At 35.2% G+C, this 57,671-nt stretch carries 61 protein-coding genes (1 of these 61 running past the window's edge); 6 read left to right on the top strand and 55 right to left on the bottom strand.

Annotation, left to right across the window (positions count from 1 at the left end; translation table 11 throughout):
• The 4 genes from JIN86_RS08850 to JIN86_RS08835 all read right to left on the bottom strand — a co-directional run.
• Window positions 1-1,092 carry the 5' portion of a methyl-accepting chemotaxis protein gene (locus JIN86_RS08850; protein WP_202341737.1) on the bottom strand. The gene continues 591 nt to the left of window position 1, outside the view, so the window shows 1,092 of its 1,683 coding nt (coding positions 1-1,092); it begins with the start codon at window positions 1,090-1,092; the stop codon falls past the left edge of the window.
• 38 nt (window positions 1,093-1,130) lie between these two features.
• Window positions 1,131-2,303 carry an ATP-grasp domain-containing protein gene (locus JIN86_RS08845; RefSeq protein WP_202341736.1) on the bottom strand — a complete coding sequence of 391 codons (1,173 nt, stop codon included), beginning with the start codon at window positions 2,301-2,303 and terminating at the stop codon, window positions 1,131-1,133.
• A 454-nt stretch (window positions 2,304-2,757) separates the two neighbouring features.
• On the bottom strand, window positions 2,758-2,937 hold the full coding sequence (locus JIN86_RS08840; RefSeq protein ID WP_202341940.1) for a hypothetical protein: 180 nt from the start codon (window positions 2,935-2,937) through the stop codon (window positions 2,758-2,760).
• 107 nt (window positions 2,938-3,044) lie between these two features.
• Window positions 3,045-3,767, bottom strand: a complete 723-nt coding sequence (locus tag JIN86_RS08835) for an SDR family oxidoreductase (protein ID WP_202341735.1) — start codon at window positions 3,765-3,767, stop codon at window positions 3,045-3,047.
• 125 nt (window positions 3,768-3,892) lie between these two features.
• Here JIN86_RS08835 and JIN86_RS08830 point away from each other — a divergent pair, with 125 nt between their 5' ends.
• Window positions 3,893-4,249, top strand: a complete 357-nt coding sequence (locus JIN86_RS08830) for a winged helix-turn-helix transcriptional regulator (RefSeq protein ID WP_202341734.1) — start codon at window positions 3,893-3,895, stop codon at window positions 4,247-4,249.
• Between the two features lie 492 nt (window positions 4,250-4,741).
• Here the strand turns inward: JIN86_RS08830 and JIN86_RS08825 are convergent, their stop codons facing one another.
• The 3 genes from JIN86_RS08825 to JIN86_RS08815 all read right to left on the bottom strand — a co-directional run bounded on the left by JIN86_RS08825 (window position 4,742) and on the right by JIN86_RS08815 (window position 8,202).
• Complete coding sequence (locus tag JIN86_RS08825; RefSeq protein WP_202341733.1) at window positions 4,742-5,428, bottom strand: ABC transporter ATP-binding protein; 687 nt, start codon at window positions 5,426-5,428, stop codon at window positions 4,742-4,744.
• 1 nt (window position 5,429) lies between these two features.
• Window positions 5,430-7,061: an ABC transporter permease gene (locus JIN86_RS08820; RefSeq protein WP_202341732.1), complete on the bottom strand. Its 1,632-nt coding sequence runs from the start codon at window positions 7,059-7,061 to the stop codon at window positions 5,430-5,432.
• Between the two features lie 67 nt (window positions 7,062-7,128).
• Window positions 7,129-8,202 carry a Fe(3+) ABC transporter substrate-binding protein gene (locus JIN86_RS08815; RefSeq protein ID WP_202341731.1) on the bottom strand — a complete coding sequence of 358 codons (1,074 nt, stop codon included), beginning with the start codon at window positions 8,200-8,202 and terminating at the stop codon, window positions 7,129-7,131.
• Between the two features lie 541 nt (window positions 8,203-8,743).
• Between JIN86_RS08815 and JIN86_RS08810 the strand changes: the two genes are divergently transcribed.
• The 3 genes from JIN86_RS08810 to JIN86_RS08800 all read left to right on the top strand — a co-directional run bounded on the left by JIN86_RS08810 (window position 8,744) and on the right by JIN86_RS08800 (window position 12,937).
• Window positions 8,744-10,321 carry a spore germination protein gene (locus JIN86_RS08810; RefSeq protein ID WP_202341730.1) on the top strand — a complete coding sequence of 526 codons (1,578 nt, stop codon included), beginning with the start codon at window positions 8,744-8,746 and terminating at the stop codon, window positions 10,319-10,321.
• A 42-nt stretch (window positions 10,322-10,363) separates the two neighbouring features.
• On the top strand, window positions 10,364-11,563 hold the full coding sequence (locus tag JIN86_RS08805; RefSeq protein ID WP_202341729.1) for a Ger(x)C family spore germination protein: 1,200 nt from the start codon (window positions 10,364-10,366) through the stop codon (window positions 11,561-11,563).
• A gap of 285 nt (window positions 11,564-11,848) precedes the next feature.
• Complete coding sequence (locus JIN86_RS08800) at window positions 11,849-12,937, top strand: GerAB/ArcD/ProY family transporter (RefSeq protein WP_202341728.1); 1,089 nt, start codon at window positions 11,849-11,851, stop codon at window positions 12,935-12,937.
• 110 nt (window positions 12,938-13,047) lie between these two features.
• On the opposite strand, the gene JIN86_RS08795 is transcribed toward JIN86_RS08800, so the two are convergent.
• The 42 genes from JIN86_RS08795 to JIN86_RS08595 form a co-directional block, all read right to left on the bottom strand.
• Complete coding sequence (locus JIN86_RS08795) at window positions 13,048-13,284, bottom strand: hypothetical protein (protein ID WP_202341727.1); 237 nt, start codon at window positions 13,282-13,284, stop codon at window positions 13,048-13,050.
• A 55-nt stretch (window positions 13,285-13,339) separates the two neighbouring features.
• Entirely contained in the window at window positions 13,340-13,969 is a 630-nt protein-coding gene (locus JIN86_RS08790; protein ID WP_237497201.1) for a DNA methyltransferase, read from the bottom strand.
• A 136-nt stretch (window positions 13,970-14,105) separates the two neighbouring features.
• Complete coding sequence (locus tag JIN86_RS08785) at window positions 14,106-15,809, bottom strand: LPD25 domain-containing protein (protein ID WP_202341726.1); 1,704 nt, start codon at window positions 15,807-15,809, stop codon at window positions 14,106-14,108.
• Window positions 15,810-15,822: 13 nt separating this feature from the next.
• Window positions 15,823-16,083: a hypothetical protein gene (locus tag JIN86_RS08780; RefSeq protein WP_202341725.1), complete on the bottom strand. Its 261-nt coding sequence runs from the start codon at window positions 16,081-16,083 to the stop codon at window positions 15,823-15,825.
• The gene (locus JIN86_RS23770) at window positions 16,080-16,205 is read right to left on the bottom strand and encodes a hypothetical protein (RefSeq protein WP_255538247.1); all 126 of its coding nucleotides are present in this window, start codon (window positions 16,203-16,205) and stop codon (window positions 16,080-16,082) included. Before JIN86_RS23770 ends, JIN86_RS08780 begins: the two co-directional genes overlap by 4 nt.
• A 13-nt stretch (window positions 16,206-16,218) precedes the next feature.
• Entirely contained in the window at window positions 16,219-17,451 is a 1,233-nt protein-coding gene (gene mobP2 / locus JIN86_RS08775) for a MobP2 family relaxase (RefSeq protein WP_202341724.1), read from the bottom strand.
• 19 nt (window positions 17,452-17,470) lie between these two features.
• Complete coding sequence (locus tag JIN86_RS08770) at window positions 17,471-17,932, bottom strand: hypothetical protein (RefSeq protein ID WP_202341723.1); 462 nt, start codon at window positions 17,930-17,932, stop codon at window positions 17,471-17,473.
• Window position 17,933: 1 nt separating this feature from the next.
• A complete protein-coding gene (locus JIN86_RS08765) occupies window positions 17,934-18,260 on the bottom strand; it encodes a hypothetical protein (protein WP_202341722.1) in 327 nt (108 codons plus the stop codon).
• Window positions 18,260-18,553 carry a hypothetical protein gene (locus JIN86_RS08760; protein ID WP_004233224.1) on the bottom strand — a complete coding sequence of 98 codons (294 nt, stop codon included), beginning with the start codon at window positions 18,551-18,553 and terminating at the stop codon, window positions 18,260-18,262. Before JIN86_RS08760 ends, JIN86_RS08765 begins: the two co-directional genes overlap by 1 nt.
• A 274-nt stretch (window positions 18,554-18,827) precedes the next feature.
• Window positions 18,828-19,745, bottom strand: coding sequence for a hypothetical protein (locus JIN86_RS08755; RefSeq protein WP_202341721.1), 918 nt, complete (start codon window positions 19,743-19,745; stop codon window positions 18,828-18,830).
• A gap of 16 nt (window positions 19,746-19,761) precedes the next feature.
• Window positions 19,762-20,802 (bottom strand): C40 family peptidase, encoded by a 1,041-nt coding sequence (locus tag JIN86_RS08750; RefSeq protein ID WP_237497200.1) that lies wholly within the window; start codon window positions 20,800-20,802, stop codon window positions 19,762-19,764.
• Window positions 20,799-21,404 (bottom strand): hypothetical protein, encoded by a 606-nt coding sequence (locus tag JIN86_RS08745; protein WP_202341720.1) that lies wholly within the window; start codon window positions 21,402-21,404, stop codon window positions 20,799-20,801. The genes JIN86_RS08750 and JIN86_RS08745 overlap by 4 nt, the downstream gene beginning before the upstream one ends.
• 1 nt (window position 21,405) lies before the next feature.
• Window positions 21,406-23,361, bottom strand: coding sequence for a VirB4 family type IV secretion system protein (locus JIN86_RS08740; RefSeq protein ID WP_066036883.1), 1,956 nt, complete (start codon window positions 23,359-23,361; stop codon window positions 21,406-21,408).
• Between the two features lie 21 nt (window positions 23,362-23,382).
• The gene (locus JIN86_RS08735; protein WP_066036884.1) at window positions 23,383-24,021 is read right to left on the bottom strand and encodes a hypothetical protein; all 639 of its coding nucleotides are present in this window, start codon (window positions 24,019-24,021) and stop codon (window positions 23,383-23,385) included.
• A complete protein-coding gene (locus JIN86_RS08730) occupies window positions 24,014-24,337 on the bottom strand; it encodes a DUF5592 family protein (protein ID WP_202341719.1) in 324 nt (107 codons plus the stop codon). The genes JIN86_RS08735 and JIN86_RS08730 overlap by 8 nt, the downstream gene beginning before the upstream one ends.
• Complete coding sequence (locus JIN86_RS08725; RefSeq protein WP_202341718.1) at window positions 24,337-27,330, bottom strand: pLS20_p028 family conjugation system transmembrane protein; 2,994 nt, start codon at window positions 27,328-27,330, stop codon at window positions 24,337-24,339. The genes JIN86_RS08730 and JIN86_RS08725 overlap by 1 nt, the downstream gene beginning before the upstream one ends.
• 186 nt (window positions 27,331-27,516) lie before the next feature.
• A complete protein-coding gene (locus tag JIN86_RS08720; protein WP_202341717.1) occupies window positions 27,517-29,571 on the bottom strand; it encodes a hypothetical protein in 2,055 nt (684 codons plus the stop codon).
• Between the two features lie 98 nt (window positions 29,572-29,669).
• Window positions 29,670-30,776 carry an S-layer homology domain-containing protein gene (locus tag JIN86_RS23875; protein ID WP_202341716.1) on the bottom strand — a complete coding sequence of 369 codons (1,107 nt, stop codon included), beginning with the start codon at window positions 30,774-30,776 and terminating at the stop codon, window positions 29,670-29,672.
• A gap of 162 nt (window positions 30,777-30,938) precedes the next feature.
• Window positions 30,939-31,172 (bottom strand): hypothetical protein, encoded by a 234-nt coding sequence (locus JIN86_RS08710; protein ID WP_202341715.1) that lies wholly within the window; start codon window positions 31,170-31,172, stop codon window positions 30,939-30,941.
• A gap of 16 nt (window positions 31,173-31,188) precedes the next feature.
• Complete coding sequence (locus JIN86_RS08705) at window positions 31,189-31,422, bottom strand: hypothetical protein (RefSeq protein WP_202341714.1); 234 nt, start codon at window positions 31,420-31,422, stop codon at window positions 31,189-31,191.
• A gap of 13 nt (window positions 31,423-31,435) precedes the next feature.
• A complete protein-coding gene (locus JIN86_RS08700; RefSeq protein WP_202341713.1) occupies window positions 31,436-32,335 on the bottom strand; it encodes a zeta toxin family protein in 900 nt (299 codons plus the stop codon).
• Window positions 32,332-32,607, bottom strand: coding sequence for a hypothetical protein (locus JIN86_RS08695; protein ID WP_004230939.1), 276 nt, complete (start codon window positions 32,605-32,607; stop codon window positions 32,332-32,334). Before JIN86_RS08695 ends, JIN86_RS08700 begins: the two co-directional genes overlap by 4 nt.
• 371 nt (window positions 32,608-32,978) lie before the next feature.
• Window positions 32,979-33,719 carry a type II secretion system F family protein gene (locus tag JIN86_RS08690; RefSeq protein WP_202341712.1) on the bottom strand — a complete coding sequence of 247 codons (741 nt, stop codon included), beginning with the start codon at window positions 33,717-33,719 and terminating at the stop codon, window positions 32,979-32,981.
• On the bottom strand, window positions 33,716-34,852 hold the full coding sequence (locus tag JIN86_RS08685) for an ATPase, T2SS/T4P/T4SS family (protein ID WP_202341711.1): 1,137 nt from the start codon (window positions 34,850-34,852) through the stop codon (window positions 33,716-33,718). The genes JIN86_RS08690 and JIN86_RS08685 overlap by 4 nt, the downstream gene beginning before the upstream one ends.
• Window positions 34,853-34,855: 3 nt before the next feature.
• Window positions 34,856-35,095, bottom strand: a complete 240-nt coding sequence (locus tag JIN86_RS08680) for a YdbC family protein (RefSeq protein WP_004230933.1) — start codon at window positions 35,093-35,095, stop codon at window positions 34,856-34,858.
• 35 nt (window positions 35,096-35,130) lie between these two features.
• Complete coding sequence (locus JIN86_RS08675) at window positions 35,131-35,838, bottom strand: flagellar assembly protein FlaJ (RefSeq protein WP_202341710.1); 708 nt, start codon at window positions 35,836-35,838, stop codon at window positions 35,131-35,133.
• A 1-nt stretch (window position 35,839) separates the two neighbouring features.
• Window positions 35,840-38,062: a VirD4-like conjugal transfer protein, CD1115 family gene (locus JIN86_RS08670; protein ID WP_202341709.1), complete on the bottom strand. Its 2,223-nt coding sequence runs from the start codon at window positions 38,060-38,062 to the stop codon at window positions 35,840-35,842.
• A 200-nt stretch (window positions 38,063-38,262) separates the two neighbouring features.
• Complete coding sequence (locus JIN86_RS08665) at window positions 38,263-39,699, bottom strand: hypothetical protein (RefSeq protein ID WP_202341708.1); 1,437 nt, start codon at window positions 39,697-39,699, stop codon at window positions 38,263-38,265.
• A 91-nt stretch (window positions 39,700-39,790) separates the two neighbouring features.
• Window positions 39,791-40,990, bottom strand: coding sequence for a hypothetical protein (locus tag JIN86_RS08660; RefSeq protein WP_202341707.1), 1,200 nt, complete (start codon window positions 40,988-40,990; stop codon window positions 39,791-39,793).
• Between the two features lie 59 nt (window positions 40,991-41,049).
• Window positions 41,050-41,475, bottom strand: a complete 426-nt coding sequence (locus tag JIN86_RS08655) for a hypothetical protein (protein WP_004230920.1) — start codon at window positions 41,473-41,475, stop codon at window positions 41,050-41,052.
• Window positions 41,476-41,495: 20 nt separating this feature from the next.
• Window positions 41,496-42,896 (bottom strand): toprim domain-containing protein, encoded by a 1,401-nt coding sequence (locus JIN86_RS08650; protein ID WP_202341706.1) that lies wholly within the window; start codon window positions 42,894-42,896, stop codon window positions 41,496-41,498.
• Window positions 42,883-43,860 carry a hypothetical protein gene (locus tag JIN86_RS08645; protein WP_202341705.1) on the bottom strand — a complete coding sequence of 326 codons (978 nt, stop codon included), beginning with the start codon at window positions 43,858-43,860 and terminating at the stop codon, window positions 42,883-42,885. Before JIN86_RS08645 ends, JIN86_RS08650 begins: the two co-directional genes overlap by 14 nt.
• 43 nt (window positions 43,861-43,903) lie before the next feature.
• Window positions 43,904-44,137 carry a pilin gene (locus tag JIN86_RS08640; RefSeq protein ID WP_004230916.1) on the bottom strand — a complete coding sequence of 78 codons (234 nt, stop codon included), beginning with the start codon at window positions 44,135-44,137 and terminating at the stop codon, window positions 43,904-43,906.
• 3 nt (window positions 44,138-44,140) lie between these two features.
• Window positions 44,141-44,344, bottom strand: a complete 204-nt coding sequence (locus JIN86_RS08635) for a hypothetical protein (protein ID WP_004230914.1) — start codon at window positions 44,342-44,344, stop codon at window positions 44,141-44,143.
• Between the two features lie 93 nt (window positions 44,345-44,437).
• A complete protein-coding gene (locus JIN86_RS08630; protein WP_202341704.1) occupies window positions 44,438-44,599 on the bottom strand; it encodes a hypothetical protein in 162 nt (53 codons plus the stop codon).
• Between the two features lie 79 nt (window positions 44,600-44,678).
• Window positions 44,679-44,840, bottom strand: a complete 162-nt coding sequence (locus JIN86_RS08625) for a hypothetical protein (protein WP_004224145.1) — start codon at window positions 44,838-44,840, stop codon at window positions 44,679-44,681.
• A 123-nt stretch (window positions 44,841-44,963) separates the two neighbouring features.
• Window positions 44,964-45,752, bottom strand: coding sequence for a hypothetical protein (locus tag JIN86_RS08620; protein WP_202341703.1), 789 nt, complete (start codon window positions 45,750-45,752; stop codon window positions 44,964-44,966).
• A gap of 69 nt (window positions 45,753-45,821) precedes the next feature.
• Window positions 45,822-46,709, bottom strand: a complete 888-nt coding sequence (locus tag JIN86_RS08615; RefSeq protein WP_202341702.1) for a hypothetical protein — start codon at window positions 46,707-46,709, stop codon at window positions 45,822-45,824.
• Between the two features lie 366 nt (window positions 46,710-47,075).
• Window positions 47,076-47,714, bottom strand: coding sequence for a recombinase family protein (locus JIN86_RS08610; protein ID WP_237497199.1), 639 nt, complete (start codon window positions 47,712-47,714; stop codon window positions 47,076-47,078).
• 229 nt (window positions 47,715-47,943) lie between these two features.
• Entirely contained in the window at window positions 47,944-48,522 is a 579-nt protein-coding gene (locus tag JIN86_RS08605) for a GNAT family N-acetyltransferase (RefSeq protein WP_202341701.1), read from the bottom strand.
• 351 nt (window positions 48,523-48,873) lie between these two features.
• On the bottom strand, window positions 48,874-49,653 hold the full coding sequence (locus JIN86_RS08600; RefSeq protein WP_202341700.1) for a DUF7683 domain-containing protein: 780 nt from the start codon (window positions 49,651-49,653) through the stop codon (window positions 48,874-48,876).
• Window positions 49,654-50,009: 356 nt separating this feature from the next.
• Window positions 50,010-50,480: an NUDIX hydrolase gene (locus JIN86_RS08595; protein ID WP_202341699.1), complete on the bottom strand. Its 471-nt coding sequence runs from the start codon at window positions 50,478-50,480 to the stop codon at window positions 50,010-50,012.
• A gap of 123 nt (window positions 50,481-50,603) precedes the next feature.
• Here JIN86_RS08595 and JIN86_RS08590 point away from each other — a divergent pair, with 123 nt between their 5' ends.
• On the top strand, window positions 50,604-50,903 hold the full coding sequence (locus tag JIN86_RS08590) for a transposase (RefSeq protein WP_202341698.1): 300 nt from the start codon (window positions 50,604-50,606) through the stop codon (window positions 50,901-50,903).
• Between the two features lie 16 nt (window positions 50,904-50,919).
• On the opposite strand, the gene JIN86_RS08585 is transcribed toward JIN86_RS08590, so the two are convergent.
• The 5 genes from JIN86_RS08585 to JIN86_RS08565 all read right to left on the bottom strand — a co-directional run bounded on the left by JIN86_RS08585 (window position 50,920) and on the right by JIN86_RS08565 (window position 55,254).
• Window positions 50,920-51,330 carry a hypothetical protein gene (locus JIN86_RS08585; RefSeq protein ID WP_202341697.1) on the bottom strand — a complete coding sequence of 137 codons (411 nt, stop codon included), beginning with the start codon at window positions 51,328-51,330 and terminating at the stop codon, window positions 50,920-50,922.
• A gap of 18 nt (window positions 51,331-51,348) precedes the next feature.
• Complete coding sequence (locus tag JIN86_RS08580; protein WP_202341696.1) at window positions 51,349-51,825, bottom strand: NUDIX hydrolase; 477 nt, start codon at window positions 51,823-51,825, stop codon at window positions 51,349-51,351.
• Between the two features lie 195 nt (window positions 51,826-52,020).
• On the bottom strand, window positions 52,021-52,863 hold the full coding sequence (xerA, locus tag JIN86_RS08575; protein WP_202341695.1) for a site-specific tyrosine recombinase/integron integrase: 843 nt from the start codon (window positions 52,861-52,863) through the stop codon (window positions 52,021-52,023).
• Window positions 52,864-53,177: 314 nt separating this feature from the next.
• Complete coding sequence (locus JIN86_RS08570; protein WP_202341694.1) at window positions 53,178-54,536, bottom strand: MATE family efflux transporter; 1,359 nt, start codon at window positions 54,534-54,536, stop codon at window positions 53,178-53,180.
• A gap of 52 nt (window positions 54,537-54,588) precedes the next feature.
• Complete coding sequence (locus JIN86_RS08565) at window positions 54,589-55,254, bottom strand: helix-turn-helix transcriptional regulator (RefSeq protein ID WP_255538244.1); 666 nt, start codon at window positions 55,252-55,254, stop codon at window positions 54,589-54,591.
• 231 nt (window positions 55,255-55,485) lie between these two features.
• Here JIN86_RS08565 and JIN86_RS08560 point away from each other — a divergent pair, with 231 nt between their 5' ends.
• Window positions 55,486-56,568, top strand: a complete 1,083-nt coding sequence (locus JIN86_RS08560) for a heparan-alpha-glucosaminide N-acetyltransferase domain-containing protein (RefSeq protein WP_099805420.1) — start codon at window positions 55,486-55,488, stop codon at window positions 56,566-56,568.
• A 191-nt stretch (window positions 56,569-56,759) separates the two neighbouring features.
• Here JIN86_RS08560 and JIN86_RS08555 read toward each other — a convergent pair whose 3' ends face one another.
• A complete protein-coding gene (locus JIN86_RS08555) occupies window positions 56,760-57,194 on the bottom strand; it encodes an SDR family NAD(P)-dependent oxidoreductase (protein ID WP_370568676.1) in 435 nt (144 codons plus the stop codon).
• Window positions 57,195-57,671 lie beyond the last annotated feature (477 nt).

The following is a 57,671-nucleotide window of genomic DNA, read 5'->3' as shown; positions in this document are numbered from 1 at the left end:
CATTTGCATAGAGGCTTTTGAAAGCTCGTTAATTGAATCAATTCCTTGTACGGATTGTTGAATGACATGATTACCTTGATTGGATTCTTCAGATGTTCTAATAGATTCATCAGAGACGTTTGTAGTAGATTCTGTGATTTCTACTATCCCCTCTGATATTTCCCTAATCGCAATTTGATTTTGAATAGCCCCAGTTGTTACCATTTCACTGCTTACTGAAACTTCCTGAATTGCTGCTGATACCTGATTGGCCATTTCTGTCACTTGCTCTATACTTTGCGTCAATTCTTTAGACCCGCTTGCTACATAGTCTGCTGTTGAGGATACATGACCTATAACTTTTTTTAGCTGTACTTGCATACTATTAAAACTTGATGCAAGCTGACCAATTTCATCATTACTTGTATTTTTAATTTCCTGTGTTAAATCACCAGCAGCAATTACTTTAGTATAATCTACAAGTTCATTTAACGGTTTAGAAATTCTTTTAGCAGTGAAATATGCTAGTATACCACTTACCACAATAAATATAAGTGCTAATAACACACATACTTTTATTAATAAATTTTCCAGATCAACTATAAAATCTGCATCTTCATCTAACCCTAAGACAGAATCTGTTCCTGGAACTTGTAAAAATGTAGACTTATGAGCGCCGTAATCATCTATATAAATATCACTTGTAACCATTTTAGTTGTATCTAGCGCTGCTTTTTGTTCATCTGTAAACGCTAGAGGTGATAAATACTTATCGTCATTACCTAAAAATAAAATGACTTCTTTATTATCTACTTTACTCATAATATACACATTTTCTAGTTCATACTCTTTTTGAAAGTCATTCCCTCTGGACAACAGTTCTTGATATGCACTTTTGTTTGTTTTAGCACTATTGATTAATTCTTTATCAAATAACTCTTCAAAGTCCTCCATTTTCATTGTTAAGCTCTCTTCAAACTGAGGAATAATATAGCCATCGATTAAACGCTCAGCTACAATAAATATGGCAAAACTAAAAATTGTGCTTATAACAATAATAGGCATTAATACGTTTAATAATATTTTCTTTCTAATTGTCATACCTTTAAACATCGTTAACGCTCCTAACTGTAATATAAAATTAACTATTATTAAACAAATACCAATTCATTTAACGTAATATATTGATTCAGATCTAAATTCAATAACCTAGTATTTTCTTTTAAATCTGGTGATTTATGAAATATTACAGCAAAAGTAGAGCTTTCATTCACTTTCATCCGTCGATATTCTAAAATTTCTTCAAAATTTAGTTTAAACCCTTCATGATTAATAGACACAACTTTCTTACAATCAATAGATGCATCTATTTCAGCACAACAAAAACTATAAATTGAATCATCCATTTGATTAATTATATTTTCCCAATCAGGCTTTTGTTGTTTAAAAAAGTACTCGCATGCGTTGACACCATATGCATAAACGCCAAGTTCATTTGTACCGATACCAGCAAATCTAAGTGGATTTACTTCAATAGGAACAATCTGTCCGAGATTATCGATGCGAATTTCAATATGTATAGGGACAAGCTTTAATGCGAAGAGCGATGAAATAGTTTTTAAAAATTGTTGAATTTTGTTGAGGGACTCATTTATTACTTGCTTACTCGTATAGTAAATTCTATCGCTCATGTCCTTCTCATGCCTAAACATTCTTTTAAAAAGATTTAGGATAACAGGCTCGCCTTCTTCTGTAAAATATACGTCAACAGCGTATTCATCACCTTCAATTAATTTCTCAATTATAAAGGATTGATTATTAATAACTTCGATTGGATACTCTGCACTTGTAACTTCCATTTCAAACTTAAGTTGTTCAATAGTTTCTTTATATTCTTCTACCTTATCAATACGATGTACTCCTACACTTGAATATCCTATAACAGGCTTAACAATAATAGGGAAAGGTAGTGAAGCAGAATTTAATTCTTCTAATTCTTTTAGAGATACTTCTGTGAAAAAGAAATCTTTATAATGACTACTTAATGTTTTCCTGAAAGTAACTTTATTTTTCAAAACATCTGTAACAATTGTTAAGTAGTGATTAGGTGCATATTTAGATAAAATATTAAGTCCATTTTCAGAGTTAAAGAGTATTGGACAATTCTTCTTCTCTAATTCAATCAACAAATCGTCTACCTTTTTTAAACTTATAGTAGATTCATTTGGTATAAAAACTTCATTTAATTTGATAACCGGAATTTTATTCTTACTAACTGTGTGCGCTAATAAATCAGAAACATAAGGTCTATCTAGTATTATCAACTTTTACACTCCTATCTGTATATTTTTCTAAATATCCATATCCTAAAATAATTATTAAAAGTATGTTAGAATAACTATCATCTATAATAATATAAAATACCTATAATATCCATAGTTTCGTATTTTATTATTTAGGTAATTTTACATTGTAATTAATAAAAAGGATATCTATATACTAACAAGTATATTTACCTATAAACTCTTATACTGTTAATCTTTTTTAGTATTGGAGCATTCATTTGTACTCAACGTTGACACTTCCGCTCTGGCCCCTGTGCTTGTCATAATGATTAAGTGTAACTAATTCCATAATTTACCTACTAGGAAATAAACTCCGTTAATTGATCGATCACTCAAAATTTCTGCTCATTGCGTCCGTTTCGTTAAAGAAACGGATGTTTTTTCAAGAGCCAAAAAAGAAAAAGAGCAGCTAGTGCTACTCCTTCGATAAATCTCACATTCGCTTTAAAATTTCCCTTCGCAATAAAGAAATATAGGCTTGTTCGTCAGGCGACTTAAAGTAAATACAGTTATAATAAATATACTCTTCAAACAATTCTATATCGACCATTTCAATTGGATTTTTCCATTCCAGATCTCCTAATAATGTTTGTTGCCCCATTTTTTCACTCACACTATCAGCCCCGTTTTTTTCGCAAGAATACATAATTACTCACGATAATATACCAGTATATAACATCAGTATAATAAAAGAGAGCAGTCTATATTATTCTCTTCATTTTATGCTTGTTGTTTTGTTGGTGCTAATACGATTTCTCTAATATTTACACTTTGAGGCTGATTAAATACAAAATAAATTGTTTCTGCTACTGTACTTGGATTTAAACCACCATGAATTGATTCCTTCCATTCTATGTAGTTCTCTTTAATTTGTTCGTCAGATGTGTGTGATAGTAACTCGGTCTCAACCACACCTGGTGCAATTGTTATCACACGTACGTTATGCTTTGAAACCTCTTCACGAACATTTTCACTCATTGAATGAACTGCGAATTTCGTCCCCACATATGCCGCATGATCAGCGAATGTTTTCTTTCCAGCAATAGAACTTACATTAATAATAGTTCCTGTTTGACGTTCAATCATAGAAGGCAATACTGCTTGCATTCCATTTAACATACCTAACACATTTACATCATACATTTCTTTCCATTCAAGAGGATTTTGTTTAGCGATATCGCCCAATAACATACGTCCAGCATTATTTACAATTGCTTCAACTGGTCCAAATTTGTCTTCAGCTGCCATAAGAGCTTTATCTAAAGCCTCTCTATCTGTTACATCCACACTTGCTTTAATTACATGATCTCCTGTAAATTGATCTAACAAATGTGCACGACGTGCTATAACTAAAACGTTATACCCATTTTGTATAAACTTCTTTGCTGTTGCTTCACCAATACCTGATGAAGCACCTGTTATTGCAATATATCCTGTTTTCATTCTGATTGTCACTCCTTCTTTGATTTCTAAGTAAAATCAGTTTACAATTAAATCTACTTAAGATAAAGTAGGCACCTCTTTGTCCCTTAGTAACCTTAAGGTACTTAATAAAGGAGAGCAACGAATTGGATAAGAAAAAATATTTAAATGAGTTTGATGCTACAATGCAAATTATTCAAGGAAAATGGAAAATAATGATTTTATATGAACTATACGAAAACCCTCTCAAACGATTTGGAGAGCTTCAAAGATATATTGAGGATATTTCACATAAAACACTATCCAGACAATTAAGAGAACTTGAAATGGATGGATTAATAGTAAAAAATGTATATCCAGAAGTTCCTCCTCGTGTAGAATATTCCATAACTAAAAAAGGATTGTCCCTTATTCCTTTACTCGATATGATTTGTGAATGGGGAATTACTCATGTAAAGAAGGAACATTTAGAACGTGTGTTATGTGAGTTGGAGGAGAATTAAATAAACAACCAATTACTTGTTCATTGAAGAATATGTTGCTTTATTCTCAGGAGTATCATTTTCTAGAAATGGCATTTTGATAAATAGATTTTTTTAATTTAACTAATGCTTATGAAATGATTTCCCTTTATTGCTACAGAGATCCTTAAATTCAAAGAAAAGGGAATTAGTTGAGAGAATTAAAGCCCTTATCACGTTAGATTTAAGTTAGAGAAGGATGGAAATCAACGTGTTATTATTGACAGAAAGTTGATAGTATTCTCGGTCAGAGAAATGCTGTTTTAATGTTTCCACTTGTTTAAGAGGTCGTTTTATCACCTTCAAGACACATGAGTTTTTAAACACTTTATAAAAAACTTTTAGCCTCAGTTTGATTACCAAAACCCGCCCCCTTATTAAACAAAGAAGAAGAAGGTACTGTGAAGCTCTAATTTCTCAGTACCCTAAATTGTTAAATGATATTTTCACACTATGTTCAGATAGGACAATCTTTTACCCCTTTTTTAAAAGATCGCAAGGATTTCCCATTTGTTCGATTCTTCCATTTTTTAATTGCACGATAAAATCAGCGATAGCATGGGCATCCTCTTCATCGTGTGTAACAAATATAGATGTAATATTTGCGCGCTTTAAAATGTCACGTAATTCTTTTCTAATTTTCACTTGAAGCTCGGTATCTAAGTTACTAAAAGGCTCGTCTAATAATAGTAAACGAGGGTTAGGGGCAAGCGCTCTTGCAATTGCAATTCGTTGCTGCTGACCGCCACTTAACTGATGGGGGTATCTATTTTCATATTCCTCCATTTCCACCAGCTCTAACACTTCCTTTAATCTTTTAAGGCGATCTTCTTTTGTTAAATCTGTAATACCGAATAATATATTCTTACGAACTGTCATATGCGGAAACAATGCATAATCTTGAAACACCATCCCGATATCACGTTTTTCTGGTTGAATAAATGTTTTACTGTCGAATATCACTTCATCATTTATACAGAAAGAGCCTTTACTAGCATATTCTAATCCTGCTAATATTCGCAATATCGTACTTTTACCACTGCCACTTCTTCCCAAAATTGAAATGACCTCGCCCTTTTTAATTGTGATCGTAAATGATTGGATTGTTTCTCTTTTTGCTGAAGGATATGAAAAGCATAAATTGTCAATAGATAAGTACATGTTAGCTGGACTCCTTTTCCAGTAGCTTATTAAAAATAAAAATCGCAATGGCACTAATTACAATGATGAATAACGAGGCCTGTGAGGCTTCCATGATTTTTTCGTCACTTGCATATTGAAAGGCCTTAGTAGCAAGGGTATCAAAATTAAATGGTCTCAAGATGAGTGTTAGTGGAATTTCCTTCATTATATCAATAAAAACTAGAATGAAACCGCTAATTATTGCACCTTTCATCATTGGAACATCTACTTTAAAAAAGGTTTTTGTAATGCCAGCCCCTAATAATCTTGAAGCATCTCGGAAATTCGTACCGATTTTCTCGTAACCTGCCTCAATAGAGTTAAAGCCAATTGCAAAGAAACGTACTATATATGCAGCAATCAGCATCACAATGCTGACACTAAGAACAAGTGTGGAATCGAGCCCTAGCTTTAAATAAAGAGGTGTTAGCCACTCATCTAGTTGAATGAATGCAGTGACAACAGCCACTGCTATAACAGCTCCCGGAATCGAATAGCCTAATATAGATAGTCGAGTCAACACTTTAGTTATACGCCCTTGGAAAAGTCGATTAAAGTTACCAATAATTAATGCGAATATAATAATGATTGTTGCACTAATCGCTGCAACGATGATCGAATTTTTCACATAAATATAAAAGTCCTGAAATGGGATTTGACCAAATGTTAAGATAAACCAATCGATTAGCTGAAAAACTGGGATTAAAAAACTCAGACTGAAAATTATCGTACAATATATCGTTGCTAATAATGCTTTACCACCGCGTAATTTCACAAGCTTTAAAGGTCTAATTTTAGTGGTAGCATAGCTAAACTGTTTGCGCCCACGTAGCAACTTCTCGATAATTAAAATCATAATAACAAATCCCATAAGTGAGGCAGCTAATTTTAATGAAGAATCAATATCACCTAACGAAAACCACGTTTGGAAAATAGCAGTACTGAATGTTTGAATACCGAAATATTTTACTACCCCATAGTCATTTAATACCTCTAAAATAACTAAACTCACTCCGCCTATAATTGCCGCTCGGGATATTGGGACTACTACTTGAAAAAAAATTTTGAAGGGTCCTTTTCCGAGCATCCTTGCACTTTCAATTAAAGTTGCAGACTGATGTGATAAAAATACACGCACAATTGTATATACATAGGGAAACAAAAACATCGTATAAATAAAAATAGCTCCTGGTATGTTCATAATATCGAAGTAGGCGGTATTAACTTCGACATGTAGTTTGTTTCGGAATATTGTTTGAACAACACCTGTATAATTCAATATGCCGTGATACGTATAGGCTGCTATAAATGGAGGAAGAGACAAGGGTAAAATAAGTGACCATTTATAAAAGCTACGCAAAGGAAAATCATACTGAGCAATAAGCCACGCAAGACTTGTACCCAATACAATTGTTAAAATTCCTGTAAAAAATACTAGAATAAATGATGCACGTATAAAGTCAGCTAATATATATTCTTTAATATGTACCCAATTTTCATTTTCAGGCATGAATAGACCTTCAATAATTGTAAGATTGGGGCCAATAAGAAATAGGATGATACAAATTGCTAAAAATGACCAGATGTTCATTTTGCTAAAGAACTTTCGCATATTAATTGTCACCTCTATATATAGAAAGCCCTTGCTGCAACATGCAACAAGGGTTTAATATTTTTTGTTATTTCCAGCCTACCTCATTGAAGATCATCACAGCTTTTGCATTATGATCGCCTAAAGTAGAGAGTGGAATATCTTGTTCTTTGAATTCGCCCCATGACTTAAGTAACTCTGAGGATGTTGCTTCTGGATTAACAGGATATTCATAATTTGTCTCTGCAAAAACAGTCTGTGCTGCAGGAGCAGTTAAATACTCTAATAATCTTACTGCATTATCTTTATTTTTTGAAGTTTTAATTACACCAGCACCACTAATATTAACGTGTGTTCCTGTTGTTTCTTGATTAGGGAAAAATACGCCTAAGCTTTCAGCCACCTTCACTTCTTCTGGATCAGTAGAGTTTAACATTTGTCCGTAATAATATGTGTTCATAATGGCAACGTCACCAATTCCAGCAGTAATCGCTTTTGCTTGATCTCGATCCCCACCCTCTGGATTACGGGCGAAGTTTGTTACAAGGCCACTTGCCCACTCTTTAGCCTTTTGTTCCCCACTAATTTCGATAAATGAAGCAAGTAATGATTGGTTGTAGACATTTTCAGCACCGCGGATTAGTACTCGATTTTTCCATTGTGCTTCTGTTAGAGCTTCATAAGTTGAAAGTTCTTCTGGTTTAACTGTTTCTTTATTGTAAACGATAACGCGAGCTCGCTTTGTTAAACCGTACCACATTTGATCCGTATCTTGAAATTTTTTAGGTACTTGCTTGTTTAATGTATTACTTGAAATAACTTGTAATAGTCCATCTTCTTTCGCGCGGTATAGACGGGCAACGTCAGCTGTTAAAAATAAATCTGCCTTAGTGGATTTACCTTCCCGCTTAATGCGCTCTAGTAGCTCATCTGGCTCTCCTTTAATAATATTCACCTTAATACCTGTTTCTTTTTCAAACTCTTTATATAATTTATCGTCAACATCATAATGACGGCTTGTATATAAATTTACTTCCTTTGACTCTTCTTGAGAGCTGACTGCTTTTTCTTTTGAATCCTTTTGATTGTTAGAACTACTATCACTGCATGCTACTAATAAAAATAGAGCACTTAATAATAAAAATGCAAATAGCTTTTTCACTTTTTACTTCCCCTATCGAATGTTATTGAAAATGATTATCAAAATCAAATTCTTATTAAATTATATAAGTGTAAGAAAAAAAGTCAATATAGTATATGGTGTATTTAATAACTTTTTGTTCTTACCACAATAGATATATTCAGCTTTATGAAAAAGTATATATAAATGAATGACAATTAAAAACCAAACCATACTACAAATTTTTAACAAAAAAGTTAAAGGTGTCATAATCAAAGAAATTAGTTTCTAAAAAGTTTTGAGGTCACAATGAACAGCTAATTTATCCAACTTATTTAGTCTTTAAACGAATGGTTAAACTGGGGAGATGTTAACCTCTTTTTGCAAACTGTTAACTGACGACACTTATAATTAGCAATAAAAAGATATGTACGACTCAAACCTTTTCGCTGTCGACATTATCATGGTAACAACAATCGAGCGTACTTGATAAATCTAAAAATTATTACAGTACTTAGTTTGATTATTGGAAAATTGATACATACTTGATGAAAATAAGAAATGTAAATGGAGATGATTTTAAGTGGGTTTTGATAAAAAATGGACCCCTGATTGGGATGAACAAAATAAAAAATCGCAAAAAAGCGAACCATTTGATGACAAACTAAATACAAGTCTTCATAAAAACATACAACAAATTAAAAAAAGTATCGGTAATAGTAATGACATTATTATTCGTGAAATAAAAGTTGGGAAACTCAAAAATCAATTAGTTGGAATAATATACACAGATGGATTAGCAGATCAGTCTGTTGTAAGCAATTTTATCATGGAATCTTTGATGCTAGATATTGAAAGCGCCAATATTCATAACTCAGGAGAAATTATTCAGTTTTTAAAAGACTATTGCCTAACGATAGGAGATATTAAGGATATTTCTAGTTTTACAGCGTTATATAACTCTATTTTAAATGGTGACACGGTCATTTTACTTGATGGCTATACAAAAGGCATATCCACAAGTACAAAAAATGCAAATGGAAGGGCAATTTCTGAACCTGTAAATGAATCAGTAATACGGGGCCCTCGCGAAGCATTCACTGAATCAATACGAACCAACACGGCATTAATTCGCCGAAAAATAAAAGACCCTAATCTTTGGCTGAAATCCAGAATCATTGGGAAATATACAAAGACTGAAGTTTCGATTATGTATATTAACGGTATCGCGAATGATAAAGTTGTTACAGAAGTTATGAAACGCCTAGATCGAATTGACATGGATGGAGTACTTGAAAGTGGTTATATCGAAGAACTAATTCAGGATTCTACATTGACTCCTTTTCCAACTGTCTATAACACGGAACGTCCAGATGTAATTGCAGCTGAACTATTGGAGGGAAAAGTAGCAATTTTAGTAGATGGTACACCGTTTGTTCTTATTGTACCTGCTCCATTTACTTCATTTCTACAAGCCGCGGAAGATCATTATCAACGTTCGGATATAAGTAGCCTAATTCGAATCATGCGTTATTTTGGAATTGGAATTGCCTTATTAGGTCCTTCATTCTATGTAGCTATTACTACCCATCATCAAGAAATGCTACCAACGCCTATGCTATTAAGCCTTGCAGCTCAGCGAGAAGGAGTCCCGTTTCCAGCCTTCGCTGAAGCGTTAATAATGGAAGTTGCTTTTGAAATTTTAAGAGAAGCTGGGATTCGTATGCCTAGAACAATTGGACCAGCAGTTTCTATTGTAGGTACATTAGTTATTGGACAGGCAGCAGTAGAGGCTGGAATTGTATCCGCTGTTATGGTAATCGTCGTATCGTTAACAGCTATTAGTAGTTTTTTATTTCCTTCATATGGCCTCTCTAATACATTTCGGCTATTACGTTTCCCTATGATGGGTTTAGCTGCATTCTGGGGTTTGTTTGGCGTGATGGCTGGTATTACTGCTTTGATTCTTCATTTGTGTAGCCTTCGTTCGTTTGGAGTGCCTTATATGAGTCCGTTTGCACCATTTATTCCGTCTGAACAAAAAGATTCAATACTACGCTTTCCGCGTTGGGCATTACTAAATCGCTCTCGTTTAATTAGTCCAAATAATATAAAAAGAGGAAGCAATCCGTTAAATAAACCAACCAAAGGAAGGAAATAAACCTTTTTATTATCAATATAACTCCTACGAGGAGAGGAACTAATGAAAAAAACATCAATATTCTTATTTATTTTGTTTGCCCTATTTATAAGTGGGTGTGAAGGGAAACGTGAACTAAACGAACTAGCAATCGTTGTAGCTATGGGAATTGATAAGGTAGAGAACGGATATGAGGTAACACTACAAGTCGTTAATCCGTCTTCAGTTTCCTCCAAACAAGGAAATAGTGGTCAATCTTCTGTTGTAACCTACCATGCAACAGGTAAAAGTGTGTTTGAAGCAATTAGAGAAATGACAACCGTTACACCACGTAAACCTTATTTTTCACATATTCAAATACTTGTTCTGGGAAAAGAACTGGCCAAAAACGGAATTAGTGAATCACTCGATTTTTTTTCAAGAGATCACGAATTAAGAAGTGATTTTTATGTTATTGTATCGGATGAAACTTCTGCACGTGAAATTTTGTCCATTTTTACACCTTTAGAAAAAATTCCAGCAAGTAAGTTGTACAACTCTCTTGAAGTGTCGGATAAAGCATGGGCACCTACTACTCATATCCACATACATGACTTAATAAAAGAAATTAGTGAAAAAGGAAAAAATGCAGTTTTAACTAATATACGTATTGTTGGTGAAGCCGACCTTGGAAAAGAGCGGATTAACATAGAAAAAATAGAGCCAACAGCTAATTTAAAGTACTCTGGCTTAGCACTATTTAAACAAGATAAATTAGTCGGAACACTGACAGAAAACGAAAGTAAAGGTTACAACTATATAAAAAATAATGTAAAAAACACACTAGGAATAATAGCTTGTCCTAAAGGTGGAAATTTATCAGTCGAAATTACAAATGCAAAAACCAAAATGAAAGGGAAAGTAAAGAATGGTGTACCTTCAATTAATCTAAAAATTAATATCAAACAAAATGTAGGTGAAGTAAATTGTTCTATTGACCTTTCTAAAAAGAAGACGAACGACTATATTAATAAAAAAACAGAAGCCCGAATAAAGAAAATCGTAGAAGAAGCGCTTGATGCTATCCAAAAAGATTATCGAGCTGATGTATTGGGATTTGGAGAAGCAATTTATAGAGCAGATTATAAAGAGTGGAAGAAAATAAAAAATGAATGGGGTGAAATATTCCCATATGTGAAGGTAAATGTGTCTGTAGATGTAGAAACCACAGGGTCAGGGACTAAAATAAATTCGACATTATATGAACATGATAAAAAGGAGTAGGAGGTTATGCTAGCAATACTAGGAATAGTAATTATATCAAGTGTAATAACCCTTATTGAATTTTCTTATCTTTTTTCAAAACGTAACATAAAAGACAGATGGATTTTCTTTATTTTACTGATATTTGCTACAGGGTTAGGTATTGCTATGACTTTCCAAGTTAACATACCTAATCCTATAGATTGGGTCTCCTTCATTTATAAACCTGTAAGTGATTTTATTCTGCGAACATTTACTTAGAAATAGCTAAGTTGAATATAAAATAGAAAAAGAGGCAAGAAAACAGTGGAGAATCATGTTATAAGTGTCCGTCAATTCACAATAATAGTTACTTTTTTTGCTATAGGTACAGGTATTTTAATTTTTCCGGGGTCTATTGTAGGGGAATCTAAGCAGGATGCTTGGATGAGCTCTATTTTAGCAGTCCTCGTCAGTTTATTATTAATAAAAATGTTTATTGCAACAGGTAATATCGCCCCAAATATATCTCTTGTAGATATTAACAGGAGGATACTGGGCAAATGGGTAGGAAATTTTGTATCGATGACTTTTGTTTTTTTTACCTTTATCACAGCTGGAGAGCTGTTGTACTTTGTCAGTGATTTCTTGAGTACAAGTTTTATGCATGATTCACCTTCATATCAATTTAGTATAATTTTTGGGCTTCTCGTTATTTTTGGTTGTAGTTTAGGTTTAGAAACCTTTGCTCGATCAGCAGAAATTCTATTTCCTATATTTTTTATATTATTCATTCTATTAATTTTATTAATTTCCCCCCAGATAAATGTAGAAAACATTCAACCTGTACTAGTGAATGGCCCAAAGTCTATATTATTTGGAGCATTACTATTTATTAGTTATTTTTCATTTCCAATGATTGCATTGTTAATGATATTTCCTGTTTCTATCCAGGATAAAAAGGGGGCAAAAAAAGGGTTTTATATTGGTACTATTGTAGGTGGAATTGCATTAATAATTATCATTACTCTATGTATATTAGTTTTAAATCCTAATGACACTGCTCACTCTAGATTTCCAACTTATGAATTAGCTAAGCTTATTTCTATTGGTAATTTTATAGAACGTATTGAAATTGTTTTGGCATTTATGTGGTTTATTGCTATCTTTTTTAAAACGTTAGTTTATTTTTATGCGTCTGTTATTGGTCTAGGACAAATACTAAAAATAAAAAACTATCGAATTCTTATTTTGCCTGTAGGATTTGTTTTAATACTACTCTCTAAATTTATTCACCCTAATACAATTCATTCAGACAGTTACAACAAGGGACCTTGGATCCCCTTCGTTGCGACTTATGCGGTCATCCTCCCACTTGTACTAATAGTTGTTGCTAAGATTAGGAAAATTAATTAAGCATGAAATCTTCATCACTTTAAACAGATTGTTTGAAGTGATGAACTCTTTTTTTAACTTTGATGAATCCTTAACCTTTTAGTATTTGTTAGATTTTAAAAATCTTTTCACTAACGTTCATAAAATCCTTTGTCTTGTTTTCTAATTGTTTTTTTCTCTTTCTTTAGTTTATTTTCTTGCTGCACATAATCATTAATATCAAAATCAGGAGGAACATTCACAAGATTTCTTAAAGATATACCACTATCAACTAGCCATTTGAATTCCTCTTCAATGTTGTAATTGTGATCTTTCGCTATATTTTCATCAACTTCTATTACCGCAATCATTTTTATTTTTTCAGCCATACACACATCTCCCTCTATAAAATGATAATAACAATAGTCGTTTAACTGTTAAGACTCACCAATTTTGATGAGTCCTGATCTCTTTAAAATTAAATGGATTAGTATAAGTTAGAATAAGATACTCAAATAGTGATAATGGTTTTTGTGTCGGGTGCCAAGTTTTGCTGTCACGTGGAAAATCAATTACTGACTTAGGGTAGTTTTTCCTTTTCACGATATGTGGTTTACTTAATGTTTCATTTCTATCTCCAAGTATTTTCATTTTAAGAGAATTTTTTATTAATACAGGTTTACAATATATAACTCCTTGTGGATTGTATGTCGGCAGTTTTTTATAAAAGACACATACATTTTCATGATTTTTTAGTGGCATCTTATTGGCATTTGGGAAACCTGTTGTGTGCTTTCCTTTCTTCCAAATCCACTCATATCTAAACAGTTTAAGATTGGACATAATTAATTTACTAGTGAATGGCTGGCTTGCCGTTAATACAATAGCTCCGTTGTCTTTGATTACTCGCTCATACTGCTCCCACAAAAGCTCAAACGGAATAATCGTATCCCAACGACAGGTAGTCGTTCCGTAAGGAAGATCTGTCAGGATTAAATCAACTGATTTGTCAGGTATGTACTGCATACCCTCTAGGCAATCCATGTTGTAAATAGTATTTTTGTTAATGTTCATAGCTTTTTTCCTCCCGACATATTATAATAAATTCAGGAGAACGAGTGTTCTTTTACATACTTTTAAAGAGGCTTGAAGGGACAAGCCTCTTTAATTTTTCAATAAAAATAACGCTAGTCAAATTGACTGCGCTTCTTTACCGTTCATATGCAATACTTCTTCGTTTGTTTTTGATACTAACTTCATTTTTCAATACTTCTTCATGAGCACCAGGTATTTTTTGTTGCAACTCTTTCTCTACCTGGACTGACTCAGTTAATTGGCCACCACGCTGCTTTTCATCAGCATACAAAGCGAGTTCCTTTAAAATTTCCTGATGTTGCGGATCAGTTAGCTTATTTTCTGCAATGAGTTGATCATATGGACTCTTGTACTCTCCATCACCAATATCTAATCGATCTGGATTAACTAGATCGACTGTATCTCCGTTTGGAATCAATACATGGTATCGAGTTTTGAGATAACTATATGCTTTTTCTTTATCAGAAAACACTTCCTTTTCAAGCAGTGCCATGCGTTCATTTCCTTCAGCAAACCCCATTAATTCATTAGACATTAGTTCACTTTCAGACCATTGGATTAGAATCTTCGGATTAGTCACTTCTTGCTGATTAATGAGAGCAAAATTATCTTTAAACGTATTATTAAACACCTGGATAAAATCTGCATTTACTTGCTCAAAGGTAAGTAAATCATCACTGACACTTCTAAGTTGATCCAATTCCTGTTTAAATGCTGGATGTTGTAATTGCTCAACCTTATTAGTGATTATGTCATGAATAATTTCTTTTAAGTCCTCAGCCTCAATTGTACGTAAGCTAGCATTTGATAAAGCTCCGTATTCAATTAATAGCAGCTGCGCAGGCTTCATTAATTCGTTCTCTTTTGCACGTTGAATTTCTAAAAAATGATTATCGATGGTTTCTATAAATTCACTCGCTGCTGTTCTCACACCATTTAGTAACATTTCTTTATCTTTTAATTCTTTACCTTGTTGTGTCCAGCTGGCCAAATAAGAAAGACTAAAATTCTCGGTATCAATTCCATATCGACTGGCCACGACATAGGACACCATTTCTGCTTGAAATTCACGTTCTGCTTTAGTAAAGCTATCACGTACATCAGGAGTGTGCAGCCTAGCATGTGCTAACTCATGAAGTAACGTAGTAACATTTTCGTAAGCTGTATTTCGTGGGTTTAAGGCAATTATTTTTTCATATGGATAAGCAACACCTTTCGCTACTCCTAATTCACGTGGAGGTACTGGTAATATTTCAAACCCAATATTTTTAGATACTTTATGCAAGGCTGCTAACATTTCATCTTCATTTTCTATCACTCCATCCTGGTGATACTGGCCAAAGATTTCAGAGACAGGCATCCCTTTCTCTCTTGCATCTGTTTGGGTATATTCAAATACATGGCCAATTTTAAAAAACAACTTTTTTTCAGTTTCTAGCACGCCATTTTTAATTTGTGCTTTCTCTCTGGAATTAGCGAATTGCATCTGTATCCATTCATCATCACGTTTAAAATATGTGACAGGTGTAGGGACAAATATTTGAATCCCCTTCTCACCTTTTTTAACAGATACACCCTTGTCCTGCCAAAACTTAAATGAACCTACTGCTTTTGCACCCATGAATTGATTTTGAATCAAAGCCATGTTACGCAAGGAATAGTTATAAAATATTGACATAAAAGCTAAATGCTCTTTTAATGCATCCTCTGTTATAAAATAGGAGCTTAGTTGATTGGTCATTTTTTCTGATAATTCTTCGATCTCTTTTTGCTTTTCCTCTGCTGTTTTTGCTGTATATTTTTTACGTGTCATCACCATAATCTCTACTCCTTTAAAGTTCTTCAGGTACCAAATGGGCATCTGCTAATTCATGACGTTCTGCTTCAGGAAAATATTCAAGTAATGAGGTATACATAACTATTTCATGGCTTTCTTGATTGAATGGCACAATAAATGTACCTTGTTGAATTGCCCCAAAGATAAACTGTCGATTATCCTCTGTTAGCTCTACTTTTAGCTCTACACTATTTACTCGAAGCGTAACATGCTGTTCTTCTAACTCTTTGATAAATGCATATACAATGTTGTTCATTTTTCCTCATCCTTTTTATCTAGGTTATTTTCAATGCACGACATACACTTTGCCCCTTGATAAGGTTCTTTTTCTACATCAAGAACTTTATTGCATAATTCACACTTAACTTCATAGATCATTTAACAACCTCCTCTAACGCTCATATCCATCTAACATGCGGTCAAATTCTTCCATGTTTCGTTCTTTTTTAAAGTCGTGGTACGTTTTTCGTAACCGATAATTCAAATTATTTAGTGCCTGGTTTAACCCTTTAGAAACATGTAAATTTTGACGATACATAGGAGCTTGATACTTCCGTTGGGATTTAGATAGTTCAAACAAACGATGATCGGCTTCCTTTTGATAGGCACGCATTTCAGTTAAAACCGCATTTCCCATACGTTTTTTTAAATCCTCTAATTTTGTTTGTTTATAATTTTGATACTTGCTACCTTCTCCGTACTTTTCCTTCATGACTTCAACTTCTTCATCCAGTAGCCGATGAAGATCTTTCATTTCATTTTTATAGTAACGTTTTAAATATATATCAACGATCTGATCAATATACGGCCTTGCTTCATTAATAGATTGATAGCCGTACCTCCATTGAGAACGATCTTGCGGTAATCGTTGAAGTGCCTCTCGAAAAAGCCTTTTCGTTTGACGATGTGTAGATAGATCGACTCTCTTTTCCTTTTTTAAATTCACACTACCTCTTATCAAATCGGTAATAAGATTACGTTCTTTTGAACGATCCATAATAAGGTTGGCCACTTTCGACTTCATTTTATCAAGAGAACCTTGTTTTCGTTTGGCACGTAGTTGTTCCTCCCATTTACCTGTTTCAAAATTCTTTGTCCACTTTTTAACCCGTGTAGGTATCGGCTCAACTGTCGCTATATGAACATGAAGGTTGTCTGTGTTGTAGTGGATAGCTGCAGACCATACCGCACTATCGATCATATTCTCTGCTTTTAACATTTCGTTTACTGCAGCGCGCACAATATTTTTCATTTTCACTTCATTGACCTGTCCACCTTCATCCATTAATCCATACTTTTGTAGCCAAGTGTTATCGAAACTAATCACATCTTGCCAAAGTGGAGAACCATTTTCTTGAGCCTGCTTGAACAAATCTTTTAATGAATTTTTTTGATCCATATTGATAGTATCTTCAGTAGATGAAAACAATGCACCTTGCTTGTTTTCATCTCCCATATAGTCCATATACTCATAAAAAACAGAGAAGGAATCATTTTCATCAGTAATAATTTTCTCGTTCACTTTCGCAGCATCACGATCAATATAATTAATAAAATCCTGATATTCATCGCTTGATGGCATAACAAATCTACTTTTTAAAACAACGCCAGGAGAATTATTCATATTTATCTCCCTCTATCCATTAATAACTTTGATTATCTGGCAACGCTCTTTTTGTTTCCTGATCTATTTTCTTTTGACGATTATGTGCAATACGATTTTTTATTAATTCCTCAGCTTGATTAAAAGGCACTGTTTTTAATCGATCAGTAGAACCTAACTGTTTTGCATCTGTAATAATGAAATAGTGATTCCAAAATTCAAGCATCATCTGAGTATTACGATCAATAACATTCCCTGTTATACGTACTCGTTTTAAGTCTTCTGTAATTGGCTCCAATATACTGTGTAAATGTTTGTGCATCATTGCTTCTACTTCTGCTAAAAGGGCTTGATTTTGAGAAGTTTCATGAGCATAAAGAGTCTCAATTAGGTGCTCTATAACACCACCAAGAGTTAAATTTTTTTCATTTGCTAACTGTTCGAGCTTTAGTATTGTAGAATCCGTTAACCAGAAGTTTTTTTTCTTTTTCGTAACTGTCACTTTACTTCACTTCCTTTCCTACTAATTCTGTCAGTTGTTGATTTATTTCTTCTGCATCACTATCTAATAGTAGGTACAACATCGATTCAATTTGCAGCACATGTTTATATAGCTCACTTTGTTGTAATAAATATTGCTCCATCTGTGTTTGAGAAGCTGTTACAACTTTTTCAAAGCGATCTCGTTCCTCAATGAACACATCATAATAAGCTATCCGTTCAAGCAAAGATTTTAAATAAACCTGGCGTGACACCTTTGCTTTTTTAGCAGCTTTATCAATTTTATCTATTGCTAAATCATCGACATCTCGAATTAATATAGCACCCATTATTCGTTCACCTCTTGCCCAAAAACTTTTTGCACTTCTTGGTTTAAAATGCCCTCAATTGAAATCAGTTTCTTCAGCAACTCTTCATTCGATTTTGCAAATGTTGCAAACACTTCTATATGCATCCCCAGCATTTCTTCGAAGCGATTTTTTTCTTCTTGAAATAAATTTGGAGTGGTTATTCGTTTCAAATGAAGATTAATAAAATCATTTTGTGTCATCTTCTTTTTTTTGGCCATGCTTGTTATTTTTTTCTTTAATGCTGGATCAACCCGTGCCTTTATTTCGGCCATTGTGCAATCTCTCCTTTGCTTCAAAGTCGCTAGGGCGTTGAGCGTTTCGTCTCTAAAAGAGGCGAAACTGAAAATAGTCTGCGAGCGCAGGCTATTGAGTGAAAGAGCATAAGGGAAATCTGCTATCACCTGGGGTGATAGACTAGGCAGAGCCTAGTATTTCGGTGTCCCCATAAAAAAGAGCAATTCTTCCTGTTTTCTTCCTGAAATTTATCATGTTCTTCCTTTTTTCTTCCTAGCTTTTTTGCTAAAATCAATCCATTTACTACTAGTATTATTCGACTTCAACTACATTCTTTTTCATTTCATCGGAGCCAATCATGTCAATTTTTTCTTGCAACTTCTTTCGCTTATTTTGTAATTCTATTAGTCGATTTTGATAGTCTTTTTTCTTCTCATTGACGTTTTCAATCGCTGTTTTTTTCTTTACAAGTTGTAGACGTACTTCTTGTTTTTCGTCTTCCGTCTTATAGGCAAGCTCACTTTCTAGATGCTTCATTTCGTTTTGTATTGATGCAATAATGTCATCTTGTAAGGGAATCTGTTCTCCTTCCAATGTACGAATCTTCTTATCAATTTGGTCAATTTCAAGCGCAATAAATTCTTCTTGATAGGCGAACTGTGTCTTTTCTTTCAAGGATTTATCCTCACTTATTTTTCGATAATCGCCAACAATAATTTTTTCTTTCGGCTGTGGTAAATCTAAAACAGTTGATGGATCGACAGCGCCTTTTTCAGCCAACAGTTTGTCCCTTGCCTCACTTTCAAGTATTTTTTGATCACGAATTTCCTTAACAAATAAACCAATAACAGAATACTCCTTAGGCACTTTTGAAATATGAAGAACGTACTGATTATCCTTTTGATAGATAATTTTCACAGGGTAAGACTCCAATGATTTCGAGGCTTTGGCTGCAAATGCAAATGTAGGTTTTACGTTATCTGAACCTGTGTGTTGTGTTTCCAGTAATACTTCCATGAACCCTTTTTCGGGATTATAGTGCCATTTTTTTAAGATTAATGTCGTTTGTTCTAAACCTACTATGTCTTTGTTAAAAGGTGTTTGTTTAATTGGATTATCATCATACATCCACAACTTGGATGTAAAGATAATCAAAAAACTAATGATGAGAAACGACATCAGACTTACATAGAATTTATTTTCTAAGCCTTTATTTATTTTTAATTTCACAAGTTAACGCCCTCCTTTATTCAGAGAAATCGGCCACTCTTCCATAACCCACAATGACAGATCCCCAATAACCTGTTAACGCGTCATCATAACGCACGCCATCATTTTGTGAGTTAAACATTTTTCCGTTCCCTACATACATACCAACATGTGTAACTGGTGCGTAATTAGCACTTTTAAAGAAAATTAAGTCGCCTGGTTGCAATTGATCCCGTGTTATTGGTTGAGCAAATTTGTATTGTGTATAGGCTGTACGTGGAAGTTGGATGCCTGCTTTTGCGTAAGACCATTGCATTAATCCTGAACAATCAAAGCCCATATTTGGATTGTAGCCACCCCAAACATAGGACCAGCCTTCGTACTTTAACATCTCGTTTAAAATCGTTTTAAAAGCTTCATTTCCAACAATTTGAGAACCCATAGGCGAACAATTCATCGTTAATCCACCCAACTCACTAGCAAATTTAGTGACCGTTGGAACCCAATGTGCATTCAATCCGTTCGGATCATTTGCTGCCCCGATGGGTGCATAAACGCTCCCTAATGACTCAATTGTTGAGAGTCCGTCATCAATAATTCGACGCTTTAAATTCGCCATTGTGTATGACAACCCTTCCTCTAATGAGGAAAAATGCATCAACTTGGACCAACCTGTAGCTGGGTCCATGATGCCTCCTGGATTGTTTTTATTTACAACCGCATTGGATGTACCTCGCCCTGTTTCATGAAAAGCAATCGCTGCAGCCAATACAGGATCAATGCCATTTAATCGTGCAAGTTCAATAAATAAGTCTCCTTTTCCAGTGAAAGCCCCTGCATTTGAAAAGGCTGCATTCCAGCTTACTTCATCGATTTCTCCTGTCACAGAACAAGCTGATAAACCATTCCCTCCAATAGAATGATTGTTTGTTGAGCCTCCTACTGCACCTATTATCATGATGATGGCCAACAAAATGACAGCTACAATCACAAAGAATGAAAACCCTAACGACCCTGCAATCCATACCAAAATCTTTTTACCAATCTGCTGTCCAATAAAATTAATGATTTGCTTCATACTCGACTCAACTCTTTTACAAACCATTCTCCCGACTCAGAAAGTGTCAAAGATATTTTATACATGTTGGATTGTTCTCTAACTTTTTTACCTGCAGACAGCACATCCCATGTCGCATAGACCATGAATTGTATATCTTGATCTCCTGAAGCCTTTGTAGGAGAAACATCAAGTGACTTTACTTTCCTTGTTAATTGATCCTTCGGAGCCATTACTTCATTTTGCACAACAATTAAAAAAGGAGCTGTAGAAATTTCCTTCCACATCTCCATATCTGTATTATTTTCTAGCCAAGCTTGCATAACTTTTTCTGCTAATTTCTCTGCTGCCTGTACCTTATCTTCACCGAATTTAGCCCCATACTCAGCGTCATAATCGATTTCAGTATTCCCTACAGGTACTTGTCGATCTTTATCGCTTTCCGTCTCTGAGTCTGTTCTTTCTTCCTCTACTGGTTCTGAGTAGCTGTATTCATTTTCTCCCTCAAAGCCGGTATCATCTTTATTTTTACCATCATAGAAGAACATTTTTATCATGAAACCTAACATGACCAAACCAATGAATAATACCAAGATTAATTTTGACATTGTAGAACGTTCCACGTTACATTCCCCCTCTAAACATTGCCAACTCTTCTTCTGATGCTTCTACGCTGAACATTAAATTCCCTACTCCATTAATAGACAATAGACAATCTCCTTGTTGGAACTGCGGTATTTGAGCCAATTCGCTTTCGCTGATTTGTCCCTCAAAAATCGTTCGCATAGCATCTAATGTATTGGCGTCTTGTCCCATGATAAATTTGTACTGTGTTAATTCAAATAAAGTACGAATCTTTGTCACAACTTCCGAATCTGCATGGTCAGGTACATAATCTCGAATGGATTGACTAGCTAATACAATTCCACCAAAATACTTACGGGCTTCTCGTTCATAATCGATTAAATAGTCCACAGCTAAAAGATTATTGGCATTGATAAAACGATGAGATTCATCGATAACCAGGAAAAACCGAATAACATCCTCTTCATTGAAATTACTATCTTCATAAATTGCTCGCATTTGAGGTGTACCAATTTGAATAAGATTATCCCATATCAACGTTAATGCACTATACATTTGGGCATTAAATATATTTTTCTCTAACCTTGTTAGATTACGGACAGAAAAGAAAATCACTTGTTCATCTGTAAAAGCTGGAATGGATGTGTGTCCATCGAATAAATGACCATAACTGTGTACTAAATTATCAATTACTAATTCAATTTTTTCTAGACGATTGGCTCTAGTCATAGACAACTCTTTACGAATAATACGTTGCGGTAAATCCTCATATAATTCATTCCGCACATACTGTAAAAATTCACTGAATGTCGGATATTCTTCATTCGCTAACTGGGTTACACCCGTACTTTGAATCCGTTCTTGAAAACCTAAAGATACATAAAACAAACGTAATACTTTTTTAAATTCTTCTAAGTCTTCCGTTGAAGGATTATTCGTTAAAAATTGATAGAAGGTTGTAACTTTAGAAAGGTGCTGCATAAAGCTAAGTTCTTCACTTTTTTGATCTGTGCCGTCTGAAATACGATAAATTTGCAAAGGATTTATGATACCTTGACTGCCATCTAAACTAATTAATTGGCCATTCAAAGATTCTTCTACTAACGTGGCAAATTCGCCTGTTACATCAAAACCCCGTATCACATTACTACGACAAGCATTATCCGTTGTCAGCTTTTTCAGCAGTGTCGATTTTCCTTTCCCCATCGTTCCAGCAACAACGGCATTAAAAAATGTACGCTGTTTGTCTCGATGAAACAGATCAAAAATAACATTACCACCACTAAATGTCGTGCCTAAATAACTGCCTGTGGGATCGTTAAGCTCTGAAAAATGAAAAGGCAAACCTGCAGCTAATGAAAGCGCTGGTATGCCTTTACTTTCTCTTTTATTTGGAAATGTTTGTTGCTCTTGATAAGGAACAAAAAGGGACTGCCATTCCCAACTACTTTCATTAAGGAATGTCGTTCCCTTAAATCCATACGAAACTAAATCCGTTTCAACTGCTTGTATTTTTTGTTCCAGTTCATGCATTGTTTTGGCATGTACAAATAAACGAATATCAACAAGTTTTACGACCTCACCCATTTGTGAAATTTCCTGATAAAGTCTTTCTAACTCTTGATAACTATTTTGAGCATCCATTTTTTCAGATTGATGTTTACCACTTGAATAACGTACGGTCTGCTCTAACATACTTTTATTAATCGAACTAACGGTTTCATCTTTAGGCATTGTGGCAATATCCATCGTGACAATGACATCACGCATGGAAAATATTTTTTCTAACCATAATTTTGATACACCCGTTGGATAGTCCCATATATGTATACAGGCCTCATAACCATCTCCTTTTTGGATGTATTTATCTTTAAATTGAATACCGCCTTGTGGCTGTATGGCAGCTAAAAAAGTGGGATTATACTCTCTCTCTTGTTTCTCTCGCTTTGTTTCAACTGGCTGTTTAAATTTCAAAACAGAGTCTAATAGCTTCATTGTTAATCCTCTCCTTCCTAATTATTTTGAGTTTTGATTTGACATCATAAATAAAATGTCTTGCTTCTTTTCAATTGATAAACTTTGCAAAGGGAATGATTGTCGTAGCCCTCTCACTACTTGCTTCTTTTCATCCTCTAAAGTCTGAGCTGATTCAGCATAGATGAACAAGAAGAATTCACGATTTGTTCTTTCACGCTCTAAAAATTCTAACTCAAATAACTTACGGTTGATAAAACGTATGCGTAAAGGATCTGTCGTTCTTTCTTTTTTTCTCTCCCAATAGAGCCTCTGCTTTTCTGTATTGGCTGGAAAGTTTAGCCCTACTACTTTATGTTGAGATGCCGAACTACGGTAAAAGCGAGCTTTTTCTAACAGTTTTATTGTAATATCGTCATCCGTTAGTGAATGCAAATCATTTGGCGTAATTTGAAAGATGTCCATAAAGTAGCCTTTCTTCATCACAATGTACTCTTCAGTTATATCTAAAAATGGCATAATCATAGGGGTCTTCCGTAAAACATGAGATTTTCTTTCAACCTTCTTTTTTGCCTTCTTATTTTTTAGAAAAAAAGGATACTTTTTAAGGAAGTTTTTTTTAGACACTTTTTCCTCGGTATAAGATGGGACAATAATAGGCTTGATTTCCTCTTTATTCACGATGATCCCCCTTTCCATATAAGTAATCATTCATTATTTTTTTGACATCTACTGCATGATAAGTGTATTTATTACGCTTGAAATATAAATACAATGACATGTAATTTTTGAGTCGAGGGTTATTTCTGGAAGGTAATACCATCCAAAACAAGGTACCACTTGCCATCAATATATAAGGAATAAACAAAATACCATGTACTAAATCTTTTAATACGGTGAAAAAAAGAAAGAAGCTAACCAATAAAATGATTAACTCCTTTACTTCTAAACCAACAATTTTAGGCTTTGCCTTAATTTCTTTTGGAATATCATACATTATTCTTGGTCACTCCCTTGTCTTTTTCTTTTTCCTATATTATTGGTCATACGACGAATATTTTGACCAAGTGTAAAACCACTATTACCAGCACGTGTCACGCTTTCTTTCAATTGTTGTACAGATGGATTACCACCAAGAATGGTATTTGTATGCACCACCTGTTTATGTCCATATGTTTTAGGATCAATGGTAGTTGACTTTTGATTAGGCTGAACAGTACCACCTTGTCCTCCTACAGTCGAAACAACTGGTCCTTGCTGTACAACGTTTGATCCTCCTGTTGGTTGACTAACTACTTGTGCCTGTGTTGAATTTTGCGGTGCAACATGTTGGACATTTCCTGATGAACCTTGTTGAATTACTCCACTAGTAACAGTTTGATGCCCATTTCCTATAACCGTTGGAGCTGTCACTCCTGGTGTATTTGGCTGTGGTCCAACTCCTACAGATGGGATTGTTTCATTTGTTTGACGTTTGTTTGAACCTGTCGACACATTTCCTGTACTCGATGGTGTTATTACTCCTGATGTGCCTGCCTGTTGTGTAACCCTTCCAGGTGGGATTACTTCACTCGTTTGTCGGACGTTCGACCTCATTGGAACATTTCCTGAGCTTGTCGAACTTGGTGTACTTGGCTGTGGTGAGATTCCTTCAGACGGGATCGCTTCACTTGTTTGACGAACGTTTGGACCTCCTGTTGGAATAGTTGCTGCTGTATCTACTTGTCTTGTCACACCTGGTGAACTTGGCTGTGGTGAGATCCCTTCAGACGGGATTGCCTCACTTGTTTGACGAACGTTTGGACCTCCTGTTGGAATAGTTGCTGCTGTATCTACTTGTCTTGTCACGCCTGGTGAACTTGGCTGTGGTGAGATCCCTTCAGACGGGATTGCCTCACTTGTTTGACGAACGTTTGGACCTCCTGTTGGAATAGTTGCTGCTGTATCTACTTGTCTTGTCACGCCTGGTGAACTTGGCTGTGGTGAGATCCCTTCAGACGGGATTGCCTCACTTGTTTGACGAACGTTTGGACCTCCTGTTGGAATAGTTGCTGCTGTATCTACTTGTCTTGTCACGCCTGGTGTACTTGGCTGTAGTGAGATCCCTTCAGACGGGATTGCTTCACTAGATGGAATTGGCTCATGTTCTTGTCGCTGAATTGGTCCATGATGCATATTGTCATCTTGACCAGTTACACTTTGTATTGAAGAATCAACACTAGGACTTCCTGATATAGGTTGACTTTCTTGACGTTGCATAGCACCCCGTTGTGAAACATCACTTGTGCTTGTATTTGTTGGTGATTTAGCTGGTGTTGTTACTGTCTTTGGTTGGATTGATGGACTTCCTTTTTCCTTTCCACCTTGACTTGGTATTTGACCAGGTTGAATACTTCCCATACTTCCTGGCATATCCACCTGGTTACTGTTAACACTAGACGGAATTGGCTCATAATCTTGTGAAGTTGCAGCTATCTGATCATATGCATTCAATCCATCACTTTCAACTGATGACGGGATAGGATCTGAAGTACCTCCCATAGTAGAATTTGAATGCTGTTCATCTGATTTTGGCATGGATTTTACATCACCACTTCCAGGTATCGCTGGCACAGAAGTACGTTTTCCTACCTCTGACGGTGTTTCTGTACGCATTCCTTCGACAGTTCTCTTCGCCATATTTGCTCCTCCTGCTACAGTTGCAGCACCTTTTTGAGCTACGTTTTTAAGCGCCTGCGCACCAGCTGTCAATGCTTTACCTCCTGCATAAGCTCCCATCATCGCTTGCCATCCATTGCGTAAACCTGCATCAATACCAAGCGTACGTTGCACAATATCAGGAGCATCAATCAATGCCCAAGCCCCAGCAATCATGAGTATGATCACACCTAACATCCCAATATCTGTCTTTAATCCATTTGCCCAATTTACAAACAAAACGAATAGTTGGAGGAGGCCCGTCATTATAAAGATCACGACAAAAGTATTGACCATTTCCACCAATACTTTTTTTGTACGTTGTCCACCTGTAAGGTCACTAGCTGCAATGAACATACCAAAAATTTGATGGAACGCTAGATCGAAAATAGCACGGCCAATTTTTAGAACTGTGATACCTAAAGCAATAGACGTTACCAGTAAGGACACAATTAAAGACAGCCAATTGACATGATAACGATAATAAGTTTCTCGACCTATTTTCGTCATAGGGACCGCATTATCTTGTAATTCTTCGACTTGATAACTGTCGCCAACACCTGTTGGAACAGATTTCGTTTTTAAAACCTCTTTTGACTCATCACTTAATTGCTTTACCCAATCTTCTTTAAAAAGCCAACCATCATCTTCATGTAAGTCAAGCTTTTGTAAAAAGGGGACATGCAAGGCTGATGAATCCGAAAAACGATTTGCATAGGTATAATCTGTAGTTCCTATGGAACTATCTTCTTTACTTGCAGGTCTTGGAGGTGAACCTTCATCCCCACGTGTACTATTAGCAAATTGAAAATCATGTTCGGCATAATACAAAACGTCAGCCACATTACTTTTGATCATATTACTAGCAAGCGTTTCATTTTCAGGATTCATTTGTTCAATTCCGACACCAATAATCTTCTGCATATTAGACATTAAATCTGGAATGATGACGATAAAACTTACAGCCATCACAATATTCAGGAGAATTTCATTCCGTTTTTCCACTTTATTTAACATAAATTGAAAGCCCAGGACAACAAGAGCTATAAAGAATACAATCCATATTAATGGTCTTGCTTTATCCATAAACTCTCCCATTGCGCCCGTAGCATAAAAGTCATTGAGTGTAATAATTTTGGTCACGATGTCTTCTAATAATTGATTCAACCAGCTTAACGTGTAGATAATGCCACTTCCAAGCGCCCTAAACACATCTTGCCAAAGAAAGCCATCACTCACATGCAAAATGGATTCCAGTATCTTATGTTTCTCAATAATTTCATTATCTTCCATGAACGAATCCCCCCTTCTTATTTTCTACATTCAAACTTTTTAATAGAAAAAGGACTCACCATTTTTGGTGAATCCTTATCTATTTGACTAATTATCTTGAAAATCGGCCATAAAACATATTTTGCACAAAAATATGAAATAACAAAGACTAGGATAGGAATGATTATCAGATAAATCATAGTCATTTTATCGCGCGCCTCTTATTTCTCTTACTTTATCAGGGAAAGTCCGATCCACAAATCTGAAGTTATGAATTTTGTTATTAGAGTGTTGTCTTTCAGCTTTAGCAAGTTTTTTTACTTGTTCATGCGTTAACTCCACCGTCTCAAATTCTGTCACAGGTACCCTCGATTCAGGCTGTTCAATAATCCAGGCATCATCATACCCCGAACCAAATAAGAAATGTTCAAAGCTAAAGGATTGATCAAATGTAAAGCTCAGATCACTTAATCCCATATCCACTAACTCTAATTGGTTTTTGTACGTTTCATTCGGCATTAATTCAGAATAGGGTGTAATTGGTAAAGAATAACGTTGTAAGTGAGGAAGATCCTCTTCTGAACTTGTAAAGACCCATTCATCCTCAAATGGCACGTTTGTGTATTGAACAAAGTCTGCTTCCCCTTTAGCTGCACCCTCTTGTACTACTTGCGCGAAACTCGGTAGTGCTTGATCATTATTAATCGCTTGCTTCACCTTTTCCGCATAGTTATAGCCCGACATAAAGCCTGTTCCAGAGGCCGTGAAAAACAAATCAGAAACAAATTCCCCTTCGAACTGACGTTGATCACCTTTCATCCCCATATCTTTCAATACTTTTTGTTGAAGCTGTACGCCATCCTCAAACTCAGCTTGTAGGCTTTCGTCTAATTCAGCTGCTTTATAAGTACCCGAACTTTGTGTTTTCATAAGTGGATAAAAGTCACCGTCTTTATGTTTACCTGAAGGTAACTCTACGCTATACAATAATTTCCCTGGTGTCATAGGCAAAGTAGTTTGTGTCTTTAACTTTATCTCATCCTGCCATACATTCCCTTCAGCACGATGATATTGTTCATAATAAGCTTTTGACTCTTTCGATGGACCATACTTATCTTCTCTACCCACGACCCATTTTTTCACTAAAACACCATCTAATTTATCCGATTTTTCGGCTTTCTTTTGTTGATGATCAACTGGAATAGAACCACCTAATTCAAATTTTTGAACGGCTCGCCAATCGGGACGATCATCCCAATGACATTCTTGATCTTCGCCTTTCCCTGTGCAAACCCAACCAATTTCTTTGTTGGTATACTCATATTCAAAGCCATACTGCATGTCCTTGTTTTGTACTTGTTTCGCGTTAATCGTAAATTCAATCGGTCCTTCTTGTTCAACATGTTTCGTATCAAGATTTACTGTATGTTTAATGTTTCGAACTGCAACATGTTTATCGTATTCTCCCTTAAAGCTACTATAGACAGCTACTTCACTCAGGCCATTTTTATCCGTTCTTTCTAATTCCCAATAAGCTCTCCCTAAACCTGTTCCTTGCTTATCTTCTGGCTCCTTCCACTCAACATCAAAAGTTGTTGTGACGAAGAAATCATTATTTCGATAAAAATAGGCTTTTTCTCCATTCTGACAATGGCGATCCGTGTAGGTAGAGTCTTTATAATAAATCGAATAGCGACCCGTTGTACCATTCACACGTTTATTAAATTCACCAATATCACCTGTAAGGAAACGAGTAGGAATCGGTGTTGTGTCGTCATAATAAAATACAGCGCCTGCAGCTTCTGCTAGTTCGTACATCTCTTGCCCATACTTTGCTATGATCTCTTTTTTAACTTCGGAAGGTTGATGGGGAACATGGCTATCTTCTGTACTCCAACCAAAATCTTGTCTCCAGCCTGAAACTGTATGAACATCCCAAATAGGGTTTCCATTATAGTCATAGCCAGCTATATAAGGTGTATCTGTTCGTACACACGCATATGGAAGGGCTCCCCATCCTGTGCGGTGGGGATGACTTCGACCTTCAGTATTAATCATCATGTGAATCTCTTCAGGATCAGTAGGTTCTACACCAAATCCTTCCCCAACAGTATCAGGAAACTTCACTGTAAGAGTAATTGTATCTTTAATTGGAACAGTGGCAGCATTGGCTACTTCAAGCACATTACTACCACTAAAGTTAAAGATTGAGAGTAGTAAAAACCCTAAACATAACTTAGAAATAAATATTTTAAATTTCATAAACAAACCGCCTTTATCTTGTACAATTTTCTCCATACAAAAAAGACCTTTCAATATAAAAAGGTCTTTTAAGGTACTAGTTCAACTTAAATGGCATCCTAAATACTAGAGTTGCGTATTCCTCCACTCTGGTAATCAAAATAAATAGCGAATGTTCCTCCATTATATACTTCACCTGTTTCAATAACACGGTTAATAATCTGGACATATTCCTCATAAGTTACACCAGCATTTTCAGCACTTGAACGTAGTCTGTCTTCAAATGTAAAAGAAGAACTCCAGAAAGGAGAATTCGCTTCTATAGTAAAGCCCCCTTTTCCTCTATGTCCATTTTCTATGATAAGCTCTTTTAAAATTTCAGCATTCTTCTTCTCATGTTCACCTGCTACATAGCCAGCTGGACGTGGGATTTTTGTTTTAATATCCTGATAGCTCCAATCGCTGTACTTAACTGGACTCTTAGTTGTTGGTTTAGGATCAGGTTTTGGTTCTGGCGTTGGTTTCGGTGTTGGTGTTGGTGTTGGAATTGGCTCTGCTACGAAATCAGCATCTATATTCATAGCACGGTGCATGAAAAGGACATAGTGAACACGCGTTAAAGAACCATTCAATTTAAACGTATAGTCCTCATAACCTGTCGTTACGCCATTTGAATACAATGCTTTCACGTATTCCTCATATTTTGAACCTTTTACATCACCAAACACATAGTCTGCCTTCACTTCAAGATTGAAAGCTACAGCAATAATTTTCGCCATTTCACCACGAGTGAGGGCTTTATTTGGGTTGACATTGCCCTGGCTATCTAATTCTAAAAGCCCTGCTTCTACTAAGCCCTTGATGTCCTCGTAATAAGGGCTGTCTGTACGTAAATCCTTTGGTTGTTTAAAATTATTTGTTTTTTCCAGCGTTAGATCATTGATTTTTAGCGCACGGCTAACTAATGCAGCAGCGTGTTGACGGCTGATTGTTGTATCTGGACGGAAAGTGCCGTCTTCATAGCCTTGAATGATCCCAGCATCTCGCATTTCATGAATAATTTTATAGTATGGAGAATTTACTTTTACATCTTTGAAAGGATTATTGGCCAACACTACAGTTCCTTTTGTTCCTGCAGCCTCAGCATAATGAGTCGGAATAGGTGCCACCATCACTGGAACAGCAATAGCAGCTGCTATTGTCGCCATAAATAATTTGTTTCTCATTTCATTTTCCTCCTTCAACAAATGGTATTTTTTTGCTCAATCTATATTTCAAACCAATAACTATTAAATAGGAAGTTTCTATAACTATATTATACCACATCTGTTAAAATAATCAATTTATTTCCATGAAAAAAGACTCACCATTTTTGGTGAATCCTTGATTTAAAACTCTTGATTGTGTTTTTTTAATTTGGCTTTTATTTTAATTGTTGATTGAACATTTCCATTATCCAACTCCAAAATTGCCATTGCCTTTTGATGCATCTGCGAAGTTGTAATTTCTCCTTTGGCCTCCATTAGAATTAATTCTTCAAACTCTGGTGATAATTCTACGCCTTCGAAAGCTAAAACAGCTTTTACTTCTTCCATATTTTCTTCATGCGTTTTTTTTCTCATAGTTTTTTAGGCTACCTTAGACTTGTGGCTTTAGAGGCATTTTTGGCTTTTTCTTTAAATCTTTCTCCACTACGTCTTCGAACCACTGGTTAATCGTTTCCTTTTTCCAACCTTTTGTACTCCCAATTCGTACATCATGTGGAGGAAATTGATTTCTGCCTATTAGAACAGCAATTTTCCGACGATCTCCCCATCCAACCTTCTCAGTCATCTTCCCTATATCGGTTTGACTTAAATATACTTTCTCCAATGCCATCGCTTCCTTAACGTTCAAAAACCTTATTTTTATTTACTTTATTAAATACTTTGTCTTGTTTCTTCTCATTGTCTTGGAAAGGAGAAATAGATTGTCGTATCAGTTCTTTTCGCCAATTTAACAAATCTGGCACTTGATGATTGTTGTGTTTAGTCAAATGGATAATATGATCAATTTTATTAATCAACACATCTTTGGGTATTTCTTGATTTAAAGCTTCATAAATAATCTGTTTTGGACTAATTGAAGGCGTATCAACACTAGAATATACTTTGGTTCCTTCTCTTGTGAAAAGACTAATTTCAGCGAAGTAACCACTATTAAAAAGCATATCGAGGTTATCAGGCAAATTTGAAACTATTGTGTCATGGATAACCTTATCAGTTGATCTTGCTGTTTGTGGATCGATTAAATACATTGATTCATATCTCTCTATTGTACCTAGATAAGACAAATCTTTTGATACTGCCATTGCATAAAGGTTGACTTCATAGCCTTTTTCTTTTAAAGATGTAGCAGTCTGCATAGGCGTTTCAATTGTTCGTAAAGTGCCTTCAATAGTTAAATTGAAACCCTGGCTACTAAAATGTTCAATCAAGGCTTCAGTCATTTTGTTAGAAAAGGGCGTAACATGTGCCACATAATCTTTACCGTATTTTTCAACCAGTAAATCAAAATTAGGATGCATTTGTTTAAAGGTATCATTATCGATGGTTATAACATCGTTGTTCAATTTATCCTTTATAATAGCATGTAATGTAGTTTTCCCTGCACCTGCTTGTCCCCCTAAAAGATAAGCAACTGGCTTTTGAAAAGGCTTCTTTTTTTTACTTAATCTATCTATGGTAAATTGCAAACGTTCCTGGAACTCATCTTCTGAAAAATAAGCGAGATCAAACTTATTCATGCTGATTTTTCCTTTGTGATTCCTTTAATGTAATCGTTCATATTCTCCCAATAAGACTTAACATTATCTAATTCAACATTTGACATTTTAAATAAGTCTACATTAAGCATTTCTGAGAACTGTTGTAACAGACTAACATAAAAGTTATTACTATCGTTTTTATCAACACCATTTTTCAAGATAAAATTTAGTAATCGTGCATAGACACCATTAGAAAATTCGTTTAATACTTCAATTTTGAAAGTTTGTTCGTAATTTAAAGATTTCTCCATCGTTTTACACCCCTCACCCTTTACTTGATAGTATTATTATAACCTAAAGTGTTGCTAATTACAACAAAACTAAGAACTTATAGAAACAATCAAAAATAACCTTCCTTTCTGTATTTACATTGCTCTACAAATTTAACAATCTGAAGACATTGGAAAATAACCAAACATAACAAAAACAAAAAACCAGTAATAGCTGTAGTCTTTGCTCCATGCAAATAATAACTCAAACTTAAATACAATAATCCTGCATGTCCAACGTTTATTATCAAATTAAAAATTACTAAAGAGCTTTTTTCCAAAACACTCATTTTGTCACCTCAATATCTCAATAGGATTCGCCATTTTTGGCGAATCCTTTAGTAATGAATAAACTAGTAACGAATTGAAATATCCATACTTCTTTTCTGTAAGAAGTATAGGTTCAAAAGGGCAAACACCTGTGTTATTAGTAACACGCCTAGACCAGCATAGCCAACGTTTAAAAACGTGTCCCATAGTTCCCCAACGATAAAACGCAGCATTAATGAGATCCCCATTACCATGCCTAGCAACATGTACACAGCCATCGCGAAACCTCTACGTTTACGGTATAATTCATCACGTTTCTTTAGCTCAAATATCATGTTTTTATGTATTTGGCTAAATAAGTCACCTGGATTACCGCCATGCTCATATTGAATCTTTAAATTTTGATGAAACTGATCTAAGGTTGGAAAATCATACTTTTCAAACTGTTTTGTATTTAATTGAGCCTCTTTTTCTAACTGTTGAATACTGATTTCAATTGCTTTTTGTATGTCTGGATGGACAGTTTCTTTCGTTTCCTTGAATGCATGAAGAACATTTTCACCCGTTTGTAGAAAGAAAATCATGTTTGTGACATACTTCAATAACTCACTTAAATGCATTTGATACTTTTTTAATTGACGATTTTGTACCGTAAAGACAAAAAAGAAAAAGAGAGCACCTATGCAGCCAACAATAATACTAATGGTGCGCTCTTTTGAAATGAGATAGAAAAACTGATAGTTGGCCAAGAACCATATTAGTAAATAAAACGCGATTTCCCAGCCATAGAACAACACACGAGCTTCTTTTAATAATTGTTTCATGACTGTTTACTGCCTCCTTTTGGCAAAAATTCGTCTGGAACTAAATGAATTAATTCTTTATCTTCTAGTTCTGCCAATGTCTTTTCTGATAAAGGTTGATAGCGTTGTTCAATACGATATTTACCTGTCTCTTGGTCCCTTACTTTCACTTCTCTATACACATAATTCCCTACTGTTCCTTTAGAAGTAAACTCCGTATACTCGGCCAATTCTTTGATTCTTCGAACAGTTTTCCCTTCTTTGGTCCTTGTCCCTTGTAAATAGCAACCCCAACGCAAAAATTCTACGATTTCATTCCCAATTAACTGATCATCAATAATCGCATAAGCAGGGGATTGTCGAATCATCGGAATCAAACGAGATGGAATATTCATTGCACCTTTAGCGTGTAAAGTAGTGATAATAGCATGATCGGTTTTCGCACTATCAAGTACATCCGCAGATACCGCACCTCGGGTTTCAGCGATAATGGTCCAATCTGGATTATTTCGAAGTGCTGCTTTCACACCATCGCTCATTTCAAACACACCTGGTATCGTTTTCCAACTTGTAATATCCTTTTCAGGATATAATGTTTTTATATGACTATCCCTTGTATCTTCAATTAATACAATGTTTGCATCTTCAGCTGTATATCCAACTAACAATTTTTGAAATTCTGTTTTTCCTGAACCTGTTCGTCCACAAATAATAAGATTACTTTCTGCTAGCATTAATACTTTAAACAATTGCTCTAGAGGTTCATAATCACCCGTGACTAAAGCAGCTATTGAACTAATCGCTAAATGAGGGCGAGAAACACGAATGGCAAGATTAACACCGTCAATACTAATACGTTGATGTGTACCACTGATTCGTAGAATACCGATTTCTGTATCCAATTGTGGCTCAGCGTGCGAAAAGTTTCCTTTTTGAATATCAGATATTTGTTTCACTAGCTTTTGGACTTCTTCTTTACTTGGCTGGTCTGGCGGAAAATAACGGCCTTTCTCATTATCTTGTATCCTCAATTGTGTACCATTAAATCTAATATCTGTGATAGTTAATTGTTTCAAATAAGGCCCTAAAAAACTTTGCTCCAATATTTCATTAATTCTTTTTTCTAGACGTTCCTGATCGCTCATTACGTTCATTTTTTATACCTCCATTTGTTCAATAGACAAACATTTTTGTAATCCTTCCAACAATAGTTGGGCTTCTTCCATCGTAAGTGATACGCCTTTTCCCGCTTTTTCTTTTTGAGGAGACCACCAACGTATATCAATCGTAGTTGGTTTATGATACCAACTTACTTTTGACAATTCCCTTGTCCATCCCGTATCAGCAGTTCGCAAAAGGGCAACATTTTCAATAATTTCAAACGTTTCCTTAGACATTCACCACCATCCTCCTTTGTCATATTGTTTAAAATCTATTTAGGCATGGTATTTAATGCATCTGTCACATTTGTCATGTAGTGCAAGAAAATGACACCAGCAAATCCACCCACTAAAAAAAGCGATATTAGAATTGGAAATAAACCAAATTTATCGCTCGCATTCATCTTATGTTGTATCAATTCATCAACCTTATTTTCCTGAAGGTTTTGGATATATCGCTCTAATTCTTGTATAGATTCCTTTTCTACACCTTGTTCACTAAATTGGTAAATCATATTCATAACCATGTAAGCCTCACTAGAACCTATATAATCCGCAAATTCTAAATAGGCATTTCGATCATTTCCATTCTCGATTTTCCGAATAAGTTTGATCAATTCTTTATCCAATGGATCAGGCGTATATTTCAACGCTACTTTCAATGTTTGATAGACATTTCCTGAACTCGGTAGTAATGCTATGAAGCTCTGCAAAAATTGCGGAAATAAAAAGGAATTTTTTACATCAATATTTTTCTTGGTTGCCAGCAATTTTATATAAGCAAATTTCCATCCTAGATAAAAGCCAGCTGGTAAACCAATTAACAATATTGGTTTTTTAATCACCATAATAATCATTGTATACAGCATGGTTACAACCACAGCGTATAAAATACGATGGATTAGAAATTTCTTTTTATCTTTTCCGAAAAACTCCAAATGAGCGTCAAGCAACCGTTCCTTTAACAACTCGTTAAACATCTTATTGACTCCCTTCCATAATCAATTTTTGAATAGTTGTTATCTTTTCATCTTGAGATGAAGACATGTTTTTTTGCATCGTTTTTTCGCGTTGTTCTCGCAGAATATCTGTCCATTCCCTCAAAACTTTATCTGGTAAGTATTTTTTTAAATCCTTGAAAATTCTACGTTCAATAGGTAGTGATTCAATCGTTGATTCGTAAGTAAGATAACTAAAGAGCTGTAAAAATGACCAGGTAGGGATTTCATCTAAATAATCATCCGTTGATTGTAATAGTTGATACAAGGTACTTGTCAAATTAGAAAACTCTGCTGTACTCATCGCTGAAGACATACAAACAAAAAGGTCTCTTTCACTTTTTGAAGTGAAGACCATTTCAGACATCTTTAAATTGTGATACTTAGTGGACATAATGGGTAGAGATAATATGGACTTACTATTATCAAAGTCCTCTGCTAGATACTCCCAACGGAACTTAGCAGCTGTAACGCCCGTATTAAAAATAGGCTTAGGCACAATTTTTCTACGCTCATTATCTTGACGCTTATTAGCACGAACGACTACAGATTCCCCTTCTTTTAACTGCATTAATTCATCTGGCATCAGTAATGCACGTTCTTTCACGGATTCACTATGCGACTTATCTGTAGACAGTAATTTCCCACTACGACTCACATCTGTAATTGTTTTTGTACCAATGAGCGCGGAGAACTGTTCTGCTGTCGCTTTATCTTTCGTTAAAATATATATTTGGTTAGAGCAGTTACCAATGATTGTATCTGCGTCATCACCATATAGGGATTTCATTTGAGAATAAGCTTGTATAATTAAATGGAACCTAAACCCTCGGCCAGCCCCTACAGTAACCATACCGTCCATACCATCCACTACTGGCATATTCCCAAATTCATCAAGTAAAGCATGTACATGGCGTTTCATTTTGCCACTAGGACTCATAGTAGCCTTCTCAGCATTTACTCGGTATAATTGACTCACAAAAATACTGGCCAAAACGTGGTTCGATTTATCATAGTCAGGCGTTACCATAAAAATCGCAATTGGCTTGTCGCCAAATCCAATTTCTGTTAAATCTAAACTGTTGTAACTTGTAAGTTTTGCATTGGGTTCTAATGTGAAAATTTGCAATTTATCCATCGCTGATGAGAAAATTCCTGCACGTGTATTACCAGCAGCAAAGTTACTTGTTGCATACATCATTCTGGCAGGATTGACTTCATCTCTGGCTCGGAAGAATAAATCTAATGCGTTTTCACCTGTCCCCTCGTCATTATCACTTCCAAGTGTAGAAAGGAAATTAGCTACCGAATATAAGTTAATCGTATCTTCTTTACCAGTTAGTAACGCATCCTCAGTCAAAGCTAAAATGATTGCCGTCACCAAAGATTGAGCTAAGTTGGACCAAAACTTATCTTTTGCTGATGGATCATTGTATAGCATAAACCCTACGCTATTCGCATACTGTTGCGCTAAACTCGTATTTCCTGATTTCCACGCATCGATAACTACTTGTAATGGATTAAATCCCATTCCCATGTATTGTTGTATTAAATTAAATACATGCACTTCGTAACCACGAGCAATTAGCGTGTCATAACTAGCAGCTGCAAGTTCCCCTTTTGGATCGTTGACAACTAAGGAGGGCTTACTTTTGGCTCGACTCAGTACATCTATCTGAGGAAATACAAAAGTTTCCCCTTTACCTGATCTCGTAATCCCAATAACCATCGTATGAATGGGTCCTTCATCGATTAATAGACGGTACGGACGCCCTTTTTCCTGTAAAGCTGAAATAATGACGCCACCATCACCGTCATATTCTTTTTCTGCAGCAGGTATAATTTTGTATTGCTTTTTTAATTCACGCACCTGTTCAAATTCACTAGTGCCGTGCTGCCCTTTATTCAAATCCACAAAATTCAAGCGAATTTTATAGATAAATTTCACAAATCCTATCGTGCTTAGAATTGCAAACCCTATATAAAACGGAATCCAAGTTGACTGAAATTCTAAAAAGCTTCGCCAATCAATCGAAAAATATACACTCTTGGGATCTGCCTGGAATTGATGGAACGATGCCAGTATAGATTGAAGGAATGCAAGCACAAAATTCGAAACAAAAAACATGAGTGACCAAAAAACTATAGAGAAAACAAGAAGTCCTTTAGGTTGTGCTAAACGTTGTAAATATTTTGTTTCATTCATAGACATTACTCCTTTCTTTCAAATTCCAACAAAAAACACGCTCTGGATGTAGTAGTTACATCTGAACGTGTTTGATTTCTTGTTGCTCTCTTTGAGGGGCAATATTCCCATAGTCCGTATTTATATAAGCTATAGCAGCTACAAATACAAAAAACAAAAACCAAATTGACTTTTTGAGAAATTTTTTCATATATCTCACCTTATTTGTATTGGAAATTCAATTCATACTGGTAATAATCTTCATAAGTACGCGTATCAGAGGCTGGTCTTACCACTGTTCCTCGGTACTTATAAATACGTGTATCCATTTCAGGTCTTGTAACTGTACCAGTGTAATTTTGGACGTACTCATAAATACGTGTATCTGTAGCTGGTTTTGTTACTGTTCCCTTATAAGCATATACGCGTGTATCAACTGCAGGCTTTGTGACCATTCCTTTATACTTATCTACCAAAATATATCCACTGTAAAAGCAAGTTGTAGTATCCCCATCAATCGTGCGATCTACTAAAGTTAAAGATTGTCCATTTATATAATAAAAATGAGAACAACCACCCGTCCCCAAGTTAGGATAAACCTCGCTTATAGTAGTGAATTCTTCAACTTGATAACGTTCTAAATATCCAAAGTAACCATCTTGATGATAATTGGCTGAATTTTGGTCTTGAACATACTTAGTATCGCTTGGAGTATACGTTCCACTTACAAGATACTTTTCAAGCTTGCCTGTATAACCATTTTCATTGTATTCTTCAGCTGTAGCACCCTCTATCCATTTTGTATCTGAAGGTGTGTATTCGCCACTAAAAATCGTTTTAACTGGATCTCCACTCTTCAACAAATTACCTCTATACCCGTCCGATCCATAATCTATAGAACCTGGGAAAACGCTAGTAAATAAGGATGTTTTAGTTGTCGTGATCACCTTACTATCAGCTGGCATAAGTTTCCCACTATAAAGATAGCGTTCTAGGGTGCCTGTATAACCATTTTGGTTATACGCAGCTGAGTCCTCGCCTGTCACATATTTTTCATCTGCCAGCGTATTTGTTCCTCCTGTTTGTACTTTTTTTACTACTTTTCCACCTGATACTTTAACGGTCACTTTCTCCCCTTCAACATGTACAACTTCTACTTTCCCCATATCTACAGATACACCCAGCAGATTTTTTAATCCTGGTACCGTAAATGTGTACTCTTTATCTGGCTGCAATGACTCAGGTGTTTTTGTAGAGTATGACTTTGCAATCTCAGTTGGCAGATTAGGTTCATTAGAATTACCACCATTTTTACCTGTGGAACGTTTCATAATCACGATTTTATCTTGACCATCTAGCGTTTTCTTACCACGCACATTTTGATAGTTGTATTCATACCCAATAACAATTTCTTCTCCAAACTTAACAAGCCCTGGCTTAGAGAAAGTCACTGTTAAATCCTTTTTCTTTAATCTTTGAACTACTTGTGAAACATGTTCAGACACACCGCCTTCTTCTTTGACAAGCTCTGTAACCTCTTCTGTCATCTTCAAAAAGGCATGTTGATGGAAAGCATCGATAGACATCATGAGAAGAAAAGGAAAAACCACAGCTGCAAACAACGCTGTGGCCAGAATAGCACCTTTTAGGTTAGACATATGAAATCTCTCACTCCCTTCTTGTGAAATGACTCACCACTCTGCTAAACCTTTCGGTTCTAGCACTTAAAGGTAGAAAGTTTTATCGTCCTCAATTACTTATATACTCAAATTGTAGTTGATATTGATAGTAGTTGGCGTAAGTACGTGTATCTGATTCTGATCTTGTGACGTATCCTTCGTAATCCCAACTTGGATTACCTTTAGAATTGTCATAAGCTATACCAGTAAATTTACGAATACCCTTAGTAGCTAAAATTTCAAGGGTATCTCCATTTTTAGGATTAGGGACAATGGTATTAAGATCAGGTTTATTTGGATATTCGACACCGTTTAATAATTCTAGTGATGATTCCCCAGCTCTATAAACATACTTAGGTTCATCGAAGAAGGTATCCACATAATCAATTAAATCACCTACCCAAGTTACACCATTTGAATCTGTTTCTTTGTACTTGAAAACAGTGTTACTACAACCTGTTGTTCCGCTAGTACGAGTCCAATCTCCATCTTTATAAACATAAAATGAAGAGCTTCCATCTACCAAATGTATACACAAATTATCACCTGTTACTTGTTTACTTGGTGCTGTTCCTGAATATCCAACGTATTGTAACTTACCTACATACCCATCTTGGTTATAATTCAAGTATTTCGCTACTCTAGGACTACTTCGTTTTTCTGTAACTCGAACAAATTTCGTATCAGCTGGAATAAATGCTCCACCTGTTTGAACTTTCTTTGAGATGGCTCCATTAGAAACTCTCGCTGTTACTTCTTCACCGTTAACACGCACAATTTCAACATTTCCAGTATTTGAAGTTACATTTAGTATATTTTTTAATCCTGGTATGTTAAACGTAAATTCACCATTGGCATTTAACGATTCAGGCGTTGTCACAGAATATGTTTGAGGTTCCTTTGGCGTGGTAGGATTACCGCCACCTGCGACTATACGTTTGTCTATTACCACTTTATTTTGTGTAGCTAACTTTTGTTTACCACGTACATTTTGATACTCATATTGATAATTAATAACAATTTCTTCTCCAAACTGAACTAAACTAGGTTTAGAAAAAGTCACTATGTAGCCTTTGCCCTTTAAATTATTCGCTACCTGTTGTACTTGTTCGGAAACGCCACCTTCTTGTTTAAGAAGCTCTGCTATTTTTTCTGTTGTACTGAGATAAGCACGCTGTTGCAAAGAGTCGATTCCAAAACTTAATAAGAAAGGAAACACTACACCAACCCATAGTGCCATCGCCAAAATTGCACCTTTTAGATTTGACATGCCTGTGCTTCACCACCCTCCCCTTAAAGTAAAAGGCACTCACCAAATTTGGTGAGTACCTACTCTAATTCATTCAGTGTTAAGTGTCGTTCAGCAGTACCCTTCACTTTACCCTTTTCATCAATATATCGAATACGATATTGGATACCGCGAATATCTTTATCAATGGATGTTACTTTACCTCCTGCATCTACAAATGCATAATTTACTTGGAGCTTGTAGGTAAGATTTTTTTGAGTTGCTGCAATTTCAGTCAACAAATTTTCTACTAATTCCTTTTTGTCTATATACAAAGCGTCCTTCTCTGATCGTCCCTGCTCATTTAAGCCTGTTCGAATGGCTCCTACATGAGCAGTTTCCAAAACCACTTCAGTTTCGGCCATTGTACGTGTCGTTATATTCTGAACTGATGCCCCGTAGGCAATAAACCCTATAAAAGCTACGAACGCTAGTAGTGGTACAAACCATTTCAAAAAAGTCGTCATAATATCTCCTTCCTTGTGTCTTATCGTTCATATTGAAGTTTCCGCATTTGATTTTCTTTTTTGAAAAGTTGTTGATTAACACATTTCTCAAAAGACTTATGATCATCCAGAGAAAATTTTATTGGCGATAAGGCATCATCAGGATATTCAAAAACTTTGTACTCTAAATTCATTTTCTCAAAAAATCCAATCAACTCATGTGTTTTGTTCTGACCTTCAGCTGTATGTGGCATAGCTAGAATAAATGTTTTATGCTGTAAATCCCTGTTTAACATTAGTTTCTGGATAGCTTCTTTAAAATCAACATTGTCCTCTCCCTGTAAAACTAATACGCCACATTCTGCATCAACACTTCGGAACGATAAAGCATCCATTCTCGAATTGCATATTACTACATGTTGCATGGACTTTTTAATATCAATATAATTTCTGCTGTTTGACTCAAATTTCTTATCAAAAAACTGAACATATCGCTGAAATTTTTCCTTTTCCTTTACTAAAAAGTCATTTCCATCTTTACACGTTTCAGGGTATATAAAAATTTGATAATCAGCATGTATTTCTTCCAGACAACTAGCGATTTCTTTGGAAGCTTTATAACCAGCAACATCATCGTCCATAGCAATAAGAAATCGCTTATTCTTAAATTTTTCTGGATTTTCTTTTATATAGTTGCAGAGAGTTCGGTATTTCCGAGAACCTGTTAATGCCATAATTCCAAGCGTTTTATCGATTTCACGAAATGATAAACTGTCCAAAATAGCTTCACCAATAACAACGGTTTTTGCCTCTTCAGGAATATCAGCAAAAAAATCCCTCGCTTCATTTGAGGGATTCACAACTAGTTGTATTTCTTTAGGCTCAATATTTGGATTAATGGATGAACGTAACAAAATTCGATCTATACGACCATCCTCACTAAATAACGGAAAGACAAGGTTTCTTTGACACATCCAATGATTATCCGCATAATTCTTCGGTAATAATCCATTCGCATATTCAAACATAAATTTCACGCCTTCTGGATTAGAAAAATCAGCAATGAACGGGGAAGTAGTTGCACGTGAAAGTCCTCGATAACCCTTGTCTAAGGTGTCACTTTCGATATTTTGTAGGACATGATTCATTAATTTTGTAAAGTCGGCCAGCTGCTTAGACTCCTTAACGCTAAGTCCCTTTCTTTTATCTTGATCAGTAGAGTAAGAGATTTCAGCCTCTTTTTCTTCGTAGGATAAAATAAAACGCTCACCACAACTATTTTCTCGATTGCATTGAATGAAATTCATATTGTTTTTATAAATAAACGCTTCCTGTTGCTGGCACTCTGGACACGTACAAATGAAATATCTGCCTCGATCCTTTGCATTTAATTCGGCCAACATCTCATTTATATCTTGATAAAGTAATTTATTGTGGCTCATCCTCCTTCACCTCATCTCTCTGTAATTGCTTTTCAATATCCAACTTAAATTGTTGTAAAATTGGACTTAAAACAAGAGATTCAATCATTTCATCATTAGCAAGCGAGAAGCCTTGCGATAAAATAGCATCATATTTTTCTTTTAAAGCCGTAACCAGTGTTAAATGAATTTCGTAAGCTTCAGCAAAACTATATTGTTCTACAAAAGTTGAAAAAAGGATCAGCTGAACAGCCTGATATAGTTTGAAATTGGGACATAAAGCCTCAATACGATGTTTTCCTACAGACTGAAAACTTGCACCAGCATATTGAGAAAATTGTTTGAAAGCTGTATCCTCTTGCAATATCAAATTTACCTTCTCCTCTAACAGTTTCTGCTGTTGAAGAAAGTCTGTTTGCTCACCTTGCAAAGTCTTTTGAGCATCGAGGACTAACTTTTCTAAAGCAGTTTTTATAGCTGCCATCATTTGCTCAAGTTCTGCATAAAAGCCTGTTCTAACAAGTGGTTGCATGGTCCCATATACTTGATTTAGTTGTGAACCATCTAAATAAATAGGGAACGGTTCAAAAGCAGAAACACCGAATAGTTGATCAAAGCGAATCGCAAATGTCGCAAACTCTTTATTAATAAACAGCTGCTTTTCCTCCTCAACATACTCCTTTAGGGTGTTGACATACTTATGTCGTATATCTTCTTCCCAACTATCAAATGTTAGAATTGTATGCTCAAGCTGTTTTTGGAGGCTATCTTTTTTGTCAAAATGAACTTGGCTGATAACTAAACATTGGCCATCAATCCAAAACTCAAAAGACTTGGTAGAGGCTGCCCTTTTTTCTTTTGCAATTCTGTCACGAATCCTATCAATAATTCCTTCTGCTTCGGTAAAAAAATAATTCCGTTCTTCATCAATTTCTCGAAAGTAATCACCGTCATCCTTGAAACGAATCAATAATTTTCGTAACACATTGTTTTCTCCTTCCCTTGCTTTCCCTCAGTAAAATATTAGATCAGAATCCAGATACTTTTCCTGTCATCCAAGCAACGAAAGATGCAGCTAGATAAACAATGGCGAATCCGATAAATACGTTCATCATCCAAGACTGCGCACTTTCTTTCTTTTGAGGATCTTTTGCAAACATCCAAACAAGACCAATAATAATTAAAACCAAACCAGCTACTGCAGGAGCAAACTTTTGTACATCATTTGCAATCTCATTAATCAGCGTAATGGCATTATCCATGCTTTATACCTCCTTTTCCTTAGCTAGAGAAGCTATCATTCCTTTATTTTCTAAGCTAAATTCAAGAATTAGAGCTTGATGTTGCTGATGTAGCCAATCAAAATAAGACTGTCCCTGTGCCTCAAATATTTCCTTTACTAAGGCCTCAGTTTCAGCAAAACCTTCTGGCTTTACTTTGCTTTGTCGTTTTCTTTCTGATGGTGTCAATTTGTAATTCTCCTTTCGATAAAATAAAAAAGCAGAAGATTGTTATCTTCTGCTCATGACTGCCTGCCCCTACATGGCTAAATAAAGCCTTTATCATACGCCAATTCCACCAAATACGTTGTCTACCATTTTCGTCCATCCAGCACCGATTTTCTCCATTAAAGGATCGATTACGCCAGTGGCAAAGCCTACCATTCCACCGAATAAAACTAAAACGATGATGGCTAATGTGATCTCTGCTTTATAGTTATTCAATTCCTATCCCCCCCTTCAATTGAATTAGAGCAATAAAAAAAGAAGAGTCTCTCACGCTCTCTTCTAAAAGGCTGTCTTTTTAAACGCCAATTCCGCCAAATACGTTGTCTACCATTTTCGTCCATCCAGCACCGATTTTCGCCATTAAAGGATCGACTACACCAGTAGCAAAGGCTACCATCCCACCAAATAAAACTAAAACGATAATAGCTAGAGTGATCTCTGCTTTGTAGTTATTCAAAATTCTCCACCTCCCTTCAAGGGCAATAAAAAAAGAGTGGCCAACGCCCCCCTCTCTTGAATGCATTAATATTTAGTTCCAGCCCCAAGCTGCCTGTCGAACATTAATAAACTATCAAACACATTATTTTTTAAATGGATTAGAACCATCTTTAAAGATACCTTTTGCCATAACATCAGGATGATTATATTTACTGTCAAAGTAATCTTTAGCTACTTCAGCAACACCATTTTCTTTCGCCAAAGTTACAGTGTGATTAAGTCCAATTACGTAAGGAACGATTCCAGGAGCTTCATTAAAAATAGCAGCCTGCTTTTTAATGTAGGCTTTCATTTCAGCCTCAATTACAGCGCGCTTTTCAAGGTCATTCCAGTTATCGGCCAATTTTGTTTTAAAATTTGTAAGATCATGTTCAATTAAATTTCCCCAGAAAATTTTATTGTACTCGTATTTACCATCGACAAGTTCAAAGTACGCTGGTGTTTTTTCAGCTTCAAATGCACGATATGGTTGCCAGTCATTTTCTCGAATGCCGTATTGAATTAACTCTTGGCGATTTGCATTTGTTGCATAAACATTTAATGCTTTAAGTGCTTCGTGTGGTGTATACTCATGCTTATTTCCATACATATCATAAGTATACTCACCTGCTTTATCTGCCCAAATATCTGTGTCAGAAAGCTTCACGTTAAACGTTTCTTCTAATGCTTGTCGACGCTCACTATCATTGTTTGATTGTAGTTTTTGCTGAGTTGTTGTTTTTACTGGTGCTACTTCTACAATTGGTTCTACCTGGTTAACTGGTTTTGTTTCTGTTTCGGCAGCAAATGCTGATGTCATTAGCATCATAGATGCCACAGCAGCGAATGGCACAGCCATCACTTTACGTTTAAGGTTTTTTGTCATTTTCACTATAATCCCATCCTTTTTTAGTATCTTAGTTTTTAAAAATAGAAAGGACTCCCCAAATTTGGGGAATCCCTATCGTTCATGAGCTTGTGCAGCCATAGCTTTGTTTTGCTTTCGATCAAGTTGTACTGGCTCATGCTCGTACAACTTTTGATCGATAACAGTTGTAAAGTCCTTTAAGCGTTCGTTCATATAAAGAATGCTCTGCATCAACTTTGATTTAGCTGAATCTTTTACTTCGGAAATACTATCGCGAACACCATTCCGTAGCCCAATTACCTTGTCATCCATTTTTTGTTTGGATGTTAATGTACGTTCAATAATAGAATCTTTGAAATGCTGGCGACATTCCTTTAGAAGATTTTTCATTTCATCACGATAGTCAGCGAATGTCTTCTTCTTTGATTGTTGATCCACAGAATTGAGCATTTGTTCGATACCTATTTCAATACGATTAAATTGCTCACTTATTAAATGTTCCACCTCTTTCTTAGTTAAGAAAGATTGGTCATTTTCATCACCAACTGCCTGTGTTTCGACAACCTTCATTAATTCAGTACCATGTTGTTCAATTTCATTTTGCATGTCTTTTGTGAATGTATCCTTTACATGCTTTCGTTTTTGATATTGTAAGAACATATCTGAATTAGTTAATGAAGGATTAAGTCCTTCATATGAAAAGCCATGTTCTTCAGCAATTTTCTTCGCATATTTTTCCGCACGCCACAGTTGTTTATAGGATTTTAATAAGAAAGGTTGAAACTCATCCTTTCCTTCACGACCTTTGTAGCGTACAGCTGCGTCAACATGCCATTTTCCATCATCTCCGTACATGCTCAAAGTAACTTTTGGTTTATTGCCGTGTACTTCCTGCCTACTTTCTACAAAAGACAACATATCTGAAATGTCCACTGGCTCAAGTTCATACCCATAGATTTGTTGCTTTGAACGTTCTTCCATTTTCTCTTTTCCCTCCTATCAAAAATATTAATATCTCAAAAGCGAAAAGGATCTCTCCTATAAATAGGAAAGACCCTTTATGTATCCTGTCAAAAGTTTTTCTTTCTTCAGGACATAATCTTCTGATACTAATACTTTAGCACAGATTTTCCGAAAAAAAGTACGCAATTTGTACGCGGTTTGTACGCGGTTTGTACGCGGTTTGTACGCGGTTTGTACGCGGTTTGTACGCGGTTTGTACGCGGTTTGTACGCGGTTTGTACGCGGTTTGTACGCGGTTTGTACGCGGTTTGTACGAAGTATCGCTTGCCCTTGGCTACCGCGATACTTTAATACTGTGTATGTACCTAGCAAGAACTACTTTTATCAACTGTATAATTGTTGTTGAGATGGTTTACTAATCCAATTCCAATTGCTTTTTAATTGAATAAATAGTATTTCTAGCAAGACCTGTTTCTCGATGAATATCATTACTGATTCATTTTGCTTTAATAATTGGACCACTACATTATAGATAAGGCGATCCTTTCCCTTTGCTTCAGCATGATATTTTTTAGGCTTTCCTTTAAAAGCTCCGCGCTCTTTTGCAATAGCGATACCTTCTGACTGTGCTGTTTTAATTCGATTCCGTTCTTCTTCAACCATCCACGAAAGAAGTGTCAAAACGAGATCGGATACCAGCTGGCCAACACCTGCTAATTCTTTATATTTTCGTGTATCAAGGATCGGCATATTTAAAACAACAATATCAATTTCATCTTCTATTATTTGCTTCCATTCATTAAGGATTTCTTGTTTGTTCCGCCCGAACCGACTTAAATCATGAACGACCAACACATCACCAAACCGCATTTTCGATCTCATTTCACGATAAACAGAACGAGCAAAATCTTTCCCTGACTTTTTTTCACTGTAAATTTTCTCACATCCGAAAGCTTCAAGCTCTTTCAGCTGGCGATCTAAATTTTGATCAACAGAACTAACCCTTGCGTAACCAAAAATCATTATGTATCGACTCCTTTAATTGAACAACTTATAATGAACACTCTGATACATTGTGTCACTTTTGGAGGTAATTTGCGCTTATTTTAAGCGTTATTTTGCACTATAAGTAAACATAAATAAGCCCAATTTCTCGCATTAAAATTGAGAAATTGGGCTTTTATCGTTACTCCGGAAAAGCGCCCGATTAATAGTATTATTGATAAATATGTCATTTTTAACTTAGTAATGATTAAAATGATTTTTCAAAACAAACACATTGGTGAATACGTTTATTATTTGTAAATTGGTGAATATCTTTCCCAACGTAATGAGTAAAAGCGTTAACTAAGTATAAATTGGGCATGTTACTTTGAATTCGATGATTCATTTCATTTCCCTCAAAATAAACGTGATAATAAGAATCAACGATATTAAAATTCATTTTTTCATACCAGTTTTGAACCCATAAATCATCTCTTGTCCAAGCCTCAAATCGATTTAATTTCATTCTTATTGCTTTAGTTTCAGCAGCATAGAGTAATTGTTGTCCTATTCCTCGTCGGGAGAAATCCGGATGAACAGCGATATGCCAAATCATCCCTCCTAACCCTTCTCCTCTGGAGCAAACTGTTCGTTCTTCTGTTTCATATTCTACATCAATAAGCCCAACAATTTGACCGTCCAACTCTGCGACTAGCTCGATTGCTGGATTTTCATAACGTTCTTTCTTATTTAGTACATTATCAAAATAGGCAGTCTGTAAAAACGCAAGTGTTCGGCATCTTACCCAACCAGTCTCGTCATTAACTCTATAGTCTCTAATAATCACTTTTTTCCCTCCGGATTTTAGGGACCACGTAGTTTATAGGGGATTTATACGTTCATCCCTTAAAATAGATTCACCCCGTTAAATATGTTCGCGATTTTCATAATATACCGCCTCCTTCTAATTATAATTATTTAAATTTTATCAGATTTTTCCAAAATATACACTGATAAATGACAGATTCCATACACTATAATACCCCCCCAAAAAAGGAAAAAGCACAATTCTTGCTACAGAATTGCGCCCTTTAATTGAATATCGATCAGCCTCTATTAGCTGGTTTCGCCTTCCATGAAGCCATGTTTCACTACAAAGAACGTAAGAAAATACGGTTCTTACATGGTAGTTATATAATTAGTTACCACCCCATAATACATATTCATATTTAGAGAAGTCCATTTGATGTTTCATAAACTTTTGAATGGAAGCTGCTTTTTTGTTAGTGAGTGAAAATGAGCCAATTACTGGATGTTCTTCTGATAAATTAAATAGTTTACGATATTCATTTAAAGGGATACCAATAAGTTCTTCCTCTCCTACAATTAATTTATCCTCATCATTCTTTTCTTTCCACTCGATTCTTCTAATTATTTCTTCTTCAGTGAGACAATAGGGTGACCTAGCATCCTCAACAAAAAGTCCATTAGCCTTCGCAAAGGAAATAGATGACGCACATTTTACACTTGAACCGATATACATGTAATAATCCCAACCGAAGTTCACAAAAAAGTTCCCTTTTGAATACAATTGACACCAACCAAAGTTCCTTAAAATCATTTTACAAATTGTTCGTATTTCGTTTGGATTTACTTCTAAATCTTCCTGTAGATCTAGTTCATCAAATGCTTTTTCATACAACGCCATAGACTTTTCTTCAGGTGAAATATCAAATTTAGATAATTGTAAAACTCTCAATTTATTTAGTCCGGATTCTTTTAAAAATGTTGATACGGTATTTAAATATGCAGATTCAACCCTGAAATACTCATCTAAAGTGAACTCTTTTCCGTCTATTATTTTTCCAATTTCAGAAGGACAAGTCCACTCTTCTTTTAATGTGTAGTGTCCATTATCATCTCTAAAAGCAGGATTGTATTTAGTTATTCTCCATTGAAAATTTATTTGATATGCCATTTTACCCCCCCATTATTTCTTACTCTATGCTTCTCACACTAAACGCTCGGTTACTTTAAGTACAGAATTTCACAATCTCTTCTAAAATTTAGCATAGATTTCGCTTTTCTTTAACAGAGTTGCTCAACAATCTGGCCCTTTAATTAAAAATACGCATCTCTTTATTAAAGAAATGCTCCCGATTACTGAATATAAAATGGCACTCAGTTATTTTTCTAAAGCCACGTTAATGCCTTAAAGACAAATCAGTTCAGCTAACTCACCCTCGAATGCAAATAGACGCATTTCTTATTTGAAATGCGCTCAATTCATGGAATAACCATAAACGACGAAATATCAGTATAGTACTGTTTTTTCTAAAAGGAAGAATCTAATTCCCAGGTAACCTTACCTAAAGCATTCATTAGGGCTTTCGCTCTTTTTTCAAGATTCTCTGGTAGATTATTCTTACCAAAGTACTCGAGATTAATACTCTCTCCATCATTCATCTCAAGCTTGCCACTTACTTTTATGGCTCGATATAGACTGATTACACTATATGTTTCATCCCCATTTGGATAACGGAAAAAATATTCTGGACCAGAAAATATACCAATTAATTCAAAGCCATTAGCTTTAAGTCCTGTTTCTTCTTTTAACTCACGAGAAGCAACTTCCTCTAAAGTCTCTCCTAATTCCATAGAGCCACCCGGTAATCCCCAATCCAATGTATCAGAACGATGTTGTAGAAGTATTTCATTTTTATCATTTATCACAAGTATAGTTGCCCCAACACTTATAATAGGACGACTACCAATCAGTTTTCTTAAATCAGATATATAATTCACTCATTAACCTCCCTGAATGCTAATTAATTATACTCCATTAAATGGCCCTTTAATGAAAACGAGCGCTGTTCGGTACTGCACCCCAAAAGTTAGAGTGAAAAACTAACTTTTGGGGTGATTTTTATGACTAAATATAGTGAAGAATTTAAATTGATGGTGGTTCAAGAATATTTAAGTGGTTCTATAGGATATCGAGCGATAGCGAAGAAGTATAGTATAGGTGATTCTCCATTAAGGAGATGGGTACGTGCTTATAAAGAGTTTGGACGTAACGGCTTATTAGTTAAGAAAACGAAGCAGTTTTATTCTGTTCATTTTAAAATAGATGTATTAAACTTTATGAAGCCAATTAGCTGCATAATAAAAACTCTAACTTTAAGGGGTCACTACCTTCCTTATTACGGAAAAGCACCCGTTAGTTGAACAAGAAAAGTGAAGCTTATTCAAATAAGAATATATTTTTTAAGGTATTTGCATTATCTTTATTTAGTTCTCCGTGACTGTTGTATTCATCAATGCTACCAATTGTTCCTGTACCAGTATTTTCATTGTACCAAATTCCTAATTCCCTCAATCTTTCAGGCTTATTACCATCAGTGTAAAAAAATGTAGCTTTTACATCTGGATTTCTAGCCATGTTAACCCCTGTATCTTCCCATTTAATGTTTTCGATTGTTTTCTTTAATAAATCAATTGATTCATTATCTGTTATCATTAAAACTTCTTCGTAATTTCCTTCTTTACTTAACTTTTGAAAATCTACTCTTGTTAATTCCCTTTCTTCTTCACTATAACAGGCAACTAAAAACATTGTTGCAAAAAGAAAAATAATGGATATTATTCTTTTCAAGTTCATAAACCTCCAATATTAGTTTTCAATACGCAAATATTCGGAAGGATTTCTCATGACAAAATGTTTTTCAATAGACATTAGGACTTCATCATTTCCAGGTAATGAAACCGTGGCAATTGCCTCTTTAAACGATAACCATTTATATTCGCTGTGTTCGTAATTTAATGTGACTTCTTGTTGTTCTTCAACATATCCAACAAATACAGGTGCAACATAAATATAATTTTCTTTTGGTGAATATATTTGATCAAATTTATTAGTAGTATATAATAAAATCTTTGTAATACCTGTTTCTTCTTTGACCTCTCTTACAGCAGACTCCCAAGCCATTTCTCCTTCCTCGATACCTCCGCCAATATAACACCAAACATTATTTAATACAGATGTAGACCTTTTCAATAACAGTACTTTATACTCGTTTTCGATCTTTTTTAAAAGAACAATTGCGACACCTGTACACTTTATTGGAACTTCACCATAATCTCCACTCATTTACTCACCTCGTAGTGTTTTTCTATAACCCTTAACTTTCCTTTTTGCTTTAAATACAATTATTCATAATCTCAATATAGAGAACGAAACTTTGTGGTAAATGTTTCCTGGAAGTGTACGAAAACCTCAAAAATATGGCCCTATAATAAAAAAACACCCATTTCTACATGAGTGTCTTAATTGAATGAAAGTTGTTTAAAAGTATTTACTGTATAAATCCTGTCTTAGCTTTCCGCTTAGCTGAGCATATATCTTTGTAGTCTCACTCTTTTCATGACCCAGTAAACTTTGAATGACATCAATTGGCGCACCGTTATTAATCATATGCGTTGCATAGCTGTGTCGTAACTGATGCGGATGTATACTCTTTTTTATACTAGCACGATTTGATATGCGCTTGATAATATACCTTAAATTATCAATGCTCATTCGCCTTTTTGGCCGTCTGTCCGTAATAAACAAACAAGGTTCCTTATCCTCTCGTTCATCTAAATACCTTTTTAACCAAATAGAACAACGGGTATTAAAGTACACCTCCCTTTCTTTATCACCTTTCCCTTGTACAATTACTGAATTCGATTGAAAGTCGATATCTTCTCGATTTAATTTTACAACTTCACCAATACGGCAGCCGGTTGAATACATAAACTCAAATAGGGCTTTCTCCATCGTTGTTTGACATGCTTCCCTTAGATGTTCTATCTCTAATTCTGAGAGAAATTTAGGAATCCTTTTACCTAATTTCGGCTCTTTTAATTTAGCTGCAGGATTTTTTAGAGTATAACCTTCTTCATGTGACCACCTAAATAATGATTTAACACAACGAATCCTATGTCCTAAACTGGAAGGCTTTAAGTGGCCTCCTGATCGTATTAAATATTCTTTTAATCTATCTGTATTAAATTCGTTCATATCAATATCACCAAAAAATCGTAATAATAGTTTGTATTGAGAACAATATGTTTTTAATGTAAGCGATGAATATCCCTCGATTTTTTTATCCTGTTGATACCTTTTCCATGCTTCGGATAATAACATGTGTCTTTCACTCTCCCACCTATAAATCTATTAATTCTAAATTCTATTATGTTCAATGAAAGGTTTTTTCATACAAGGATATTCAACAACCTAAAAAATAGTGATAGTTTTGAACTCTAATTAATCTAAAAGGCACTTTCCTTGTTTCCAGGAAAGCGCCCGTTTACAGCATACTATCTTTTCCGCAAACTTTACTAAAGCAAGCATAATATCGTTTGAAAAATTCAGCTTCTATTCTTCTAAAGGTATTATAACTGGGTAGAGCTAACTATCACTGCAACAGAAGAAAAAACTGTATATTTTAATTCCCGCTATCATGTGGTTTTTTTAGCTTTCCTAAAGAATAGTAAAGCAATAGCCAGAGTCAATATATCTGCCAGCGGAATTGCAAAGAAGATTGAAAAGGACGGACTAATGGAGAAAACATCATATTTCTCAAAAATATACGGCAATACTACGACTAATGGAATGACTGAAACGACTTGTCTCGTTATCCCAATGATTACTGCTTTCATTTCACTTTCTGTAACTTGCAGTAACGTCATGATTGTATAAGTAATTCCAAGCATAGGGAAAGTGATGAAAATAACCTTGATAATGGACATAACCGATTCAATAATTGCTTGATCTCCTGTAAATATAATGAGGATGTACTTTCCGGCCAAGAATACAATTGCCGTTATCCCGATACCGTAAAAGAAGCAATATTGCACTGTTTTCTTCACAACCATAAGCTTTTTCACTTCGTCGCCTTTTCCATTGAAATAAGCAATAATTGTTTGAACAGCTTGTGTGATGCCGATGATTGGTATTAACATAAGCATGTACATTTTATTGGCAATATTCCACATCGCGATATGGGCATTGCCCCCTACAGTGAGTAACTGATAATTCACGATAAATGCAGTGACTCCTGCCAGCAATTGAATAGTCGTTTGGGCAAATCCGATTTTAAACATCTTATATGACATATAAACGAACTCTTTAAATGAAAATCGATTCGATGTAAACCAGTTTTTATTCTTCACAAGGTACATAACTGATAGGAAAGCACACACAACTTCACTAATCAGAGTTCCTAGTGCAATACCCACCATGCCTAATTGAAAGCCGAATGTGAGAATAGCATTACATACAATGTTAATGATCACAGAAAGAACAATAATCACGGCTTCAGCTTTTGGATTTCCAAATGCCCGGATAGTACTTGTAAGCGTGTAACCAGCGGCACTGAATATATTACTGATAATAATGATTTTCAAATAATCCTGTGCAAGAGTATATACTTCCGCTTCAGCACCAAACATTGTTAATATTGGGTCCATAAATAAGTAGACAAGCAGTGACGTAATTATACTGACAACGAGCGTCATGATAAAGCCGCTCTTAAAATAGTTGTTCAATTTCAACATATCATTCCGACCCAAATATTTGGAAATCATAATGGCAGTAGAAATAGCAAAAAGTGTTTGAAGTGCAACAAACACAGCCAAGAGTGGTGATAGTAATCCCATTGCAGTCAAAGCATTTTCACTTTGACTACCTAAATGTCCCGCAAAGGATGTATCCACGACCGAAGTCATCGTTTCTATTATTAACGAGAATATTGCCGGAAGTGAGAATGTCATAATTAATTTATTTACTGATTGACTTTCATATATATTATCTTTCATGTTTTATCCCCCCTAAAATCATAATAGCACTCAAAACAAGTCATATAATGTCTTATTTGAGTGCTATCTTTTTATTATCTTTATAAGGGATAAAGGTTCTTTCAAACTCCACATCTGTGATGTCCGCTTGACTAATTGTTGAGATTTTAATCAATAGATATTCTTTCTCAAAAGCATATAAATATAAACCTTCAGGCCGCAGCACGTAACTAATAGGCGCAACAACGAGCTGTTCATCATTTACTGAAATATCGAGAAGCTGCTCTTCATCCAGACAGTGATTTATTTTCTTATATATGCCTTCTGTCATATCAATTTTCTCTTCCACAAGATCTACTACTAAATAATTTTCTGCATCGTTCTCGTAAAGGTGAATCAAATCAGGTGAAATAAGAGACAACTTCTTCAACACACTATCCTTATGTTTTTTTGTTGAAATACTATCATACATAGATAACGCAAAGGTAATCGTTTGCAGATCTTCCTTTGTCAAAAAACTTTTTGATAACTTAAAGTTTTCCTCTATATATATCCCACCTTGATTTCCCTGTTTGCAAGTTACTGGTATTCCCATCATAGATAATTTATCAATATCTCTTTGAATGGTTTTAAGGCTTACCTCAAAGGTACGTGCTAACTCTTTATGGGTTGCTTTTTTCACTTTCAGCAAATAGAGCACGATTTCAAATTGACGATTTCGAATGATATTCCCCTCCAATATAGTAGTAAGTATTACTTACTCAACCGATCTCAAGAAGACAACTTCATATGACTAAATAAAAAAATATGAATTATTTCAAATAAGACATTATATGTCCTATTTACCCTGCTATAGTTACGTTTATAGGCTGGATAAAACGTAAAGGCAAAAATTCAGTGTCACTTCATTCCGTACTTATCAATGCAATGAAGTAGCTGTGATTTGCCCAAATCAGATCGGAGTAAAGAAATGAATAAAGAATATCAAGTAAACAACGAAGAATTATTACGCTTACCAAAACGTCAACTTGAATTGGATATTGCCAAAGGGATCGCGATTATGTGTATGATTGCAGTGCATATACAAAGTAGCTTATCAGTAAATGCAATCATTCATTCAAATGCAGGTGGGATTATTGAGCTACTGGGTACGCTCCCTGCGGCGCCTGTGTTTATGTTTTTATTGGGAACGGGGGCAGTATACTCGCGTAATAACAGCCTGAAAAAATCTATCGACAGAGGCTTGAGGATTTTTGCGCTGGGATATGTATTAAACATCTTAAGAACCGTAATTATTTTCTTTCCTTCGCTACTGTCAGGTGAATGGGTGAACCAAACTGGTTTCATAATCAAGAGCCTTCTTACCATTGATATACTTCAGTTTGCGGGACTCGCGATCATCTGTGTAGGACTAGTTAAAAAATCAGGAATAGGAATCTATCCAATTTTAACACTTACTGTATTATTAGCGAGCACAAATTATATTATGCTTTCCTTCCAGACAAAAAATGATTATATCGGTGCGGTCACCGGTTTATTCTGGGGCTCGTGGGAATGGGCTTCATTTCCATTAATCACGTGGATTTTTTATCCAATGACAGGTTATTGCTTTGGAATTCTGCTCAAAAATGCACAATCAAAAAAAATCTTCTACAAAAAAAGTCTTCTATTATCAAGCACAGTATTTATGTTGCTAGCCTTTTTGACATTTATTTTTAAAATAGACACAGGACTTATGAGTGAAGTTTCGTACGCTCACCACACATTGTACAATAATTTTCTTTATACATCTTTTATTATTGTTTGGATTTCCATCTTGTTTTACACATCCAAGGCGTTCCCAAAAGTTGTCACCGATACGTTAGTACAATGGAGTAAGAACGTAAATTCTATGTACATCATCCACTGGGTATTGATAGCTCTACTTATTGCAGTTTTCGGAATGAATAATTTAGGTCTCTTGACGACGATTATCTTATTTCTAATCATTTGCGCAGCCAGTGACTTTCTAGCGAAATATTATAAAAAGCGAAAGGAAAACTTGGTTAATTGAATATTTTCATAGTTGCTGTTAGTACAACATATGTCACCATATAAACAAAAGCTGAGATGTCGCAAGTTAAGAAAACATTGACACAAGAGTTATCAAAAATGTGCATCATTGTGAAACGGGCGCTATTTTTAAAATAGCGCCCAATAATGGAACTGTAAAGAATTATAAACATTTATTGTTTTTATAAACATTTATTGTTTATATAGGATTTCCTTTTTATCGTGTTTAGTAAAAAGTACCCAATATGCTTCAGCAATCCGATTTGGATCAAAAAATGTTCCTGGTTTTACTACACCACCTATGGTTACAGTACCGACAGTAATGCCATGAGGTGACAATTCATCTGCAAGTGTAAAAGTTAGTTTGCGTAATCCTGCTTTGCTTATTGCTGCAGAAGCTCTTGATGCAACAGGATTTAATGCAAGCATTCCACCAGTGAAAAGGATTGTTCCTTTTTGGCGTTCAATCATTTCTGGTATGACTTGTTGGGAACTAGTTAAAGCACCTGCTACGTTCACATTAAAATCGTTCAATAAATCTTGTTGATCCAAAATTGAAGGGTTGTTTATAGTATTCGCACCTGCATTATAAATTAAAACGTCTGGTACTCCATAGTCTGATTTTATTTGATTAAATGCAGCTATAAATGAATTTGAATCTGATACATCAGCAGTGATTTTCCATATGCCTCTATGTTTTCATTCTGAAGTTCGGCGATTTGTAAGTCTAATATTCCCTCCTTCTTGCAAGGAGAATTACTTTAAAGTCATTACTACCAAATTTTCTTGCAATGCCAGCACTTACCCCGGGTCCTGCACCAACAATTACTATTAAAGATTTACTCATTTTGATTATTTCCTTTTTAATTAAACACTTAGCAAAATCAATCTATAGAAAAAATACTTTCACTAGACAAAGGTTACCATATTCAATGTCTTTTATTCAACAATATGGCCCTTTTCATGAAGAAAGACGATTTCCTAATTTCAGAAAAGTGCCCGATTGTTGAAGATCGTTTTTGAACTAAAGCACCTGGTTAGTTCAATAAGAAAAAAAGAGCTGCATACGCAACTCAATTATTTTTAACTAATTCTTAATATATA

Origin of the sequence: Lysinibacillus sp. HST-98 (assembly GCF_016757845.1) — a bacterium.
GTDB classification, from domain to species: Bacteria; Bacillota; Bacilli; order Bacillales_A; family Planococcaceae; genus Lysinibacillus; species Lysinibacillus capsici.
The sequence above is the reverse complement of the archived record's forward strand: the minus strand, read 5'-3'. Positions and strand labels throughout refer to the sequence as shown.

Bases quoted from the DNA above. Each gene is read 5' to 3' on its own strand.
- JIN86_RS08675 (WP_202341710.1), bottom strand. From the start codon at position 35,838: ATGTTTAACGAGTTGTTAAAGGAACGGTTGCTTGACGCTCATTTGGAG.
- JIN86_RS08710 (WP_202341715.1), bottom strand. From the start codon at position 31,172: ATGAGAAAAAAAACGCATGAAGAAAATATGGAAGAAGTAAAAGCTGTT.
- JIN86_RS08650 (WP_202341706.1), bottom strand. From the start codon at position 42,896: ATGAGCCACAATAAATTACTTTATCAAGATATAAATGAGATGTTGGCC.
- JIN86_RS08765 (WP_202341722.1), bottom strand. From the start codon at position 18,260: ATGGGTGCTATATTAATTCGAGATGTCGATGATTTAGCAATAGATAAA.
- JIN86_RS23875 (WP_202341716.1), bottom strand. From the start codon at position 30,776: ATGAGAAACAAATTATTTATGGCGACAATAGCAGCTGCTATTGCTGTT.
- JIN86_RS08730 (WP_202341719.1), bottom strand. From the start codon at position 24,337: ATGTATGATATTCCAAAAGAAATTAAGGCAAAGCCTAAAATTGTTGGT.
- JIN86_RS08695 (WP_004230939.1), bottom strand. From the start codon at position 32,607: ATGGAGAAATCTTTAAATTACGAACAAACTTTCAAAATTGAAGTATTA.
- JIN86_RS08680 (WP_004230933.1), bottom strand. From the start codon at position 35,095: ATGTCTAAGGAAACGTTTGAAATTATTGAAAATGTTGCCCTTTTGCGA.
- xerA (WP_202341695.1), bottom strand. From the start codon at position 52,863: ATGTTATTATCCGAAGCATGGAAAAGGTATCAACAGGATAAAAAAATC.
- JIN86_RS08590 (WP_202341698.1), top strand. From the start codon at position 50,604: ATGACTAAATATAGTGAAGAATTTAAATTGATGGTGGTTCAAGAATAT.
- JIN86_RS08570 (WP_202341694.1), bottom strand. From the start codon at position 54,536: ATGAAAGATAATATATATGAAAGTCAATCAGTAAATAAATTAATTATG.
- JIN86_RS08825 (WP_202341733.1), bottom strand. From the start codon at position 5,428: ATGTACTTATCTATTGACAATTTATGCTTTTCATATCCTTCAGCAAAA.
- JIN86_RS08600 (WP_202341700.1), bottom strand. From the start codon at position 49,653: ATGGCATATCAAATAAATTTTCAATGGAGAATAACTAAATACAATCCT.
- JIN86_RS08655 (WP_004230920.1), bottom strand. From the start codon at position 41,475: ATGACGACTTTTTTGAAATGGTTTGTACCACTACTAGCGTTCGTAGCT.
- JIN86_RS08725 (WP_202341718.1), bottom strand. From the start codon at position 27,330: ATGGAAGATAATGAAATTATTGAGAAACATAAGATACTGGAATCCATT.
- JIN86_RS08580 (WP_202341696.1), bottom strand. From the start codon at position 51,825: ATGAGTGGAGATTATGGTGAAGTTCCAATAAAGTGTACAGGTGTCGCA.
- JIN86_RS08665 (WP_202341708.1), bottom strand. From the start codon at position 39,699: ATGTCTAACCTAAAAGGTGCTATTCTGGCCACAGCGTTGTTTGCAGCT.
- JIN86_RS08610 (WP_237497199.1), bottom strand. From the start codon at position 47,714: ATGATTTTTGGTTACGCAAGGGTTAGTTCTGTTGATCAAAATTTAGAT.
- JIN86_RS08700 (WP_202341713.1), bottom strand. From the start codon at position 32,335: ATGAATAAGTTTGATCTCGCTTATTTTTCAGAAGATGAGTTCCAGGAA.
- JIN86_RS08785 (WP_202341726.1), bottom strand. From the start codon at position 15,809: ATGGTGATGACACGTAAAAAATATACAGCAAAAACAGCAGAGGAAAAG.
- JIN86_RS08740 (WP_066036883.1), bottom strand. From the start codon at position 23,361: ATGAAGCTATTAGACTCTGTTTTGAAATTTAAACAGCCAGTTGAAACA.
- JIN86_RS08795 (WP_202341727.1), bottom strand. From the start codon at position 13,284: ATGGCTGAAAAAATAAAAATGATTGCGGTAATAGAAGTTGATGAAAAT.
- JIN86_RS08750 (WP_237497200.1), bottom strand. From the start codon at position 20,802: ATGAAGCAAATCATTAATTTTATTGGACAGCAGATTGGTAAAAAGATT.
- JIN86_RS08685 (WP_202341711.1), bottom strand. From the start codon at position 34,852: ATGAACGTAATGAGCGATCAGGAACGTCTAGAAAAAAGAATTAATGAA.
- JIN86_RS08805 (WP_202341729.1), top strand. From the start codon at position 10,364: ATGAAAAAAACATCAATATTCTTATTTATTTTGTTTGCCCTATTTATA.
- JIN86_RS08690 (WP_202341712.1), bottom strand. From the start codon at position 33,719: ATGAAACAATTATTAAAAGAAGCTCGTGTGTTGTTCTATGGCTGGGAA.
- JIN86_RS08790 (WP_237497201.1), bottom strand. From the start codon at position 13,969: ATGAACATTAACAAAAATACTATTTACAACATGGATTGCCTAGAGGGT.
- JIN86_RS08720 (WP_202341717.1), bottom strand. From the start codon at position 29,571: ATGAAATTTAAAATATTTATTTCTAAGTTATGTTTAGGGTTTTTACTA.
- JIN86_RS08780 (WP_202341725.1), bottom strand. From the start codon at position 16,083: ATGAACAACATTGTATATGCATTTATCAAAGAGTTAGAAGAACAGCAT.
- JIN86_RS08760 (WP_004233224.1), bottom strand. From the start codon at position 18,553: ATGGCCGAAATAAAGGCACGGGTTGATCCAGCATTAAAGAAAAAAATA.
- JIN86_RS08820 (WP_202341732.1), bottom strand. From the start codon at position 7,061: ATGCGAAAGTTCTTTAGCAAAATGAACATCTGGTCATTTTTAGCAATT.
- JIN86_RS08660 (WP_202341707.1), bottom strand. From the start codon at position 40,990: ATGTCAAATCTAAAAGGTGCAATTTTGGCGATGGCACTATGGGTTGGT.
- JIN86_RS08640 (WP_004230916.1), bottom strand. From the start codon at position 44,137: ATGGATAATGCCATTACGCTGATTAATGAGATTGCAAATGATGTACAA.
- JIN86_RS08560 (WP_099805420.1), top strand. From the start codon at position 55,486: ATGAATAAAGAATATCAAGTAAACAACGAAGAATTATTACGCTTACCA.
- JIN86_RS23770 (WP_255538247.1), bottom strand. From the start codon at position 16,205: ATGATCTATGAAGTTAAGTGTGAATTATGCAATAAAGTTCTTGATGTA.
- JIN86_RS08615 (WP_202341702.1), bottom strand. From the start codon at position 46,709: ATGGAAGAACGTTCAAAGCAACAAATCTATGGGTATGAACTTGAGCCA.
- JIN86_RS08835 (WP_202341735.1), bottom strand. From the start codon at position 3,767: ATGAAAACAGGATATATTGCAATAACAGGTGCTTCATCAGGTATTGGT.
- mobP2 (WP_202341724.1), bottom strand. From the start codon at position 17,451: ATGAATAATTCTCCTGGCGTTGTTTTAAAAAGTAGATTTGTTATGCCA.
- JIN86_RS08670 (WP_202341709.1), bottom strand. From the start codon at position 38,062: ATGAATGAAACAAAATATTTACAACGTTTAGCACAACCTAAAGGACTT.